Below are 57,671 nucleotides of genomic sequence, written 5' to 3'. Positions count from 1 at the left end.
TTCGGTCGGTGGAGCGATCCGGGTGGGCCGGGCTTTGGAGGAGCTCGGTTACCTCTGGTTCGAGGAACCGGTCCAACACTATAACGTGCGCGCGATGGGAGAGGTCGCGCAGCGTCTGGACATCACCGTGTCGGCGGCGGAGCAGACCTACACCACCCAGGCACTGATCGACATCATCAATGCCGGTGTCCGCATGGTGCAGCCGGACATCATCAAGATGGGCGGCATCACCGGGCTGATGCAATGTGCTGCGATCTGCTACGCATACGGCGTCGAACTGGTGCCGCATCAGACCCAGCCGACCATCGCGCACGCTGCCAACCTGCACGTTCTGGCAACCATCATGCATCTGACGAAGCCGGCGGAATTCGCCGATCCGTCGACGCGCATGCATGGCGCGTTTGCCAATCCGCCAAAACCGTCAAATGGAAAATTCGAAGTTCCGAGCGGTCCGGGTCTCGGTCTGGTGATCCACGACGCCGAATTGGACAAACGGCGAAGCTGAAAAGCGAAGCTTGTCTTTGGGAGGAGATAATGAGCTTGAACAGAAGAGAATTTCTTGAACTGGCGGCAGCCGCCACGGCGCTGAGCGCGACGGGTATCCCCAGCACCGCCAATGCCCAGAAGAGCACCGATGTCATTCGGATCGGCATTGCTGCGGGCGGCCCCCGCACCAGCGACCCCAACTTCACCACACAGGGTTCCGACAACTGGGCGACGGAGCAGATGTACGAACAACTCGTCCGGCCGGAAGATGGCGATTTCGCCACGACGCCCGACAAGTACGTGCCGACGCTCGCGACCGAATGGAAATCGTCGTCGGACGCCAAGACCTGGACTTTCAAGCTGCGTCAGGGCGTGCAGTTCCACAAGGGTTACGGTGAGATGACGTCGGAGGATGTCGTCTTCTCCTACAAGCGCGCTATGGCCGATGGCACCAATAAGACCATCATGTCGAATGTCGCGGATGTGGTCGCAAAGGGGTCGTACGAGGTCGACGTCGTCCTCAAGACGCCGGACGTGAACCTGCTGGGTACGACGATCTTTTCCAACAATACCTCGATCGTTTCGAAGAAAGCCTTCGACAAGATCGGTGCCGAGAAATTCATGACGGATGCGGTGGGAACCGGTCCCTATGAACTCACCCGTTTTGACAGCGAATGGGGCGAAGCCATGAAGCGCCACGAGGGCTATTGGGGAACCAAGGCGAAGATCGCCGGCGTCGAATGTGTTTTCATCGCCGATACCACTGCCCGGACACTGGCGCTTCTCTCCGGCAATGTCGACATGATCGAGGCCGTCCGCGCGCCTGGCTGGGTGGATTCCATGCTCCAGCGTGACCCGACCCTGCAATTCGACATGACGCAGCCGGGGTCGTTCAACACGCTCCACATCAACCTGAAACGCAAGCCTTTCGATAACCTCAAGGTCCGCCAGGCGTTGATGTATGCGATCGACCGTCACGCTGTCGCCGACGCGCTGAAGCCGATGGGCGGGTTCATGGCCGGTCTGCAGCCGGACTTTTTCCCGGCCGGTTTCAAGACGGAGGACCTGCCGCCGGAATTGCAGTACAAGCCCGATCCGGCAAAGGCGAAGGCGCTGCTGGCGGAAGCGGGTTTCCCCAACGGCTTCGATTTCGACAGCAATTGCAGCCAGCGCGAAGACTATGCGTCGACGATGCTGATCGTGCAGGAACAGCTGCGCGGTGTTGGCATGCGCATGAACCTGAAGATCGGCGATCATACCGCCTATCACGCCGATAATCGCAGCGACAAGAATACGCTTGCGATGCACTCGTCCAGTTATCCGCCGATCCCGACCCAGCTCTATTTCCAGCAGCTTTCGTCGAAATCGGAAGCCAAGCCGGATGGCAAGGGCGGCGGTGCCTATAGCCACTACGGTGTGGTGATGCCGGGTATCGACGATCTGCTGAGCCAGGCCCTGCAGGCGACCGACTACAACACCTATCTCGAACTCTGCAAGAAGATCGAGCTGCAGGTCCTGCGAGATCTGCCGCTGATCGCGCTATCGAGCCTTTCCTTCACCGTGGCTCGCAACAAGCGCGTCAACCTCGGCTATCCGGTCAAGAGCGGTTACGCCCGCTGGCGTTTCCATCGCGCCACCAAGACCGCCTGACGTCGTCGATCGAGTTCCAAATCCGCCATCCCCCGCAAGCGCGTCGCACTTGCGGTGGATGGCGTTTTGCTGCTCGGAACATGACGGCAATCCGTCCTGAGACTTGCCGTGACGCGCCGTCAGGCCGGGATCGCCGGAGACGGCCTGGTGAGCGGGATGGGAAACGGCTTTGCGAAATGACAGGCCGCCAATTGGCCCGGTGCGACTTCGCGCAGCGGCGGTCGCTCGACGCTGCAGATCTCCTGGCGGATCGGGCAACGGGTATGGAAACTGCAGCCTGGCGGAACGCGTTTGGGGCTCGGGACGTCGCCTTCCAGAATGATGCGCTTGCCCTTGCGTTCGGGATCCGGTTCAGGCGCTGCCGATAACAGCGCCTGCGTATAGGGATGCTGCGGCATCCCGTAGATCTGTTTCTTCGGCCCGATCTCGACGATCCGGCCAAGATACATGACCGCCACGCGATCGGCGATGTGGCGAACGACAGCAAGGTCATGGGCGATGAACAGGAAGGAGAAGTTCTTCTTCCTTTGAAGGTCCTGCATCAGGTTGATGATCTGCGCCTGGACGGAGACATCCAGAGCGGAGACGGGTTCGTCGGCCACGATGAATTTCGGATCGACCGCGATCGCGCGTGCAATGCCGATGCGCTGGCGCTGGCCGCCGGAAAACTGCCGCGGGTTGCGGTCCATGAAGCTCGGGGAAAGTCCCACCTGGTTCATCAGGTCTGCAACGCGTTCCCGCCGGTCGCGCCGGGACCTGACCAGGCCGAACACATCCAGCGGCTCGGCAATGATCTGGGCCACCGTGCGACGGGGGCTGAGCGAGCCGTAAGGGTCCTGAAAGATCATCTGCAGGTGGCGGCGCATGTCGCGCATCTGTGCGGGCGCCAGCCCGGTCAGCTCGGTATTGTCGAAATGGACCCTGCCGGCTGTGGGATCGATCAGCCGCAGCAGAAGGCGGCCGAGGGTGGATTTCCCGCAACCGGATTCGCCGACAAGCGCCAGCGTCTCGCTGTGATTGACCGAGAAGGAACAGCCGTCGACGGCACGCACCTCGTCGGCCCGCTTCCCGAGGCTGAAGCCGAGGCCGGAACCGAACGTCTTGCCGAGGTCTTCGACGCGAAGGATGGGATCGGTCATTGCAGGGATCTCTCCTTCTTTTTTGCATCCGCCTGCCCGGCGGTCACCCAGCATGCCGCCCGTTGGTCCGGTCCGAAGGAGAACATCGGCGGCATTTCCCTGGCGCATTTCTCGATGCGCAAGGAACATCGCTCGTAGAAAGGACAGCCTGTCTTGATCGATCCGGCCAGCGGCACTGATCCCGGGATCTGGTAGAGACGATCGCGGTCGTCGTCGAGCCGCGGGATCGATTGCAACAATCCCCGCGTATAGGGGTGACTGGGCGTGCGGAAAATCGAAAGGACATCCGCTTCCTCGACAACCCTGCCGGCATACATCACCACCACCCGCTCGCAGACATCCGCAATAACGCCGAGATCGTGCGAAATCAGCAGCACCGCGGTGTTCAGCGTGCGACGCAGCTTGTGCATCAGGTCGAGAACCTGTGCCTGGATGGTTACGTCGAGCGCCGTCGTCGGTTCGTCGGCGATCAGTAGTTTCGGATTGCAGGCCAATGCCATGGCGATCATCACGCGTTGACGCATTCCGCCGGAGAACTGATGCGGATAGGAATCCACGCGCCCGGCCGGATCCGGTATGCCGACTAGTCCCAGCATTTCGATGACACGCGCGCGCCTTTGCTCGCTGGTCATTGCTTCGTGGAGCATGACCGCCTCGCCGATCTGGTCGCCGATCTTCATGACCGGGTTCAGCGAACTCATCGGCTCCTGGAAGATCATCGCGATGTCCCGACCGCGGATTTCGGGCATTTTCGAGCGCGGGAGGTCGAGCAGGTTGACCCCGTTGAATTCGATACGGCCTTGCACGATGCGTCCCGGCGGTTCGGAGATCAGCCGCAGGATGGAGAGCGAGGTGATCGACTTGCCGGATCCGGATTCCCCGACGATTCCGACCGCCCCTCCGGGTGGGATTTCGAAACTCACGCCATCGACCACCCGGATCGGGTTGGCCTTCGGGCCGAATTCGACGGCAAGATTGTCGACCTTCAGGAGGGGTACCGTCATTCGGAGATCTCCGGATCGAGCACGTCTCGCACAACGTCGCCCAGAAGGTTGAACGAGAGGACGACGCAGGTGATAGCGAAGCCGGCGCCGATAATCGGCCATGGCGAACCGAAGAGATTGTTGAGGCCGTCGCGGATAATATTGCCCCAGCTCGGGTTCGGCGGTTGGGTGCCGATGCCAAGGAAGCTCAGCGATGCCTCAAGGCGGATCGCGGAGGCGACCCAGAGCGTCATCAGGACCACGATCGGTGCTGCGATATTGGGAATGACGTGACGGAAGATGATGACCGGCGTGCGCAGGCCGATCGCCGTGGCCGCCTCGATATAGGGCTCCTGCTTGACCGCGAGCGTCGAAGCGCGCGCCACGCGGGCGAAGCCGGGAATGAAGGCGACGGTGATGACTGCTATGACGTTCCAGAAGCCGCCACCCAGCACCGCCGCAATCATGATGGCGAGCAGCAGTTCGGGAAAAGCCAGCAGCAGGTCGATCAGGCGCGAGATCACCCGATCGATAATGCCGCCGAAATACCCTGCGACGACGCCGAGGACAGTCCCGCAGATCGCCGCCAGTACCGGAGAAATCAGGCCGAAAATCAACGAATTGCGGGAGCCGTGGATCATTCTCGAGAGCACGTCGCGTCCGAACTGGTCGGTGCCGAGCCAGTTGCTGGCAGAGGGGAGCCGGTTGATCTTGAGGATACTCTGGGCAAGCGGATCATATGGCGCGAGGAGCGGCGCGAAGATCGCCACTACAATAAAGATCAGCACGACCATGAACGCTATGATGGTCGAGGGGCGCGAGAACAACGTATAGCCGATCTGGCTGAGCGGCTTCGGTTCCGGGGCAAGCAAGGGTGAGGAGAGCTGCGAGTTTTCGGTGGTGACGACCATTTACTGCACCCGGATTCTGGGATCGACGACGATGTAAACGAGATCCATCAGGAGGTTGATGAGCACGACGAACAGCGCGAAAATCACAACACCGCCCTGGATGACCGCGTAGTCACGTTCAGCTATGGCGCTGATGAGCAGCTTGCCGATCCCCGGCCGGTTGAAAACCAGTTCGATCGCGACAGACCCGGACAGGGTCGCAAGCATGCTGAGGCCGATACCTGTGGTGAGCGGAAGCATCGCATTGCGCAGGCCGTGCCGGTAGATGACCCGACGTTCCCGTGCGCCCTTGGCACGTGCGGTGCGGATATAGTCCTTGCCGAACACCTCCAGCAGAGAGGTTCGCGTCAGTCGTCCGATGAACGCGGCCTTGACCATGGCGAGCGTTAAGGCCGGCAGGAAGACGTGATGCATGCGGTCGACAAAACCTTCGCCGCCGCCATTGATCGGAAATAACCCCATGTTCAGCGAAAAGGTGATCAACAGCAGGGCGCCGAGGTAAAAGTCCGGCACGGCATAGCCCAGTAGCGAGAAACCGCGAACGGCGGCGTCCGGTGCCTTGTTCCTGTGTGTCGCGGCCAGCACGCCGAGTGGAATCCCGACGCCGACCCCCATGATCATGGCGACGATCGTCAACTCGATCGTATAGGGCAGGTTATAGGCAATCAGCCTGAGCACCGACTGGTTGTTCATCAGCGACGTGCCGAAGTCGAGCGTCAGCATCCCCCACAGGAAGCTGAAATATTGCATCCACAGCGGGGCGTTGAGCCCCATCCGCTCGCGGAAGATTTCCAGCTGTTCGGGTGTTGCCATGTCCCCCAGGGCCGCGATCGCCGGGTCGCCGGGCAAGATGCGCATGGCGATGAAGACGAGCGTCAGCACAAGCAGAACCGTGGGAATGGCATCGGCCAGTCTCAGCAGCAAATATCGCGCCATGGTGTGTTCCTCCTCCCTGGTCGCGGTTCCGATCCTGCCTCCTCGCATTCCGGAACACGCTATTTTCACGCAGCAAACCGCCGACAGCCAGCCTCAATTTTGTAACGACGTGAAATAAGGCTCATTGGACAGGTTCGGCTGCAATCCCGGCGACAGACAAGAGCGCCCATTTTGCCGAAAGCTGACGAAATATTGCAGATGATATCGCGATTGCGTGTAGCTGCCCGGCACGGTGGCGGCAAAACCTCCGGCCTGGTCCTTCATCGGAAGCGACTTCCACCGTTCTGCCTGGTTGATGTGACGGTAGTGCAGGGTCGGTTCACCTTCCGCCTTTCCATCGAACCGGACTTCGAAATCGGCGCCCGGCTTGAAGGTCGGCGCACCGGTCACGCCGGAGGGGCGGGACAGAACCGGAAAACGTGCCTCCAGCGCGGCGATTGCCGCTGCGGCCTTCGGGCTTGCCTCAACGCTCTCATAGCAACCGCCGCCGCGGAGCGACTCCAGATCGGCCACTTCCGCCTGCATTTCCGGCAACCTTGAATGCCAGGATCCACGCAGCCATGATTGCGGACCATAGGTAAGGTCATCGGCGTAAAGATCGCGCGAGATATCGGCGATCTTTTCCCACGCCATCAGCGAACGTCTTGCATGGTCGATAACGCGGTCCATCAACGGCGTGACCTTGGTGGCGACGAACAGTTCAGCCCAGCATGCTGCCCGGAAGCGCTCCGCAAAAAACCGCGCCAGCCCGGCGCAGATCCGGATATCGACGAGCATTCTCTGGACGGCAATCCTGCCGAAGCTGGACGCGCTGTTGGCCTTCAGGACTTCGCTTTCGCCGCCATTTGCCATCTCGTCCAGCCAATCGGCGACATCCAGCGGGGTAAAGCGATGCGACGGTTCTCCGGCGAGCAGCAGTTCGGCATATTCACGCGCATTGGCAAACAGCGTCGGATCGAATGTCGGTGCATTGCCGAACCGAACCGGACCTTCCATGTCGAAGCCATAGGCGCGTCGACCGGAGCCTTCGACGAGCGCAAGGTTGGTGTAGACCTCCGGCCAGTAGTGGTTGTTCGAGGCGGATGGCCCATGCGCGAGAGTGACCAGCGGCAGAACACGGCTTGCCCAGGACATGCCTTTTTCGCATTCCTCGGCGGCATCGCCGCAGACCTGCTGGAGATAACGCATCCAGCTTTCGCGCGGCGCATCGGGGTTGTAGAGCAACCGACCCCAGACCCGATATTGATAGTCGTATTTCTGCCAATCGTACCGCGTGGCATAGCCCTGTTTCTGGTAGTTGAAGCGTCCGCCCGGAATGCCTGTCCCCATGCGGCCCTTGAAGCCCAGCGGCTCGCACCATTCCACGCCGTCCGACCCGGCAAACATCGAGCTGCGGCCGTAACCCGCTGCAAATTCGGGATCTCCCCACAGGAGCACGCGCTGCGTGCCAGGCCAGATGCGGTAGATGACCTTGTAGTCCTTGTCGGCCGTCAGCAGATCGCCATACGAGTAACGCAGGAATTTTCGCGACCCCTCACTCAGTTGCTCCCGTTCGCTGCGAGCAACCTCCGGCGGGTATTCCTTCTCGCGGATTGCCGATTGGTGGTAGGGCGGTCCCATATGCTCCGCGAGATATTTTGGCGAGGCGGCGATCGGCATGCCGCTGTCACGGGCAATCCCGATCATCTTGTGGTCGAGACCCTTGCCGTGCATGTCGATTTCGACGGGCCGGCCGGCAGCCGCAACGCCGGCGAACGCGTCCTCCCAAAAACCGTATTCGCCCTCGGCGATGCCGCCTTCCACATGCACCCGAAAGGTAAGGCCGGTGATTTCCGGTACTTCCTTCAGAAGCGTGGTGATCGCGTCGCGGCAATAGGGTGCGAGATTGTCTTTGGTGACGCCGCGGACGGTATAGTTGGCGCGTGGTACGTCATCGAAATCATATCGCTGGGTCCACAGCGCAAGCTGGAATTCAAGGCCGCGCCTGGCGGCTTCCCGGCCGATGAATTTGAGCATGTCGAGGTTGCGCTCGCGCTCGTCCTCCGGCAGTTCCACCACCTTCACGTCATGGCCTGGAAGGTCGAGCAGATATGGATAGGGGAAATAGAAGTAGACGTCGGTGATCCAGGGGTTGTGATAAGGGTAGTTGTATCCGAAGCCGAGCGCGAGCGAGAAACGGTTGAAACGATTTGTCGCGAGCATCGAGAGATAATCGCGCCACTGCTGGCGGTCGTAAAACCAGACCTTGTCTTCCTGTTCGCTGCAAAACATCCGGCTCATGCTGCGCACGCGGGCGGATGGCCGCTCGACAAGGGGATAGGTTCCCTCGAAGAGATCCACTCCGGACGCAAACTGCACACGGTCGGCGAGTTCGGTCAAAGCGAAGACCAGTCCGCCGATGTCGGAGCCCCAGGCCGAGATGCGATCACCTTGCCGGGTAAGAACGAAGCTCTCCGGTGTCTCCGGCAGGTCGACCGCCATGTCGGGGCTCCCGGGGAGACCGGCTCCGGAGACGGTGATGATCGTTCCCGATTGTGCGGCGCTTGCGATTTGAGCCTGCACATTGCGGCGGGCAAGGGCCGCCTGCAGTTCGGTCGCCGCCCAACGGACCGGATGAAGCGCGGCGTCATCCGCATCAGGCAGAACAATGGTGACCGAAGTCGGTGCAGTCATAACGTCATCCTTAGAATATGAAACCATTCGTCGTTGAATGCGGCGGCAATTGCCTGCGCTCCGCGGCCTTCGCCGTCCCGGCAAACGAATGTCTTGAACTGGCCATGGTCGGACCAACCGGAAGAGTTCCCGGTTGGTGTCGTCGTTTGGAAGTCACGCGGCGTCGATCAGCCGATTTTCGCTCTTGTCAGACGCCAGTGGGCGTAACCCGACTTGAGTTCGTAACCGAGGTCGACATTGGCCGCGCGCACGACCAGATAACCGTTGTCGCTGATCGGCAGGAGCGGCATGTCGGTCAGGAACTTGACCTCGATCTCCTGGACCAGCTTCACACGCTTCTCGAGATTGGGCTCCTGCATCGCTTTCTTCAGCATCTCGTCGATGCCGGGAATGGCAACGCCGTAGTGGCTGAAGTTCGGACCGCCCGAGCCGTCGGACTTGACCTCAGCGGCGGTCGTCAGCTGCTCGATGATCGCCTGGGTCGGGACCGGAGGATAGGCTGCCGAGCGCTGGAACATCGTATTGGTGCCCTTCGCCTGGTCGGCATGGAAGGCCGTGTGGTCCTTGATGTCCAGCTTCATCTCCACGCCGCCGGCGCGAAGCTGTTCCTGGATGATCAGCATCACCGAGGAATAGTCTTCTCGCTGCGAGGTATAGGCGTTGAAAGACAGCCCGTTCGGAAAGCCTGCTTCGGCCAGCAGTTGCTTGGCCTTTTTCGGATCGTGGTCGTAGCGCACGGCCGCCGGTATGGTATCGGCGGTGAAACCGCCGAGAAACGACGGCGGATTGAGGCCATACGTGCGCTGGCTGACCGGTGCCATGGCGCTCGCGAGTTCGTCGCGATTGATCAGATAGGCAATGGCCTGCCGAACGCGGATATCGTCGAAAGGTTTGACAGTCAGGTTCATGGACACTGTGAAGAAGCTGCCCGGTGAAGCCACATCGAAATGCAGCTTGGCATTCCGCTGCTGGATTGACGGCACCCAGCCCGGCGCGCGCACCCCTTCGATCATGTGGACGTCGCCGGACAGCAGGGCCAGCGTCCGGGCTGTGGTATCGGCGATATAGCGGATCTGAAGATTGGGAGTTGCCGGCGCGTCTCCGAAATAGTCCTTGTTGACGGTCAGCTTCACGCCCTGTGAGGGATCGCTTTCGACGCTGGCGAGCTGGTAAGGCCCGGTTCCGATCGGATCCTTTTCGAAGGCCGGCGCCCCCTTTTCCTCAAGCGCCTTGCGGGAAATGATGCTCGACGAATAATGGCTGAGCGGGCCCATGATGAACAGCGGGTCCGGCTGGTTGAGGGTGAAGATCACCGTCGCCGGACCGTCCACCTTGACGTCCGCGATATTGTCGAACAGGACGCGGTTGCCGCCCAGTGCCTTGTCGTTGCGCAGGCGATCGAACGTGAATTTCACATCGTCTGACGTCAGGTTGCCGTAGCCCTTGTGGAATTTCACGCCCTGGCGAAGCTGGAATGTCCAGCTCTTGGCGTCCGGTGTCACCGACCAGCTGGTCGCAAGGCTTGGCTGGACCTCGGCGACGCTGGTCGGGAAATGCCCGAGCGGCACTTCGACCAGTTTGTCGAAGATATGAATGATGGCCCATTCGTCGGCGCCCTGAATCGAACGTGCCGGATCTATGGTGCGTACGCCGCGGGCGGCAAAGGCCAGCCGCAGCGTGTCTGATGCCTGTGCGAAAGCAGATCCGCCCAAACTGGTCGCTATGCTTGCACCAGCAATAGTTGCAGCCGTGCGGCCGATAAACATGCGCCGAGATATTGCCATGTCACTCCCTCCCTGGGCGTACCGAACCCTGTTCCGCCTCCACGGCACAAGACGGTTGACGAACAATGCAATCCGATGGTAGCGCTGCCATCGACGGATCGTCAAGCACTGAAGAGCGATTTTTTAGCATGCGCGGAGACAAAGGCCGAAAGGTCCGGCAGGGCAAATGGATTACCTCGGGCAACGCGGATAACATCCCGGCCATCGCAAACATGGCCGTGCGGCAAACATCTCTGCAGATGCGACGCCGTCGGACATTCACTTGATGGAGCCTTAGATGTCGAAACGCCGGACTGACGGTAGACCCACGATAGCCGACGTGGCCGCACTGGCGGGTGTGGGAGCGATTACGGTCTCCCGGGCCCTGCGCGATCCATCGCTGGTGTCCGATATGCTTCGGGAAAAGATCGATACCGCCGTCCGCGAGCTTGGCTATGTTCCCAATCTCAATGCGAGGGCCCTGGCATCCACCCGCAGCGATGTGGTCGGCGTTCTCGTTCCCTCCCTGACCCAGCACATCTTCGCGGATGTCCTGCGCGGCATCTATGACGGGATAGGCCATACGAGGCTGCACATCCAGGTCGGCAACACGCGTTACGATCTGGACGAGGAGGAGCGACTTCTGGCTGAACTTCTCCGGCACAAGCCGGCCGGCCTGATCGTCTCGGGCATTGACCAGAATGCCGCTTCCCGGCGGATGCTGGAAAAAGCCAACTGCCCAGTGATCCAGATCATGGATCTGTCCGACAATCCGGTCAACAAGATCATCGGATTTTCCCATCACAACGCCGCCAAGGCGATGACCCAACATCTCATCGAAGTCGGATATCGCCGTATCGGTTTTCTCAGCGGTTGGATGAACAGCCGTTCGAAGGGGCGTCTGTCGGGTTACGTCGAAGCGCTCAAGGAGGCCGGGGTATTCGATCCGCGATTGACGAACGCAGCCGGTGATCTTGGTGCGCTGGCGCTGCGGGGCAGTTGGGACAAGCATCAATATTCGACGCCCGCAATGGGTCGGGAACTGCTTAGCGAGCTTTGGAACAGGGAGCCCCGTATGGATGCGGTTTTCTGCAACAACGACGTGCTGGCGCTTGGCGCTCTCTTCGAGTGCCAGGCCCGCGGTTTGTCGGTTCCGAATGATTTCGGCATCGCCGGGTTCAACGACGAGGATTTCATGGAGGCGGCGTCGCCCGCCATGTCGAGTGTCAGAACACATCGCTGGACCGTCGGACACGACGCGGTGGTTGCCCTGCGCCGACAGCTGGACGGCGAGCCGGACGATGAGCGCATCGTTGACGTCGGGTTCGACATCGTCAAGCGCGCCAGCACCGATCGCAAGGCGCAACCGGTGCGGGACGACGATGCTGCGGCTCCCCAACAGATGCGTACTGCAGGCGACGATCGCTGAACCCTTGCCGCGCGAAACACCTGTTGGGTGGACGGATATGATCTGAGCAAGCGCGTCGAGGAGGCGCCGCGCGGATCGGCAGACAAGAGGTTGATCGCAGAGGAAGCCGGCAGGCCAAGGGAGGATATTTAATGGCTGAAGAACCCTGGTACAGAACCACAACACGTTGGGGACAGACCAACCTGGTCGAGATCGATCCGGATCGCTACGATGGCGCCTGGTGGCGGGCCCACTGGAAAAACACGCGCATCCAAGGCGTGATCGTCAATGCCGGCGGCATTGTTGCCTATTATCCTTCCGCTTTCCCGCTTCATCATCGCGCTCACACGCTTGGGGAAAGGGACCTCTACGGCGAAATCGTCAAGGATGCACGGGAAACGGGGCTGAAGGTGATAGCCCGCATGGATTCGAACCGGGTTGCGGAAGACTTTTACCGCGCTCATCCGGATTGGATTTGTGTCGACGCGACCGGAAAGCCATATCGTCAGGCGGACAAATACATCACCTGCATCAATTCGCCCTACTATTGGGAATATCTGCCGCAGGTCATGCAGGAGATTATCGAACACAGCAATCCGGACGGTTTTGCCGACAACAGCTGGGCCGGTATTCCGCGCAAGAACATCTGCCATTGCCGGCATTGCGCAGAGCAGTTCCGCGCCCATGCCGGCATCGATCTGCCGTCTGCTCAAGACTGGTCCGACGAGCGCTATCGGCGATGGGTGCGCTGGAACTATCAGCGTCGCACCGACATCTGGGAACTTAACAACTCCGTCACGATGAAAGCCGGCGGCAAACATTGCCGATGGATGGGCATGATCAGCGGCGACGTGCTGAACAACAGTTCGCGCTTCATCGATCTGAAAGCCATTCTCGCGCGCACCGAAATCGTCATGCTCGACCACCAGCGCCGCAATCCCGTGGATGGGTTTGCCGATAATACGGAAGCGGGCAAGCGGCTGCATGAAGTGGGCGGTTGGGAGAAGCTCATTCCAGAAAGCATGCCGCAATACCAACTCGGAAGCCCGGCCTTCCGGCTCGCAAGCATGCCCGCGGTCGAGGTGAGGTTATGGTCGTCGGCCGGCTTTGCCGGGGGCATCCAGCCGTGGTGGCACCATATCGGCTCACTCCACGAAGACCGGCGCCAGTACAAAAGCGCAGAGCCGATCTTTTCCTGGCATGAAGCCAATGAGGATATTCTTCTCAATCGCAAGCCGCTGGCCGATGTGGGCGTGGTGTGGTCGCAGGACAACCACGACTTCCACGGCCAGGACAAAGCCAACGACCGCACGATGAATCCCTACAGGGGAGCGATCCGTGCCCTCGATCGCGCCGGGATCACCTATTTGCCGATCCACGCCGATGACGTGGCTGGTGCGATCGGCCGCGTCGGCGTCCTCATTCTGCCCAATCTCGGCGCGATGTCAGACGATCAGGTGAACGCCGTAAAGGCATTCGCGCAAGCGGGTGGCTCGGTAATCGCCACGTCGGAAACCAGCCTCTATGATGTTTCAGGCGATCAGAGGCGAGATTTTGCACTGGCGGATCTTTTTGGCGTGCACCGTGGCAGCGGGTCACGGGGCGGACAGGAGCTCGCCAACCCGGATATCGAGGTCGCCGCAAGACATACCTATCTCCGCCTTGTCCCGGAACTGCGGGCTGCCCTTTATGGCCCGACGGATAGCACGGCGCCGGCTGCCGTCGGAATACGTCATCCGCTGTTGAGCGGTCTGGAAGGAACGGACACGATCCCGTTCGGCGGCTTCCTTCCCGTCGTCGGCGTCGATGATGACGTGGCGGTCCTGGCGACCTTCGTTCCCGAATTCCCGATCTATCCGCCGGAAACCTCCTGGATGCGCCAGCCCCGGTCGGATCTACCGATGATCACGCTCCGCGAGCCGGCCAGCGGCAGCAAGCTGATCTGGTTGGTTGGCGATCTCGACCGGTGTTTTGCCCGCGACGAGCATCCGGAACATGCGACGATCATCGCCAACGCTGTTCGTTGGGCTCTCCGTGATCGGCAACTGGTGTCGCTCGAAGGTGGGCACGGTGTCATAAGCCCGGCGCTTTACGAGCAGCAAGGTCGCTATGTCCTGCATCTCAACAACCGCCTGATCATGGCGAAAATGCCGGGACGACAGGACGAACTTCTGCCCGTTGGTCCGATCACGGTCCGCCTGCGCATCGGCTCGAGAATAATATCCTCTAACATCCGCCTGACCGTAAGCGGCCGCTCTGTTCCGGCCATAACGCAGGGCACCGAGCTTGTTTTCGAGGTGCCGGCCATCGCGGATCACGAAGTCGCGGTTATCGACTTTGATCCGGCATAGCCAAATCCGGAACCGCAGGCTTCCGTCGGGGCGGCGCCAATCGTCCTTCATGGTCTTTGACTTGAAGACCCGATACGGGGAGCCGGCAGGTCAATCGGAGGCCTGGCCGGTCTCTGGAGAATGGACCACCAGGCAGTTGCGGCCGGCCTTTTTGGCAAGGTAGAGGGCCGCATCCGCCTGGCGCTGAAGATGTTCCGCCGACACCAGCCCGCAATCTTGCATCAATATCGCCACTCCAATGCTGACAGTGACATAAGGAACGACGCGAGAGGTGGGGTTTGGAAGAGACGCAGCTTCTACTCTGTTGCGGATTCTCTCTGCGATCACCCTGGCCTCCTGTTCGTCGGCGCCCGGGAGGAAGACGAGAAACTCTTCCCCTCCATAACGGGCGACCTGGTCTCGCTCGTCTCTCATACTGCTTTGGATGATGCCGGCGACTTTCACCAGGCATCGGTCGCCTTCGGCATGCCCGAGATTATCGTTGAGGCGTTTGAAGTCGTCGACATCGCACATCAGCATCGCCGCACCGCTCGTTTGTTTAAGGTCGGCGTTCCAGAACTGATGGAGCGTCTCCATCATCGAACGCCGGTTGGCGACGCCGGTCAGCGGGTCGGTTCGGGCCAGCAGTTCCAGCTGGGAATTGGCGTCAGTTAGCTCCGCGAGGCGACTTCGATCTCGTAACTCGAGCAGGAAGGTCTTGTGAGCCAGAATCGTTGCGGTGCGTCGGGCAACGATGGTTGCTACGACACCGCTCGCGAAAAACAGCGTTCCGGCGAGAGCACTTCCCACCTGGATGTTCGGATTGTGCAGTTGAAAAACAAAATAGATACCGAGAGCAAAAGCACTGATCGCCATCGCCCAACCAAGCGGAATGGGAAATATAATGATGGCGGTGACCGCCACAAAAAGCATGATGGTCAGATGGCGTTCGTAGAACTCGCCACCGGCGTGAACACCTACCAAAGCGACGGACAGGAGGATGAGAAAGACCGCCGAGAGAATGATAACTCCCTGCAGCCACAAAGCATGCGGTCGCAGGAAGACCATCGCGGCGACAAGAGCTGCGGGCGGAAGGAGGGATGCCGGCCACAGCATCGTCATCACGGTTTGGATTGGGAGCAGGATTGCGTAGAGGCCCAACGTCAGGACGTCGAGCACGATAACCCAGATCATCCACGCGCGGATGATCTTGGCAGTCTGCGGCCAGGAACGTTCGCGAAAAAGCCGGGCCAGATCCCCATTGAGCCGGATATCCCGCGTGCGTCCGCCCAGGAGGCGCTCGACCTGTTCCACTATGGCCGGACTCAGCCTCGGCAGAGGTTTCCGCGAAGACGCTGTTGCCGATTTGGTAGAACCTATAATTCGCTTGGCGTCCATGTGCCGGATTTAGGGTGCAGATGACTGGGGACAAGACGGGCTAGCGAGCCGACCGGACTCGGGTCGCCAGTTTTACTTTTACGCCTGGGCCTCGATCGGCAGGTTTGTCCGGACGATCGTCCCGGCCGTGTCCGCCTCCATCTGCTCGGGCCGCGCGATCGGCAGATTGACCGTAAACACCGTTCCTTCGCCCTTCACGCTGTCGACGTGAATTTCGCCGCCATGCAACTGGACCACCTGCTTCACCAGGTTCAGGCCGATACCCGTGCCAGCGATGCCGGACGAACTTCTCGCTCGGAAATAACGTCCAAACATCTTCGGCAAGTCATCCGCGTCGATGCCGATGCCTTCGTCGCGAACGGTAATCTGGACACAGTCGTTTTGCTGCGACCCCGTGACATAGACGTTCGGAGAGTCCGGCGCGTATTTCACGGCGTTTGAGAAGAGATTGGTGAACACTTGCTCCAGCGCCGCGCCGTCGCCATAAATAGTCGAGGGAAGCCGCTCCAGATCGAGCAGGAACCGGTGAGATTTGCGTATGCTCTCTTGCCGCGCACTGCAGGTCCTAATGATGTCGCCCAGTGCGCATGGCTTGCGAACGATATCGATATAACCGTGATCCAAGCGCCCGACCGCCAGAATGCTTTCCATCAACTCAAGCATTCGCGAAACTGCGCCGCGGATCTGCTCCGTCTTCTCACCGATAAACTCCGGTGTGACCGCGTTCTTGCGGCGGACGAGACGCTGCGCCGCGCCGTCGATGATCGAAAGCGGAGTCCGGAATTCGTGAGACGCCATCGAAACGAATTGCCGCTGCAACTCGTTGACCTGCCGTTCTTGATCAAGCATCCGTTCGAGTTCCGCAGCCTGGCGCGCGATTTCCGCGGTTCTGCTGCGCACTGTTTCCTCGAGATCATCGCGGTGCTGAAGCAGCGCCCGTTCCGCCCGTTTCCGCTCGGTGACGTCGACAGCGGCAATCAGCGACGCCGGACGACTGTCGAAGGCGAGTTGGCTTGAGTAGATAAAGACCTCGATTTCGGCTCCGCGAGCTGTCCGATGCCGCTGAGACCGATTGGCTTCGCGGCCATGCTCTGCGGCGGTGGCCGCGACCCTCATTCTTTCCCAATCCTCCGGCGGAAGGATGTCCAAGAGTGTCATGGAAAGAAAAAGGTCACGATCATAGCCGTAATGATCAAGAGCCGCCTGGTTGACGTCGAGAAACTGGAGGCTCTCCCGGTCTTGAACCCACATTGGCAAAGGGTTTCCTTCGAACAATAGCCGGAAGGAAGCCTCGCGCATCTTGAGATCGGTGATGTCGACGCGAATCCCCACGCTTCCGCCACCCGAGACGCGTCTTTCCTCGATCCGCACCCAGCGATTCCCCGGCAGGCGCTGCTCATGAGCACTCTTCGGCTCTGCGTGACGGGCCAACCGATCGGTCAGCCATTCTTCCTCACGGCCGATCGCCTCGGGATATTGGCCACGCTGCAGCCCGCTGCGAAGTCTGTCCTCGAAACCCATGCCTTTGACGAGGGGCGCGCCGCTATCGGCGTAAAGCTGCTCGTAGCGGCGATTCCACATCACAAATCGATCGTCTTCATCGAACAGTGCCAAGCCTTCGGGGACGACTTCGAAGGCGGCCAGCAGGCGCGCATGCGCTGCCCGCGCCTCCTGCTCTGCGTGTTCGGCCTGGGCATGAGCCTGAGCAAGGGATCGTTCGGCTAGTCGCGCCTCGGTAACGTCCTCATGCGTCGACACCCATCCCCCGTCGGCGGTGCGCTGATGGCAGCCTCGGATGACTTTGCCCGATCTAAGTTCTTTTACCCAGACCTGCGACGACCCCGCGGCGTTCGTGTCTTCCGCCCATGCGAGATATTCCTCCGTGGACATCGTCGGGACGGCGCCGACTTCGTTCCGCAGCTTTAGGATGTCTTCGAGCGACTGCCCAGGGTGGATCAAGGCTGGGTCCACGCCGTAAACCTCGGCGTAGCGACTGTTGGATAGCGCCAGCGTGCCGTCGGCGTTGAAGAGGCAAACCCCCTGGCTCATGCTGGCGAGTGCGATGCGGAGCTGTTGTTCGTGGCCAAGAATCTGCTTGCGGCCGCGGCTTGACGCCAGTTGTGCATTCACGCGCGCGCCAAGTTCCCTGCTGTCGATCATGCTTGAGACACAGTCAACCGCACCGGCCTCAAACCCGGCGATCCGTCCTTCGATATCGCCCTCAGGAGTGACTAGGATCACCGGTATTTCAGATGTCCCCGAACTAAGCTTCAGGCTGCGGCAGGTCTGGACGCCGCACAAATCTGCAAATGTGATGTCGAGCAGGATAAGGTGAGGGTGTGACGCCTCCACGACTGTTTGTAGGTTCTCCAGGGTGTCGCATGGGGAGACAACCGAGATCTCAATGTTTTCCACCGGCAGCTGACTGAGATCCAGCTTGGCTGCATCTGCGCCGATGACAAGAACTGTCGTCCGTCGATGAGCGGTATTTTGGGCAATTGCCATCGAAACCGCATCTCCGTCCGGAGCCGCGGGCAGTGAAGACGAGTGTAACTGTAGGGGAAATGCTGTCGCCAATGAAGATCGCCTACCATTCCGCCGCTGATCTGTCGCAGGCCTACAATACGTATCGACTATTAAGGAGAGCTTATAGAGGCGTGTCGCGATATCCTTAGGCTTAACAGCCTATTGCCGAAATCCGCCGCATCCGCGCGCGGTTTCCGTCGGGGCTGAGATCGATATGGCAAGCTCGAAAATCAGGCCGAAGACTTCTATACGTCAGTCGGATTTGAAGCGCCGATCGATATACCTTATCCAATCACCGAGATTCCCGAAGAGAACCGCGAGATCGTATTGCCATTCGAGCAGAAGCAATCTCCAACTCATGCGTTCTGAAGCCAGACCTCGCTGAGCAAGTTGGGCACGAAGGAAATCCATCTTTGCGGTCGGCGAAGATAGGACGGTGGAGCCGTAGCCGGCCTCAACATCGTCAGTCATTCGTTGCAAAACACTGGGCACATTCCTGTGGTCGCTCATACCTTATGCTCCTCATCAATGGATGCCGGGGAGGAGGAGGAGGATGCGAAAACGTGGCGTTCTCCTCACCCATCGAATGTATGTCGTGAGGCGATGTATATCAAGAAATTCACGAGCGGACATGTACACGAACGCGGCATTGATCGGGCCGAAGTGGCCAACGGTTCAATCAATTTCTTTTCGTTGCGCGGCTTGTCCAACGCCGGCGTCTTTGCCCATGCTCGCGTGATTTCGCGTCGTCGTCGAAAGATATGGCCGTCGTTCGAATTCCGAGGTTCGCAGCAAACTTCTCAGGCGCAGAAGATCTTTTCGCGCAACGAGCCCGCACAATTTTCCACTGACGGGATCGACGATCGGAACCCGTCCGGTATCGGTTGAAAGCATTACATCTGCGACGAAACCGACCGTGTCTTCCGGATGGCAAACCGGGACCGAAGCGTCCGAAACCCGTTCGGCAAGCGTTTGCTCCGCCAGTTCGGCTTTCCCCTGCCAGCCAAGTACGTCGCCTCGGGACACAACCCCCGCCAAGCGCCCGGCGCTGTCGATCACGGGGTAAATGCGGTGGGTTTTTTGCGGAGACGCAAAGAGGTCACAGGCGTCCCTTACCGTCATTGTCGCCGGCAGCGTGTCCACCTCCTTGATCATGATCTCACCGGCCCTTGTGAATTCGAACGGATCGATGCCGTATTCGCGGGTGATGTGTTGCCCCCGTCGCGCAATCTTCTCGGTCAGGATCGAACGGCGCAGGAGCAGGACCGTCACGGCATAGGCGACCACCGTCGCTGCCAGAAGCGGCACCAAGGTGTTTATATCCCCCGTGATCTCGACCGCGAAGAACGTGCCCGTCAGCGGCGCGCGCATCGTCCCGCCCATCATCGCCGCCATGCCCAGCAAGGCCCAGAAGCCAGGATCGTGACCCGGCATAACCAGACCGACAAGCCAGCCAAGGGCGCCGCCGAAAATCAGGAGAGGGGCGAGGACCCCGCCGGAGGTCCCGGAAGACAGCGCGAATAGCCAGATACAGGTCTTGACCACGAGGATGGTCAGGACGGTCGAGGCGAGCAACTTGTTGTTGAGCAGGCCGTCGATAATGTCGTAGCCGACGCCCAAGGCGCGAGGTTCGATCAACCCCCCGACGCCAATCACGATGCCGCCGAGCATCGGCCACCACATCCAGTGTATCGGAAGCTCTTCGAAGAGATCCTCGATCTTGTAGAGCAGAGTGGTGAGCAGCCCGGATTGCAGACCCGATACGATGCCGATCGCGGCACAGGCCAAAATGCCCCACCATGGCAGAGCGATGTCATAGTGCGTGGGGAACAGCGGCCCCGTGCCGAACAACATCGGCCGCCAGCATATCGAGACGCACGCTGCGACGGCAACGGGGATGAAGCTGCGAGGTTTCCATTCAAACAGAAGGAGTTCGACGGCGAGCATGACTGCTGCGATCGGCGAACCGAAGATAGCCGTCATGCCAGCCGCTGCCCCCGCCACCAGCAGCGTCTTGCGCTCGGCGGCGCTCATATGGAAGAATTGCGCGAACAACGATCCGATTGCTCCGCCCGTCATGATGATAGGGCCTTCCGCACCGAAGGGGCCACCCGTGCCGATCGAAATCGCCGACGACAGCGGCTTCAGCACCGCGACCTTGGGCGACATCCGGCTGCCACCGATGAGGATCGCCTCGATCGCCTCGGGAATGCCGTGACCTCGGATCTTCTCTGATCCGAAGCGGGCTATCAGACCGATGACAAATCCTCCCAAGGGAGGAATCAGCAAGATCCACGGGGACCGCGGCACGCCTGCGAGCGAGGCCGGTTCTATACCGATATGGCCGAACCAGACGATGTTGGTGACCAGCGCAATCAGGCTCACAAGACACCATGCCGCGAACGCGCCGCCGGTGCCCACGACAATCGACATCCCGACCAGGACGAGAACACGCTTGTCCGTGGTGAAGTCTCCTGCCTCGCGCCTCGAAAGTCCTCCTGTGAAGTCGTGCGGTCGGTTGCCGGGTTGATGCTGCGACATGGCTTTCCTTTGGCGGGTCGGAAACGGGCGTGGCTTGAGCATGTCGAATATATCGTGATACGATGTAAATCAAGCCGTAAATCCGGGAGCAGCATGATCATGAAACATCAGGAACGTCTCACCGCGGGAGATTACGAAGCACTCGCCGACTTGCGTTATAGTATCCGCCGGTTCCGGCAGTTCAGCGCGCAAGAGGCGGATAAGCTCGGTCTCAAGCCGCAGCAGCATCAGGCGCTGCTGGCGATAAAGGGCTTGCCGAGCGGCAGACAGATGACCGCGCGGATGCTGGCCGAGCGCCTCCTGATGACCGGTAGACTGGTGGATGACCTTATTCAGCAACTGATCGACGAAGGTTATGTCGAGGCAGGGCCGTCAACCGTGGGTCGCGCCAAACACGTTATTCGTCTCACACCCAAGGCGGAGGATGCCCTTGACCGACTGGCAAGTGCCCATCTATTCGAGATCCGGAAGATGGCGCCGGAATTGATGCAGGCGCTCCGGGTCCTGCAGGACCGCCAGAAGATGCAGCGCATGACATGGATGCTTTGACTGCTACTGACGAAAACGGAGAGCAGATGAAAAAGCTTAGTAGGCTCAGGCAGGTAGATTACGAAACGCTCGCCGACCTCCGTTATGCGCTTCGGCAGTTCATGGATTTCAGTGCATCCGCCGCACAGGTAGAAGGATTGCCGCCCCAGCAGCACCAGGCGCTTCTGGCGATAAAAGGCAATCGCAACGGCAAACCGATGACGGTCGGAATGCTCGCCGAACGGCTCCTTATCGCCCCTCATACCGCGACGGAACTGATCAACCGGCTTGTTGACGGTGGCCTCGCAGCGCGACAGGTGGATCAGGAGGATCGACGGCGCCAGACCGTTCGACTAACGGACAAGGCCGAGGAGCTGCTGGGTCGCCTGAGCGAAGCGCATATCGTGGAAATCCGCGAGATGACACCGAAGCTGGTGGCGCTACTCTCCCAACTTGAAAAGATGCCAGTGGCATCTGCTGGCGACGAGTAGGCAGAAGCGGCCTGAACGCACTTGGTGCTCGGCAATGGCCGGAGACAGCGGCGCAGACTGAGGCCGTTCAGCCGCTTGTGCCCTCGATCAACGTCATAGGCCAGATCACGCGGGGTGTCTGTCCGACGTAGTGGGACTGATAGTCGGGTATGACTGACAGCAGATGCTCCGCCAGGCTGATCCCCAGATCACGAAGAGACAACGTAAAGCAGGTCAAGGCCGGAGAGAGGTACTGAGCCTGGGGACTGTAACGACCGATGATCGCAATGTCCTTGCCCGGCTTAATGCCAGCGTCCTCGAACCCCTTGTAGAGCCCTGTAACCAGGATCTCATTGACCAGTACGATTGCCGACGGGCGTGGAGATCTGGAGGCGATCTCATGGGCTACTGCATAGCCCCCCGCTTCGCTCGGTTTTGCCCGGAAGATATGATCCTCGTTAAGGGTAAGCCCATGTTCCGCCAGCACCTCGCGGCATCGCTCGGCGAACACGTAACCCAGGTTGAGATCGCCATGGGGCCAGATGATCCCGATATCTCTGTGGCCCGCCTTGACCAGCCGCTCGATCGCGACCTCCGCCATCCCTTCGAAGTCCAGATCGATCCAGGGTTGGCCGACATCGGTCAGGCTGCGGCCAAGCGAAATGAACGGAATGTTGTGCCGGTGCAGCAGTTCGAACCGCGCATCGTTGCGCCGGGTGGCCGAAAGGATGATGGCATCGGCAAAGCCGCGCGCCACGGTGCGCTGCAGATAGGCATAGGGATCTTCGTTGGAAGAGCAGAGCAGGGCGACGAGATCGAGCTTGTGCCGGCTAAGCACGGTCTGGACTCCGTCGAAAACGCTCATGAAGAAGGCGTCTCCCTGGCTGTTGATCTCTGGCCCGGTCTGCATCATGAAACCCACCACGCCGGTCGAGCCCTTGCGCAGCGAGCGGCCCGACTGATTGGGGACGTATCCCAGCTTCTCCGCCGCCTCCAGCACGCGCCTGCGGGTTTCCGCATTGACATCCGCCTTTCCATTGAGCGCGCGGGACACGGTGCCGATGGAAATATCCAGATAATCGGCAAGTTGGCGGATGCCTGTCACGGGGAGCCTCTTGAGGGTTCGGTATAAGACCGTAATCGTTTTCGGAAGCAGTATTGACAAAAAAATCGATGCGTTCATAGTACCGTAAACGTTTACGGATGCACAGGAGGTGTCGTGCCGTAAACATTGCATGGGAGGAAATTAGTGACATACAAGGTCGTTTTGTGTGGCTGCGGAGCAATGGCCAAAGGATGGTTGCGTGCGCTTCAGGCCACGCCGGCGCTGCGGCAGGCGCTGACCGTCGTGGGTCTGGTCGATCTCGACCTCTCGGTTGCGCAGGCGCTGGCCGCCGAATTTTCGCTTCAGCCGGTCTCCATCGGATCCGATCTTGCTGCGGTGCTGAGCGAAACCGGCGCGGACATTGTATTCGACGTCGTCATTCCCGCCGCCCGCCATTCTGTCGTGAAGGCCGCGCTGTCCCTCGGATGCCATGTGCTGAGCGAAAAACCCATGGCGACCTCGATGGAGGAGGCGGAAGACCTCATCCGCGCCGCAGAGGCTGCCGGGCGCATTCATTCCATCGTGCAGAACCGGCGGTTTATTTCCGGTGTGCGGCGCATGCGGCGCTTCGTCGAAAGCGGCGCGATTGGCGCGATCACCGCAATCCATTGCGATTTCTTCATCGCGCCGCATTTTGGCGGCTTCCGGGAGCAGATGGACAATGTCCTGCTTCTGGACATGGCGATCCACACTTTCGATGCGGCCCGTTTCGTCTCCGGCAAGACGCCGCTTTCCGTCTACTGCCTGGAAACAAATCCACCCGGCTCCTGGTATGCCCACGGCGCCAGCGCCAATGCGGTGTTTCAGCTCACCGACGACGTGGTTTTCACCTATCGCGGCTCCTGGTGCGCGGAAGGTCAGCGCACGAGTTGGGAAAGCGAATGGCGCATCGTCGGCTCGAACGGAATGTTGACCTGGGACGGAGAAGACACTTTCCGCGCCTCCGTTGCGGGAAGCGAGAGCGGACTGCTGCGCGGCGCGACGCCGATCGAGGTTCTGCCGCCCGCCCGTGAGGAGGAAACCCACGGCCATGCCAGCGTCATCGCCGATTTCCTCTCAGCCATCGAAACCGGCGGTGTGCCGGAAACAGTGGGGTGGGACAACATCAAGAGCCTTGCCATGGTGTTTGGTGCGATCGAAAGCGCCAGATCCCGGCAAACCATCGACCTTGCAGCATAAGGGCCAGCACTATGACCGGACAGCGAAACCATTCCATCCGCATCGGCACCATGATCAGCGCCACGAAGGGCCAGGCGGCCGAGCGGATTTCCCAGATCGCCGATATGGGCTTTGAAAGTTTCCAGCCCTTTTTCTGGCAGACCACCAACGGCCAGGATATTGCCGAGCTTGGCAAGCGTTGCCGCGAGGCCATCGGCGCGCGGGACATTACCATTTCGACCATCGGCATGTTCGGCAATCCCTTGGAAGAAACGGAACTCGATCTCCAGACGCTTCAGGGCTGGAAGGACTGCATCGACAATGCCCATCACTTCGGCGCCACCTGCGTTGCCGGCTTCACCGGGCGCATCCGCAACAGGCCGCTGACGGAAAGCCTGCCGCGGTACCGGCAAATCTGGAGCGAGCTTGCCCGCCGCGCGGCTGACAAGGGCATCCGCATTGCCTTTGAAAATTGCGCCATGGACGGCAACTGGGCAACCGGCGACTGGAATATCGCCCATAATCCGGATGCCTGGGAACTGATTTTCAACGAGACGCCGGATGAGCATATCGGGCTTGAATGGGAACCCTGCCACCAGATGGTCTATCTCATCGAGCCCTTGCCGCAGATCCGCAAATGGGCAAAGCGGATTTTCCACGTCCACGGCAAGGATGCCACCATCCGCTGGGACGTGATCCGCGAGCACGGCATCTTCGGAAAACATCCCTTCGTGTTCATGCGCACGCCCGGTTTCGGCGACAGCAACTGGACCGACATTATTTCGGAACTTCGGCTGGCCGGCTGGTCGGGCTCCATCGACATCGAGGGATGGCATGATCCCGTCTATCGGGATGCATTGGAAATGACGGGGCAGATCCACGCCTTGAACCATCTGAAACAGGCAAGGGGCGGCACATTCGTCGTCGATCCGGTCTGATGCGCAGGCCGGCTGGCCATAGAAGGAGCTCTGCGCCAGCCGGATGAGAATTGAGGATAACCAAGAAGGAGGAGAACCATGGGTATCCGCAGGACTATGATTTCCATTGCATTGGCTCTGGCCAGTGTCTCACTTGCCGGCATGAGCGCCAGAGCGGAGGACGTGAAACTCGTCCTCTGGTCGCTGGACCGGGATATCCAGCCCGCGCCAAGCCTCATCAAGGAATTCAACGCGCAGAATAACGGCATCCAGATCGAATATCGCCAGCTTCAGTTCGACGACGTGGTGAGCGAGGCCATGCGCGCCTATTCCACGGGCAAGGCACCCGACATCATTGCCATCGACAATCCCAACCATGCGATGTTCGCCTCCCGCAAGGCTTTTCTGGATCTCACCGACATGATCCAGCAATCGAAGGTCATCAAGCCGGAGAACTACTTTCCCGGCCCACTGAAATCGGTGATGTGGGACAACAAATATTACGGCGTGCCGAAGGCGACCAACACGATTGCGCTTTATTACAACAAGGATCTGTTCAAGGCCGCAGGCCTCGATCCCGAAAAGCCGCCGCAGACCTGGACCGACCTGGTGGCGACGGCGAAAAAGCTCACCAATCCTTCAAAGAACATCTACGGCATCACCTTTTCCGCCAAGGCCAACGAGGAGGGCACTTTCCAGTTCCTGCCCTGGGCGCAGATGGGCGGCGCCACCTATAAATCGATCAACAGCGAAGGTGCCGTCAACGCGCTTACCATCTGGAAACAGATGCTGGATGAAAAGCTAGCCTCGCCGGATACGCTTACCCGAAGCCAATGGGATTCGACAGCCACCTTCAATGCCGGAAATGCGGCCATGGCGATTTCCGGTCCATGGGAAATCGACCGGATGTTGAGCGATGCCAAATTTCAATGGGGCACCGCTCTTCTGCCGGTGCCGGGCGAGGGCGCTCAGCGTTCATCCGCCATGGGTGATTTCAACTGGGCGATCTTTTCCAGCACCAAACATCCGAAAGAGGCCTTCAAGGCATTGGAATTCTTCGCTTCCAAGGATGCCACCATGTACAAGAATTTCGGCCAGCTTCCGGCCCGGTCCGACATCCCGGTTCCGCCCACGGGCAATGTCCTGAAGGATTCAGCGCTCAAAACCTTCGTGGAGCAGCTGAAATATGCGCAACCCCGCGGCCCTTCACCGGAATGGCCGAAAATCTCGAAAGCCATCCAGGACGCGATACAGGCGGCCCTGACAGGCCAGATGGCGCCGAAGGCCGCGCTCGATCAGGCGGCTGCGAAGATCAAGTCGATCGACGGCTGAGACAGCCACCCTCCCGCGACGACGGCCCGGCACCCATCCGCCGGGCCGTCCTGCAGGCTCCAGCGAGGTTTCGATGAAGAGAGTGTTTTCCAGCGTAACGGATGGCCGCGGTTTCGACCTTGTTCTGGTCGGGGTGCCCTTCACGTTTCTCCTGGCACTGGCAGGGCTTCCGCTACTCTACAACATCCTGATGAGCTTTCAGGAAGTGGACATGTTCAGCCTTGCCAGCGTCATCCGGCCCTTTGTCGGCTTCAAAAACTATGTCGACCTGTTCACCGAGCCTGAAACCCTATCCATCCTCAAGAACACGGTCATCTTCGTGGTGGGGTCGATCGCCGGGCAGTTTCTCGTCGGCTTCTCGTTGGCCCTGTTCTTCTGGATCAATTTCCCCGGCGCGTCCTGGCTGCGCGGCCTCTTTCTGGTTTCCTGGGTCATGCCCGGTCTCGTTGTCGGCGCCATCTGGAACTGGATACTGTCCGGGGATTTCGGCGTGCTCAATTTTCTGTTGCAGCAAACCGGCCTCGTCAGCGGCAATATCTTCTGGAGGTCCGATCCGAATTTCTCGCTGTGGGCGGTTATTCTGGCCAATATCTGGCTCGGTACGTCCTTCAACATGATCCTCCTCGCCACCGGTCTTGCCGCCATTCCCGCAGACCTCTATGAGGCAGCGGAAATGGACGGCGCCAATGCCTGGCAGCGCTTCTGGACCATCACCCTGCCGATGATGCGCTCCACGATCGGCGCGATCATCGCGCTCGGGCTGATCTTCACCCTGCAGCAATTCGATCTGTTTGCCGCGATTACCGATGGCGGACCGAACAATTCCTCCAATGTCGCGCAATACTGGGCCTGGGATCTGTCCTTCCGGCAGTACGACTTCGGCAAGGGTGCCACCATTTCCGTCATCATGACCGTCTTCGTGATGTTTGCCGCAACCGTTTATGTCCGTTCCACACGCCATGAGGTGCGCGGATGAGCGAAATCGCGCGAAACCGGCTGTTGCTTGCCCTGTCCGTGGTGATGGCGGCCGTCTATCTATTCCCGCTCTACTGGATGTATCTGACGGCGCTGAAAAGCGGCTCGGAAATGTTTGCGACGCCGCCGACATTCTGGCCCTCCTCTGCCCAATGGCAGACCTTCACCTATGTCTGGGAAAGCCGGAACATGGGCCGTTACCTGTGGAACTCCACGGTCATTGCCTTCGGTGCGGTGGCGCTGATCGCGCTTCTGGGCACCGGCTGTGCCTATGTGCTGGCGCGCTACCGCAATGTCTGGGTGGATATCGGGCTTTTCCTCATTCTGATGTTTCAGGTTCTGCCGGCCTCGCTGATGATAACGCCGATCTTCGTGGGTTTTTCGCAAGTGGGCCTGCTCGAATATCCGCGCTTTGCCGTTATTCTGGCCATTACCGCCAAAAGCATGCCCTTTTTCGTCGTGCTCGTGCGCGCAACCTTCATGGCCGTGCCGATGGAGCTGGAGGAGGCGGCGCTGGTGGATGGCAATTCCCGCATAGGCGCCTTCTTCAACATCGTTCTGCCACTGGCGCGCAACGGCATTCTGGTCAGCGCCATCCTCATCTTCATGCAGGCCTTCGGCGAATTCGTCTATTCCAAGTCGATGATCCAGGACATCCAGCTCCAGCCCGCCAGCGTCGGGCTCAATTCCTTCATGGGGCCGAACACCAGCGAGTGGAACAACATCATGGCCTACGCCACCATGTATGTGACGCCCATCCTTGCCATCTTCGTTCTGTTGCAGCGTCGCATCGTGTCCGGGCTCACATCGGGAGCATTGAAATGACCCACCAAATCGAACTCTCGGCCGTCAACAAATATTACGGCGCCTATCATGCCCTGAAGGATATCGATCTTTCCATTCGCAAGGGCTCGTTCGTCGCGCTGGTCGGTCCGTCCGGCTGCGGCAAGTCCACGCTGCTGCGCTCGCTGGCGGGGCTCGAGACCATCTCGAGCGGCGATCTCGTCATCGCCGGAAAACGCATGAACGGGGTGCCGCCCCGAAAGCGCGATCTTGCCATGGTGTTCCAGTCCTATGCGCTCTACCCGCATATGACGGTCGAACAAAACCTGACCTACAGCCTGAAGATCAACGGGGTCAGAAAGGCAGAGAGGCAAAGGGCGGCGGCCGACGTGGCGGCTATCACCGGATTGTCGAGCCTGCTGCACCGGTATCCCCGGGAACTGTCGGGAGGTCAGCGTCAACGCGTCGCGATGAGCCGGGCCATCATCCGCAATCCGCAAGCCTTCCTTTTCGACGAACCGCTCTCGAACCTCGACGCAGCCCTGCGTGTTCACATGCGCAAGGAGATCAGGGCGCTGCACGACCGCCTCGGCGCGACCTCGGTCTATGTGACCCATGACCAGGTCGAGGCGATGACGATGGCGGATCATGTCGTCGTCATGCGCAATGGCATTATCGAACAACAGGGCAAGCCGCTCGATTTATACGACCGCCCGGCCAATCGCTTTGTCGCCGGCTTCATCGGGTCGCCGGCGATGAATTTCATTCCGGCGCGTGCGACGCCTGACGGAAGAGCCCTGGTTCTCGATCTTGCCGAACCGCAAACCGTCGATCTCGGTTGCCCGCTGCCGGCTGGACGTGCCCTGATCGTCGGCATCCGCCCGGAGCATCTCACTCTCGCCGCGGCCGACGCCGTCGGCTTCAAGGTGGATGTCGCGACAGTTGAAACGACCGGCGCGGCAACGTTCATTACCACCGCCACCACGCCTGAGATTGTCGTTGCCTTGAATGGCAGGAGCGTCGTGACGGCGGGCGAGACCATTCGGCTGACGTTTGCAGCAAGCAATGTCCATCTGTTCGACGCCGAGACCGAGCAGAGCCTCAAATGATCGTGCCGGCGCGCTACGGTATGTGTCGATTGCCGTGTTGGGTACCGACTGCCGGTTCATGGAAATGTGTAGCCAAGTACTGAAGGCTGGCTCAGATGAGAACGCATCCATCGCCCGGCCCACTTCGATCAGGAGAGCTCAGCATGTTGTTCTTGCCCCGATAGAGCCTCGAACTCCTCATGCATGATCTCCAGAGCTCTGCTGATCTCGCGCTGCGCGGAGGTATATGTCGAGCGCCAGTGGCGGAAAATTCCCAGAGGCGGTCCGGATTCGAGCAAGTTCAATCGCGCACACCGCTGATTGCTCCTTCCACGAAGGCAAGGTGTCTCGTGGATGGCACGCCGGCATCTGCCATCTTGATGGCAGCACGCGATGAGCTTATATTTTCTGCAAAGGAGACTGTAATGGCCGCACCACAACTCTCTGTTCGAAGCTCCAAGGCAAGGGATCTGGCTCACCGGCTCGCGCGTCGTGAGAATCGTTCGATTGCCGAAGTGGTCGAACGCGCGCTTGAAGCCTACGAGACACGCGAGGCGGGTCGCGAACCGGCGGCGACCTTTTACCCGCGGGTCAACGCGCAAGCTGCCACCGATATTGACCTGGATACCCTCATCCGTGAAAGCCGTAGTCCTCACCAAGGCATCGAGCTTTGATATTTCTCGATACCAACGTTGTCTCGGAGACGTTGCGGAAGGATCCTCACCAAGCCGTCATGGCCTGGCTGGTTCGGTTCGACGCGGAATTGGCATTGCCCACTGTGACAATTGCCGAGATTGCTTTCGGCATTCAAAAGATTAGGCCGGACCAGCGGGCCGAGCGTTTGGAACAGGGGCTGGCGGAATGGCGTCGTCGGTTTGCCGATCGGATGTTTGGTCTCACAGAAGAAGCGGCGCTCGCTTATGGTGAGATCATGGCGCAGGCGGTTCGTCGGGGGCACGCAATGTCAGCACCCGACGCAATGATCGCTGCAATAGCTCGTGTTAACGGAGGGCGCTTGGCCACGCGCAATCTTAAGGATTTTGAAACGACAGGTCTCGTACTCCTCAACCCTTGGGATTTTTAACCCGTTCGAGCGGGTGAGCCTTCATAACCAACCTCGCCGCGCGGGTCATTTGATCACCGCCAGATAAAGTAGCAACTTCGAAGGCCGGCTTCGTTTGTTCCAAAATGCTCGGACGAAAGAGAGTGTAGCTTTCCAAATGATGCAGGATTTCAACGCTTTCCATCATCCCGCCGTGCGAATGAACCTCAGCGGCGATAACCGAGCGCCCGGCTGATATCGTCAGCTGCACTGCGGACCATCAGCAGAAAGCCCTCGCGCTGCTCGTTGTAGCGCACCGTCGGAACGCCGAGATTGAGGGCGGCGACGACCGCGCCGTTGCCATCGAAGATCGGGGCGGCAATGCCGGTCGAGCCGGTGACGAATTCCTGGTCGTTCAGTGCGTAGCCATCCCGGCGGATCTTCACGAGCATTTCGCGGATGCGCTCGATATCGGTCACCGTATAGCGGGTATAGGAGAGGAGCTGGACGCGGGAAAGATAGTGCTCCAGCGCCTCCTTCGGCGTGAAGGCGAGCAGCACGCGGCCGGTCGCGGTGCAATAGGCGGCGATCGCTGCGTCAAGGTTAACGTCATAACGAACCCGATGCCGGCTGACGCATTTCGCCAGCCGGCGGATATCGCAATGAGCGTTCATCGTCGCGAGCAGGATGGTCTCGCCGGATTCGTCGCGCAGTTTTTCCATGAATGGTTTTGCCACCACGACCAACGGCTCTTCATGGCGTCTGAACGGAAATCCGTGCCGGCTCGCCTCGACGAGCATATAGCGGCCGGCATCGTCCTGGACCACATGACCACGGGCAGCTAGCGTCTGGACAAGGCCGTGGGCGCTGCTTTTCGGGAAAGAAAGATCACGCACGATCTGGGCCAGTGGCACCGCTTCCCGGCGGGACGCCATATATTCCAGGAGATCGAGAATCCGGCCGGCACTTTTGATTTCGGAGTTCATATATGTGAACAAGACCCCCATTGATGGTTATCGGATCGGCTCATAACAATTCTGCCTAGAAAGCAGCCACTCACGTTTTCGAGTGTTGCGCTGATAAGGATGAACGATCTCATGAATGCGCCGAATAAGCAAAACGATGCCTCCGAACCTTGGACCTGGCCGGATAGTGTCTGGCAGCAAAAGGTTCAGAAGGTACGTGCCGGGCGCAGCCTGAGACCGGCGAAATGGAAAAACGGCGCGCGCATGGCAGTGGCATTGTCCTTCGATTCCGATCACGAGACGATGGAACTGCGCCATGGCGGAGCCTCCTTCGGCACAATGAGCCGCGGCCAGTACGGCGCCCGCGCCGGCATGCCGCGCATCCTTCGCCTGCTGGAAAAATATTCGGTGCCGGCCTCCTTCTTCATGCCGGCCGTCTCGGCGATGATCAATGCGGGCGAAGTGAAGACCGTGGTTTCGTCCGGCCATGAACTAGGCATCCATAGCTGGATCCACGAGTTCAATTCCCGTCTCGACGAGGTGACGGAACGCGATCTGGCGCTGCGTGCCGCCGACACACTCGAACGCCTGTCCGGCATCCGCCCGGTCGGCATGCGAACCGCATCCTGGGATTTCAGCCCCTATACGCTGAAGATCGCCCGCGAGATGGGCCTGCTCTACGATTCCTCGCTGATGGCCGACGAGGAGCCCTACGAGCTTCTAGAAGACGGCAAGCCGACCGGCGTGGTCGAAATTCCGGTCGAATGGATCCGCGACGACGCGCCTTATGTGGCGATGGACCGGATGACCGGCGCGCGACCCTATGGCGGCCCTGCCATGGTTCTCGACATCTTCGCCCGCGAATTCGAAGTCGCCTGGGAAGAGAGCGGGTTGTTCCAGCTCACCATGCACCCGCATCACGTCGGACACCGTTCCCGCATCTTCATTCTGGAAGAGATCATTCGGCTCGCCAAGTCGAAGGGCGACGTCTGGTTCTGCACCCATGCAGAACTGGCGCGCTACTGTGCCGACGAGGCCGGGCTAAAGACCGCCGAGAAGACGGCATAAACAGTTCTCAAATACAGCAGCAACAACAATGAGGGTAAGGAACATGTCTGCCAAATTCGCATCCATAGCCGCCATGCTACTGGCGCTCACCGCGTCGACTGCACTTGCGCAAACCAAGGACACGCTGACCATCGACCTGCCGAACGATGCGGCAACGCTCGATCCGCATCTGCAGTGGAACACCGACAGCTACTCGATCTACCGCAATATTTTCGACAACCTTCTGACCCGCGACATCAAGGGAGAGATCGTGCCGCAGATCGCCAAGTCGTGGAAATATCTCGACGACAAGACGCTTGAGTTCCAGATCCGCGACGGCGTGACTTTCCAGGACGGCACGAAACTCACGGCTGAGGATGTCGCCTTCTCGATCAACCGCATCATCGATCCAAAGCTGAAGAGCCCGCAGCTTTCGCAGTTCGATCAGATCGCCAAGGCCGAGGCGGTGAACCCGACCGTGGTCAAGATGACCACCAAGTCCGCCTATCCTGCGCTGCTCGCCCAACTCGTCAAACTGTCGATCGTGCCGAAGGCCTATGTCGAAAAGGTCGGTGACCAGGAATTCAACTTGAAGCCTCTCGGTTCCGGCCCCTATAAGATGGCCAACTGGCAGAAGGGCGTTCAGACCGAACTCGAAGCCTATGGCAGCTATTGGCGCGCCAAGCCGCCGTTCCAGAAGGTGGTCTTTCGCACGGTGCCCGACGTCTCCACTCGCATCGCCGACCTGAAGACCGGCAAGGCCGACCTCGTCCGCGACGTGCCGCCGGATCAGGCCGAAAGCATCAAGAACGACAGCAATTCGCAGGTCCTCTCGGTTCCGACCGAGCGCATCGGCTACCTGTTCATCAACGCCCAGGGCGGCGTCACCAAGGACGTCCGCGTCCGCCAGGCGATCGCCTATGCGATCGACCGTCAGGCGCTCGTCGAGGCGCTGCTCGAAGGATATGGCAAGCCGGTGGAAGTGCTCGGTGCCGAACCGGTCTTCGGCTACACCGACAAGGTCAAGGGATACGAATACAATCTCGACAAGGCGAAGGAACTGGTGAAGGCCGCCGGCGCCGAAGGTGCGACCGTCGAATTCCTAACCTCGCCTGCCTACAGCCGCGCCACCGTCGAAGCCATCCAGCAGATGGTCAACGAGGCCGGCCTCAAGGTGGAGATCTCCTCCAGCGACCAGGCAACCTTCCTGAAACGCCGCCAGGGCGATCCCGCCAATGCAGGCGGTCTTGCCTTCGGCGCCTGGTCCTGCGCCTGCCAGGACGTGGACGGCGTGATCTTCCCGCTGTTCCGCACCGGCAGCATCTGGGCCAAGTATTCGAACCCGAAGTTCGATGAAGCGGTAGACAAGGCGCGCGTCATCCTCGACCAGAAGGAGCGTCTGAAGCTCTACGAACAGGCCTACCAGGTCCTGAAGGACGACGTTCCCGGCATGGGCCTCTACCAGGCCTATGCGCTCTATGGAGCCGCCAAGAAGCTGAAGTGGCAGCCGACCGCCAATGAAGCCATGTTCGTCATGGACATGAGCTGGCAGCAGTAACAGACGGATAGCACGAACATGTTGAGATACGCCGTCGAACGTTTGCTACAGGCGATCATTGCGATCTTCGGCGTTCTCACCATCGTCTTCGTCGTCATGCATCTCTCGGGCGATCCGACCCTGCTGCTGGTGCCGCAGGACGCATCGGCCGAGATGATCGCCCAACTGCGCAGCCAGCTCGGTTTCGACCGGCCGATCTGGGTGCAATACCTGGAATATCTGGGCGGTCTTGCGCATTTTGACTTCGGCATTTCCGTCGTCCAGCGTGTGCCCGCATTCGATATCGTCGTTTCGCGTGTGCCCTATACGGCGATGCTCGCCACCGGCGCGCTGGTAGTGGCGATCGGCATGGGCATTCCGGCCGGCATCATCATGGCGACCCGGCGCGGCGGCTGGCTCGAACGGTTGCTGACGGCGATCGTCGTCACCGGCCAGAGCGTGCCGACCTTCCTGTCAGGCATCGTGCTGATCTTCTTCTTCGGCGTGACGCTGCGCTGGCTGCCGACCTCCGGCTCCGGCGATTTCGCCTCGCTGATCATGCCGTCCATCGCACTCGGCGCGATCTCGATGTCGACCTTCGCCCGTATGACCCGCATCTCGATCATCGACGAGCTCGGCAAGGATTATGTCAGGGCGGGGCGCGCCCGCGGCCTGTCACTCGGCTCCGTGGTGTTCCGCCATGTGCTGCGCAACGCGGCGATCCCGGTGATCACCATCGCCGCGCTCGAGATCGGCAACCTGCTCGCAGGCGCCGTCATCGTCGAGACGGTGTTCGCCTGGCCGGGCATCGGCCAGCTTGCCATCCAATCCATCCAGTCGCGCGACTTCCTGGTCGTCGAGGTCATCGTGCTTTTGATTTCCTTCGTTTATGTGCTGACCAGCGTGATCGCGGATTTCGTCTACGCGCTCGTCGATCCGCGCATCCGTCTGGTCCGATAAGGAGAAGGCTTTGAGCACCGCCGTCCTCGCCCTCCGCCAACACCTTCGCCGGGTCCCCATCTCGGTCATTGTCGTATCGGTCATCTTCCTGGTGATCGTGCTTCTGGCGATCTTCGCGCCCTGGGTGGCGCCTGCCGACCCCAACCGGCAGAACCTGCTCGGCCGCCTGAAGCCGCCGGGCTTCGAGATGCGCGGTATCACCTACTGGCTCGGCACCGACGATCTCGGCCGCGATCTGCTGTCGCGTACGCTCTACGGCGCCGGCGTCTCGCTCTCGGTCGCGGTGCTGTCCGTGGTCGTCTCGTCACTGGTCGGCGTCACGCTCGGCATGGTCGCCGGCTGGTTCCGCGGCAAGATCGAGATCCTCATCATGCGCCTCGTCGACATCATGATGTCGATCCCGGCGATCCTGCTGGCGGTGCTGACCGTCGCGGTGCTCGGCCCCGGCTTTCTGAAGCTGGTGCTGGTGCTCGGCCTGACACGCTGGCCGCGTTATACCCGTGTCGCCTATGCCCAGACGCTGCAGGTGGCGAACCTGCCCTTCATCAAGGCCTCCGAGCTTGCCGGGGCAGGGGCGGCGCGCATTCTTTTCCATCACATCCTCCCGAATATCGCAGGCCCGGTGCTGATCGTCGCCACCGCGGAATTCGGCCTGATGATCCTGATGGAAGCCGGCCTTTCCTTCCTCGGCCTCGGGATCCAGCCGCCGGCCTCGAGCTGGGGCTCGATCATGAGCGTCGGCCGTCAATATATCGAGCGGGCTTGGTGGATCGTCGCCTTTCCGGGCGCCTGTCTCTTCCTGCTCGTCTTTTCCGTCAACGTGCTTGGCGACTGGTTGCGAGACCAGCTCGACCCGCGTTCCCGTTCGCGTTGAACCCTTTGGCGCATTGAGGTTTTAAGTCATGGAATTCGAAAACAAGACCATCGTCATCACCGGCGCCGCCGGCATTTTCGGCCGCTGGATCGCCGCCTATTTCGCCCGGGAAGGCGCAAAGCTTTGCCTGAGCGACGTTCGCATGGATGGTCTGGAAAAGGCGGTCACCGAACTCGGGTTCGACCGCTCCAAAGTGCTGCTGCATGCGACCGAGCTGACCAGCGACGCCTCAATGCTCGAACTCGTCGATCTCGTGAAGCGCGAATGGAAGGCGCCGGACATTCTCGTCAACAATGCCGGCATCTACACCCGCTTCAGTCTGTTGGAGATGGAGTTCTCCGACTGGGACCGCGTCTTCGGCGTCAACCTGCGTGCGCCTTTCGTGCTGTCGCGCGAATTCGCCAAGCTGATGATCGCGCAAGGCAAGGCCGGCTCGATCGTCAACATCTCCTCGGGTGCCGCCCGTAAGATGAACCAGAATTCCGTGCCCTATTGCACCTCGAAGACGGCGATCGAACGGCTTTCCAAGGGGTTTGCGCTGGAGCTTGCCGAATACGGCATCCGCGTCAACGTCGTCGAGCCGGGGTTCGCACCGGGCAGCGAAGTGAGCGAACTTTCCGACGAATATGTCACCAACATGCTGAAGAACATTCCGCTCGGCCGCGCCAGCGGGCCACAGGATGCGCCGGGCGCGATCGCCTATCTCTGCTCCGACAAGGCCGCCTTCATCACCGGCGCCGTGATCAGCGTCGATGGCGGCAACTCGATCGGCAACTACAAGCGTCCCGAACGGGCGAAGACGGCAGGCTGAGGAGAGATCATGGACGCCGCCAACCCGCTGCTTTCCGTCGACAGGCTGACCATCGATATCGGTGGCGCCAACGTCGTCGACGACATCTCCTTCACCGTCGCGCCCGGCAAGGTCATGGCGCTGGTGGGGGAATCCGGTTGCGGCAAGTCGCTGACCTCCTATGCCATGCTCGGCCTGCTGCCGCCGGCCGCCATACGCACCGCCGGCCGGATCATGCTCGAAAACACCGATCTCGCCGCCCTCTCGGAACGGCAGTTCCGCAAGGCGCGCGGCAAGGACATCTCGATCATCTTTCAGGAGCCGAGCGCCTCGCTCGACCCGCTGACGACCGTCGGCTCGCAGATTGCCGAGGCCTATCGGGTCCACCACGGCGTCTCGAAGGCAGAGGCCTACGGGAAGGCGCGGCAGATGCTGGTCGATGTCGGCATTCCCGACCCGACCCGGCGGCTGGATCAATATCCGTTCGAACTCTCCGGCGGCATGTGCCAGCGCATCATGATCTCGATCGCGCTGATCTGCGGCCCGCGCGTGCTGGTCGCCGACGAGCCGACCACCGCGCTCGACGTGACCATCCAGGCGCAGATCCTCGACCTGATGAAGAAGCTGGTCGCCGACCGCGGCACCGCGATCGTGCTGATCACCCACGACATGGGCGTGGTTGCCGACATCGCCGACGACGTGGCGGTCATGTATGCCGGCCGCATCGCTGAAATCGCGCCGGTGCACGATCTCTTCCGGCAGCCGAAGCATCCGTACACAGCCCTGCTGCTTGCCAGCGTTCCCAAGCTCGATGATGCGCCCAAGGCGGACCTCGCAACGATCGAGGGGACGGTGCCGACGCCGAACGAATTCGGCGTCGGTTGTCGTTTCGCCGGCCGCTGTCCGCTGACGACCGACAAGTGTCGCACCGAACAACCGCCGCTTTTTGATTGCGGCGGAGGCCATCGCTCGGCCTGCTGGCATATCGACCGCATGGCGGAAATCCGCGAGGTGGCGGCATGAGCGATCATAAGAACGTTCTCGAAATCCGCGACGTCGCGGTGCATTTTGGCGGCCGAGGCGGCCTGCTCGGCAAGTCCGGCCCGGTGGTCAAGGCCGTCAATGGCGTCGACCTCGATGTCGCCCGCGGCGAGACCGTGGCGCTGGTCGGCGAATCCGGCTGCGGCAAGTCGACGCTTTCCAACACCATCGTCGGCCTGCAAGCGCCGATCTCCGGCAGCGTCCGCATCAGTGGTGACGAAGTGGTCGGCGCCAATCGCCGCGAGCTCAACGACATCCGCCGCAAGGTGCAGATGATTTTTCAGGATCCGGCGCTGTCCCTTGATCCGCGCTCGACCGTCGGGGCCACGATAGGCGAACCGCTGATCGTGCGCGGCGTCGCCAGGGGGAGGGCACTGAAGGAACGGGTTGCGACGCTGCTGCAGCAGGTGGGCCTGCGGCCCGAACATGCGGACCGTTATCCGCACCAGTTCTCTGGCGGCCAGCGCCAGCGCGTGGTGATCGCCAGGGCGCTCGCCCTCGAGCCGGATCTCCTGATCTGCGACGAGCCGGTTTCGGCGCTCGACGTCTCGGTACGAGCCCAGATCCTCAACTTGCTGGTGGCGCTGCAGAAGCGCACCGGCGTTTCCTATCTCTTCGTCAGCCATGACCTCGGCGTGGTGCGGCATATCTGCGACCGGGTCGTCGTCATGTATCTCGGCCGCTTCGTCGAGATGGCCGATCGCGACACCTTCTTCGCCAATCCGAAACATCCCTATACCAAGGCGCTGATGTCGGCCGTGCCGGAAGCCGATCCGCAAGTGCAGCGCGCCAAGCAGCGCTTTATCCTCAGCGGCGAACTGCCAAGTCCTTCAAACATCCCGTCCGGCTGCGCATTCCATACGCGCTGCCCGCTGGCGACCGAAATCTGCTCGAGAGAGCGGCCGGAACTGACGCCGCGTGCCGATGGCGCGCGCGTCGCTTGTCACCACGCCTAAGAAGCCATCGCGCATGAGAGACTGACATGACTAACGCCCAGGCACACGAAACCCTCCGGCTGACCGGCCTAGAAGCGCAGGCGGAAATCCGCATCGACCGCTGGGGCATCCCGCATATCAAGGCGGCAAGCGACAAGGACCTGTTCTTCGTCCAGGGTTTCAACGCCGCCCGCGACCGGCTCTGGCAGCTCGACCTGTGGCGCAAGCGCGGCCTCGGCCTGCTCGCCGCCGACTTCGGCCCTGGTTACCTGGCGCAGGACCACGCCGCCCGGCATTTCCTCTACCGCGGCGACATGGCTCCCGAATGGACCTCCTATGCGCCGGATACGCAAACGATCTGCACCGCCTTTGTCGCCGGCATCAATGCCTATGTCGCGCTTTGCGAAGCGGAGCCGGCCCGGTTGCCGCCAGAATTCGTCGTCTTCGGCACCAGGCCGTCACGCTGGCAGGCGGCCGATGTGGTGCGGATCCGCAGCCATGCGCTGACCCGCAACGGCATTTCCGAAATCCTCCGCGCCAATATCATGGCGCTTGCGGATGCACAGACCGACCTGCTGCGCTTCGAGCTCGATCCACCGGTCTCGCCGAAGCCGGAGGAGGGGATTTCGCTCGCCGATATTCCGCTTTCCGCGACCCGCCTCTTCAAGCTCGCCACGGCGGCCGTCACTTTTGACAAGGCCCGGCTTGCGGCAGGGCTGGACGACGTCTGGAAATGGACTGAGGTCACCGATCTCGGCGATATCGTCCAGGCGATCGCGGAGGAGGGATCCAACAACTGGGCTGTCCACGGTTCGCGCACCGAAAGCGGCCGACCGATCCTCGCAAGTGATCCGCACCGAGCGCACGCAGTGCCGTCGCTACGTTATCTCGTTCACCTCCAAGCGCCGGGCCTCAATGCCATCGGCACCGGCGAGCCGACCGCGCCCGGCATTTCGCTCGGCCATAACGACCGCACCGCCTTCGGCCTCACCATCTTCGGCGCCGACCAGGAAGACGTCTATGTCTATGCGACCAAGGACGGCGATCCGGAACAATATCGTTACGCCGACGGCTGGGAGAAGATCACCCGCATCGAGGAGAGTTTCGCGGTCAAGGGCCATCCCGACCAGCCGATGACGCTGTCTTTCACCCGCCACGGCCCGATCCTCCACGAAAACCGGAAGATCCGTCAGGTCATCGCCATCCGCTCCGTCTGGCTGTCGCCCGGTTCGGCCGCATATCTCGGCAGCCTGTCTTATATGCGCAGCGGTTCGGTGCAGGCGTTTTCGCAGACGCTCGGGTCCTGGGGTACCCCCTCGGTCAACCATGTCAGCGCCGATGTGGACGGCAATATCGGCTGGTTCACCGCCGGTTTCACACCGGTGCGCCGCAACTGGGAAGGGTTGCTGCCCGTGCCGGGCCATGGCAGCCACGAATGGGACGGCTTCCTGCCCGCCGGCGAACTGCCGCGTGCTTATAACCCGGCCGATGGTTTCGTCGCTTCGGCAAACGAGATGAACCTGCCGGCCGGCCGCGATCCAAGCGCTCCATCGATCGGCCACGAATGGGCGGAGGTCAGCCGCGCCCTGCGTATCAAATCGGTCCTGCGGTCCGATCCCAAACACACGCTGAAGGGCTCAATGGCGCTGCAGACCGACGTCTATTCCCGCCCGGCCGCGACCATCTGCGCCGTGCTTCAAAAAGTTGCCAGCCGTCAACCGCTGGATGACCGGCAGGAACATGCCTTAAAGCTTTTCAACGGCTGGGATTATCGTCTCGAAGCGGGGAGTGCGGCGGCGGCGCTGTTCGAAGTCTGGTGGATGAAGCACCTGCGACCGGCACTGCTGGCAAGGTTCGCACCGAACCCGACCGTCCGCCAGTTGCTGCTGCCCGGCGATGTCGACCGCATGCTGGTACTTCTCAGCGAACCCGGCGCGCTCTGGGACGCCGCCGACCGCGACGCCATGCTGCTATCGACGCTTTCCGCCGGTTTTGTCGACTGTGAAACCCGACTCGGCCCCGATCCGGCCGCCTGGCGCTGGGGCGACCTGCACCGCGCGCTCTTCGAACACGCGACCAGCCGCATCAAGACCGAAGAGGACCCCGACTGGAACGTCGGCCCGCTGTCCGTCGGCGGCAGCCGTTCGACGCCCATGCATGCCGGCTACCGGATGGGTGATTTTGGCGTCAATGCGGGCGCGTCCGTCCGACTTGTCATGGATGTCGGCGACTGGGACAATAGCGTCTGCATCAACACACCCGGCCAGTCCGGCGACCCCCGTTCGCGTCATTATGGGGACCTGGCCAGTATTTGGTCGAAAGGCGAATACGTGCCGCTCCTCTACAGCGAAGCCCGCATCGCGCTGGAAACCACCCACCGCATCACACTTCTGCCGGCTTAGGCCGGCGGGAGGGGCTGGGGAGCTTCCCGGTTAGTGAGGCTTGTACAGTTCACTGCGATCCCGCCTGGATCGCCCGTCCTAATGTATAAAGACGATGCGATCGTAGATTTCGGTGGCGTCGTTTGGCAGTGAATTTGAGACTGCCCCCTATGTTCAGCACCGATCAACGCCGATTTGGGTCATGTTGATAAAGTGGGGGAGCCAAATATTCGCCGTGGCGATCGCCAGGAATGCCGCGAATGATATTTTGGTCTTGTCGTAGCGCATAGCGATGCGCGTCCCACACCCCTTGCTCGGCCCAGCGACGGAACCGAACATAGACGGAATTCCACTTTCCGTATCGCTCATGCATATCCCGCCACGGGCAGCCGATTATCAACATGGCCTCGGCAATTTGGGTGAAGACGCTCATATGTGAGCAGATTGCTGGCTCAAATCCCATCAAGAGCAGGGTTTCGCAGACGATTTTCGGGGTATGAGGGTCGGAGCCGAAATACGGATTCGATCGTCAGCTGAAATGGTGCCGCTTGTGAGCAGGTCCAAAGCGTTTGACGCAATCTGCTCGAAGGGGACCCGCAGTGTCGTGAGCGGCGTCGGAAGATGATTGACGATCGGGATGTCGTTGTATCCGACGACTGAAACATCGTTGGGTACGGATATCCCGAGGCGTGACAGGCCGGAAAGAGCACCGATTGCGGTGTTGTCGTTCACGGCAAAGATCGCCGTCGGGCGATCTTTGAGGCGCATGAGCTGCAGGGCCGCATCCGCTCCGGCGTCGATCCCGAAGGTCGACGGCACAATGGAATCCGGGCGGACCGAGATGGCGGCCTCTTGCAGTGCCTGCCTGTAGCCTTCGACGCGCCCGCGCGAGCTGGAGGCATATGAAGGACCGGCAATCACTCCGATACGACGATGACCGAGATCCAGGAGGTGGCGCGTCGCCAGATATCCGCCCAGCCTGTCGTCGCCCACCGAAGACAGGCTTCGTCCATCGGTACGCAACGCCAGGACAAAAGGTACTCCCCGGGCCGCGAGCTCGTCGGGAAAATCGTCATCCTCGCGTGCAGTCGAAAGGATCAATCCGTCGACGCCTCGTTTCAGAAGAGACTCGGCAGCAAGTCTGTCAGCCTTCGGCTTGTCATCCGTCGTTGCGACAATCGCGAAGCGCCCGCTTCTGCTGCATGCTTTTGCCAGGGCTTCATAAAGCATTGCCATGACGGTATCGGTCAGCCGGGGCACGATCACGCCAACCGTCATCGTGTTGCCGCGTCGGAGGCTCGCCGCGGAGACGTCTCGGACATAACCCATGTCTTCGGCGATTTTCCGGACGCGGCGCGAAGTTTCGTTGTCGGATCGGGGAAGTCGTTCATCGAGGATGCGCGATACCGTCGATTTCGAAACGCCAGCTGCCGACGCGACATCAAGGATGGTCACCCGTGTCTGACGGCTCACTTCTCCGGGCTTTGAATCCATTTCGCTTTTTTCCATCTGCGGCGTTCTCGCGGTCAACGCGCCAACCATGCAACAAAAAAAATGTTGACTCCAGCAAAATCGGAAACGATAGTGGGAACGTTCCCATTAACGATCCCATCGCTGATCGCAAAGGCGGACAGCGGCTATCTAGGAGGAGAAAAACCTATGCCAACGATGAATCTGAGAGGTCTGAGCCCGGCACCCGTTACCGCGTTTACCCGCGACGGAGAGGTCGATTATCCGGCCAATGCCCGTATTGCCAAATGGCTTGCAGGCATGGACGGCGTCAAGAGCCTCGTTATCCTTGGCCATGCCGGCGAAGGCACGTTCCTGACCGAGGAAGAGCGCCTGAAGCTCATCCGCACCTATGTCGAAGCCGTCGATGGTCGGGTCCCAATCATTGCGGGCATCACCGGCGAGGGTACCAAGGTTGCCGCAGAAGAAGCCAAGAAGTGCAAGTCTGCCGGCGCGACCGGCGCCCTTGTCTATCCGAACCATGGCTGGCTGCGTTTCGGCTTCCAGAAAGGCGCGCCGCAGGATCGCTACAAGGCGATCTGGCAGGAATCGGGCCTGCAGTGCATCCTGTTCCAGTACCCGGATGCCACCAAGGCTTCCTACGACCTGGACACCCAGCTTGCGATCGCGACCCAGGATGGCGTCGTCGCTACCAAAAATGGCGTTCGAAACATGAAGCGCTGGTACGTCGAGATTCCGGAACTCAAGAAGGCCAACCCGAACCTGCAGATCCTGAGCTGCCATGACGAATGGCTGTTGCCGACCATGTTCGATGTCGATGGCCTGCTTGTGGGCTACGGCAATATCACACCGGAGCTGCTGATCGACCTGATCAAGGCAGGAAAGGCGCAGAACTATCCGGAAGCCCGCCGGATCTTCGAACGTCTCCTTCCAGTCACCCGTGCCGTCTACCACCGTGGTTCCCATATGGAAGGCACCGTCGCCCTCAAGCTTGGGCTTGTCCATCGTGGCGTGCTTGATCATGCCACGATCCGCGAGCCCCTGAAGAACCTCGGCGAAAAGGCCGAAGCGGAGATCTTTGCAGCCTTTGATGCTGCCGGGATCGGCCGGGTTGAGCAGCTTCTGGCAGCCGAGTGACTGAGGACGCCCCCGCCTCTCGAGCGGGGGCTTCTTACGAGGAGGGGATTGCGGCCGCATCGGGGAGTGATGGGCCGCGGTCGCACCGTCTGTCGCGCTGGTGCCTGATTAGCCGATGAGAGAGCCATGCCTTCCGGATCCACAGCGACACCATGCCAAAGGGTCCCGAAGTTTAAGACATCCAACGCGTAGGTTCGACGCCAGGCTGGGAGAGTAGGCCGGGCAGAGGGAGGAAACATGAATATCGAACAACGGATGGCCGCGCCGTCGCCGGCCGTCGATACCCAAGCTGAAATCAGCGCCCGCCTAGAACGGCTGCCAGTGACCCGGGAGGTCTTCTGGGCTCGAAATATCGTCGGCGCAGCGACATTCTTTGACGGCTACACCGTCATTGCCATAGCCTATGCCATGCCGGTTCTTGTCCGCGAATGGGGTTTGACCCCGGGACAGACGGGCATGATCCTGTCGATGGGCTACCTGGGGCAGTTGATCGGCGCCATTTGCTTTGGCTGGCTTGCCGAGCGGATCGGCCGTCTCAAAGTGCTGCTATTCACCATCCTGCTCTTCGTCAGCATGGACGTCGCATGCCTTTTTGCGGCCGGTGCCGGCATGATGATGGCATTGCGTTTCATTCAAGGCATCGGAACCGGTGGAGAAGTTCCGGTCGCGAGTGCATATATCAACGAGTTGATCAGCTCGAAGGGGCGGGGCCGCTTCTTCCTGCTGTATGAGGTCATGTTTCTGCTCGGCCTCGTCGGCGCAGGCTTGATCGGCTATTTCATGGTCTCAGCCTATGGCTGGAAGGCGATGTTCATCGTCGGCCTGATCCCGGCCGCCCTCATGATCCCGCTGCGCTGGTTCCTCAATGAATCACCTCGCTGGCTCGCCGCCAACGGCCGCTATGAGGAAGCCGACCGCATCGTCACCAAGTTGGAGAACAGCGCTCGTGCCGCCGGCAAGGAACTACCGGAGCCGAAAATCATAGCCGCCCCCGTCCGTCGTCGATCGGACTGGCGCGAACTTTTCCAGGGCATCTATCTCAAGCGCACACTGTCGATCTGGGCGATGTGGTTCTGTGCCTATATGGTCGCCAATGGGACGATCACCTGGCTTCCGACCCTCTATCGGCAGACATTCAACCTGCCGCTGGAAACTAGTATCCTATACGGGTTTATCACTTCGGTCGGTGGCGTGATCGCGGCCGTTATCTGCGCATTGCTCATCGACAAGGTCGGTCGCAAGCGCTGGTACACCGGTGCCCTTCTGATCGCGCCGGTCCCGCTTGTCATCCTCGCTTGGCTGGGTGCGACGTCGGCAACACAGGTCCTGATCCTGGCCGGTCTCGCCTACGCCATCGTCCAGACCGTGACTTTCTCGCTCTACCTCTATTCCGCGGAAATCTACCCGACCCGCCTTCGTGCTATTGGCACGGGGACAGGCAGCGCCTGGCTTCGTCTCGGATCCTCCGCGGGCCCTATCGCGGTGGGTTGGGTCATGTCGTCGATGGGCATCCAATATGTCTTCGGCGCGTTCGCAGCGATCCTTCTCGTTGGTGCCCTGGTGACGGCCTTCTTCGCGGTCGAGACCAAGGGTCAGGTCCTGGAGGAACTTTCGCCATGATGCCCTGATTCGCTAGCCATGAATAAGTGTAGGGATCAAAGGCTCGGCGAGGATCGCACGGGCCTTGATCTTTCACAGTTGCAGCTTCGGACGGGCTGGTCATCGTTTTACCCCCTAGATTGCTTCGCCGTCCGACGTAAATACCGAGGCAGCGCGAGCGGCTCCCGAACCACGAACTCGGCACGGCTTACGACGTCAAGATCCCGGTCGCCCGTCCGGAAAGATTCGCTAGCTCGCTCCAAATGGTAAAATTTGCCAATCGTCATTCAGGTCCATACTGGACGGAAAATGATTGTAGAACGTCGATTTGGCCAACGCCGGCTTCCGCGATGTTGCCGTCAGTGCCGACAGCTCCTTCGCAAAAGAGCCGGATCACGGCGTCAAGCAAACGGCGACGGGTCGAAGAGAAACTAGCGACGCTCGATCATTCAATGCGTGTCAGTTTTTCGCGCGTAAGAGCGACCTGGAACGTTCCATCCGACAGAAGCTCTACGAGATACCCATTGGACGTATAGTAAATAACCGTTGGGGGCGCCTGGTCGCCGGCAGAGGGATCAGCTTGCCGTGTAGCCTCTATAACCATCACCATGGAACCTCTTTCGTTCAAGCAGCTAATCAGTTGCTCCCGTGGGCCCATCATGTCGTCCGTCCTGTTGTCCACCCGGAATGAGCTTAGAGAGCGAGCCGACGGGGAACAAGTACGGGCTTGGAAGAGACGGCTATATTGTCGTTAGAACACCTCGGCTTCCACAGGCGATGCTTCCTGCGCCGATTACGCTCGTGATGCTGGCTTGAGATAGGCGGTGAACTTAACCATCAGAATCATTCGACGGATCGGCATTGGGCGGCAATTCTCCCGGGCGGATGACGCGCGAGTTGCTGAAATCTGCGTTTGGAGGCTGGAAAAAACAGTCCTCACAGCATTTTCAGGCCGTATTCTGCCGTTGGACGAGGCGGCAGCCGTCAAGGCCGCCCAATGGCATGTGCCCAATCCCAGACCGATCAATGCCGCCTATATTGCAGCGACAGCCTTCACCCGACGTATGAAGCTGGTGACTCGCAACATCAAGGACTTCAAGGATATGGAAGTGGCACTCGTGAACCCGTGGGACACACCGGCATAGGCCCATCTTCTGCGGTGGTCAGCATTGCTATCGCATCTGAGCTCGTTACGCGGTGCATATAAGAGTAGAGACCGGTCGCAGCGGTCAGGCCCCGTATCGACGAGGGCGCTCACAAACGAGCTTCGCAACGACCTCTTCTGGGCCGACCACGGCGCAATCCGGAGTCACCGTGCGATGTCTCGCTCCCGCTTTACCCGCTGGCTGATCTGCAGAACTTCCTGAAGACCCAAGGCACCAGGCAGCCTTTCAGCGTGACAGGCGCGGAGCGAGACCTGGTGTGCGGTGGCCAGAAGTCTTGAGCTTCGTCTCTGCGGAGGTTTCTCCTCCGATCACCAAGGACGGCGCCCTTTCGTCGACGACAATGGTCATGTTACCCCATCCGCTCGGAGGCATAGGAACCCGGGCTGGCCGGGAAGACGACGGTGCGATGTCCGTTGATGAAGGTGCGGTGGTGGATATGGGCGTGGATGGCGCGCGCCAGGACCTGGCTTTCGACGTCGCGGCCCAGAGAGACATAGTCTTCCGGAGACTGCGCATGGGTGACGCGCACCGTGTCCTGCTCGATGATCGGACCTTCGTCGAGATCGGCGGTGACGTAATGCGCGGTGGCGCCGATCAGCTTCACACCACGTTCGAAAGCCTGCTTATAGGGATTGGCGCCCTTGAACGACGGCAGGAAGGAGTGGTGGATGTTGATGATCTTGCCGGACATCTTCTGGCACATCTGATCGGACAGGATCTGCATGTAGCGAGCAAGCACGATGAGTTCGGTGCCGGTCTGCTTGACGAGGTCCATGATGCGCGCTTCGGCCTCAGGCTTGTTGGTCTCGGTCACCGGAATATGATGGAAGGGGATATCGTGATTGACCACGACCTTCTGGTAGTCGAAGTGGTTGGAGACGACGCCGACGATCTCGATCGGCAGGGCGCCGATCTTCCAGCGGTAGAGGAGGTCGTTGAGGCAGTGGCCAAAGCGCGAGACCATCAGCAGGACCTTCTCCCGCTTGGCGGCATCATGCAGGCTCCAATTCATGCCGAAACGCTCGGCGATAGCGGGGAAGCCCTGTGCGAGCTTCGCTTCATTGGCCTCCTTCTCGGAGATGAAGGAGACGCGCATGAAGAACTTGCCCGTGTCGAGGTCGTCGAACTGGGAAGAATCCACAATGTTGCAGCCTTGATCGGCGAGATAGCCGGAGACTGCAGCGACGATGCCGCGGGTCGACTGACAGGAAATGGTCAAAACGTAGGTCTTCATGGTCATCTCGTGAATGGCCTGTGACGGCGTCATCTCAGTTGTAAGACGGGTGCATGGGGGAGGCGGCGCCGGTTGCTCGGAACCGGCACCGCCTCTGCGCCTGGGGAGGTCCTTCAGGCGCGGGATTTCTTGCGTTGGCGGTGCACGTCAATGACGACTGCCGCGACGATGATCGCGCCCTTGACGATCTCCTGGTAATAGGCGCCGACCTTGAGGAAGGTGAAGCCGGAGGTCACTACACCGAGAATAATCGTGCCGATTACCGTCCCGGTGATCCGGCCGACGCCGCCGGAGAGCGAAGCGCCGCCGATGACGGCCGCGGCGATGGCGTCGAGTTCGAAGGAGACGCCCATGTTCGGTTGGCCGGACTGGGCGCGGGCAGCGAGCATGACGCCGGCGAGGCCGGAGAGAAGGCCGGCCACCGCATAGACCTTGATCAGGTGCTTGCCGATATCGATCCCCGAGACGCGCGCAGCCTGGCTGTTGGCGCCGATGGCATAGGTGAACTTGCCGTAGCGGGTATAGGACAATCCGATGTGGAAGATGATTGCCACGACGAAGAAGACGATGACCGTTCGCGGGACGGGAAAGCCCCAGAGATTGAAGCTCTGGCCGAGCCACGCGAAGTTTTCATTGAGCAAAGCGACGGGCTGGCCTTCGGTATACCATTTGGCCAGGCCGCGGACTGAAACCATCATGCCAAGAGTGGCAATGAAGGGCGGAATGCCTGTCTTGGCGATAAGAAGGCCATTCAGATAACCCAGGAATGCGCCGAGCAGCACGCCGACCAGAAGCGGCCAGAACGGGCTTGAATCGATGAACCAGTCCAGGCCGAAAGCGGCGTATTCGGGTTGCAGGAAGACGGCGCGGGCATTCAGCGAGGTCTGGGCGAAGCTCGCAGCCACCATGGCGATAAACCCGACCATGGAACCGGACGAGAGATCGACCCCGCCGGTGATGATGACCTGCGTTACGCCGACCGCGATGATCCCCGTGACGGCGACCTGAAGGACGATGATGGATAGGCGCTGCTTGTTCGCCAGAAAGCTTTCGCCCACGACGTACCAGCCGATCACTTCGAAGATAAGGGCGATCCCGATCAGGACAGCGAGGATCGAGAATTCCGGCGGAAGTCGCCGAATTTTCTTCAAGCCCGTCTTGGAGGTCTCCCCCAGTTCGTTGATGGCATCAGACATGATATCCTCCCGGCTGTGCCGTCAGCGCGACGCCAGCTCCATTATCTTGACTTGATCGGCTTCGGCCCTGTCCAGGATGCCTGTGACCCGCCCCTCATGCAGCACGACGATGCGATCACTCATGCCGAGCACCTCCGGCATCTCCGATGAGATCATGATGATCGCCACACCCTGGCCCGCGAGCTGCGAGATCAGCCGGTGGATTTCGGCCTTGGCGCCGACATCTATGCCGCGGGTGGGTTCGTCGAGGATCAGGATCTTCGGATTGGTCATCAGCCAGCGACAGATCAGCACCTTCTGCTGGTTGCCACCCGACAGGTTGATGATCGGCTCCCGCATGTCGGGCGTGCGGACCCTGAGGCGGTTGGCCATGTCGGTGGCCGCCTTCCGCAGCTTCTCCTGCTGTACGAAACCGAGCTGCACATAACGCTGTTGCAGCACCGCCATCTGCGCGTTTTCCTGGATGTCGAGCAGCAGGAAACAGCCGGTCTCCTTTCGATCCTCCGTCAGAAACGCCATGCCGTGCGCCATGGCGACGGACGGCGAGGAGACCGTCAATTGCTTGCCGAAGAGCTCGATCGTCCCGGAACTTGCGGGCGTCACGCCGAAGATCGTCTCCGCGACGTTGGACCGGCCCGAGCCGACGAGGCCGGCAAAGCCGAGAATCTCGCCGGCGCGGAGATCGAAGGACACGTCGCGGAAGACGCCGTTCAGCGTCAGCCCTTTTACCGACAGCACGACGTCGCCGATCTGCGCCGGTTCTTTTGGGAACATCTGGGTGATCTCGCGCCCGACCATCATGCGGATGATGTCTTCGCGGGTCACCTCCGAGGAATTGCAGGTCGCAACGTACTTGCCGTCGCGAAAGACGGAGACCTCGTCAGCGATCTCGAAGAGTTCGTTCATCTTGTGGGTGATGTAGATGATGCCCTTTCCTTCCTCGCGGAGGGAACGGATGATCCGGAAGAGGTGGTTCACCTCCCTCTCGGTGAGGGCCGATGTCGGTTCGTCCATGATGAGGACATCGGAATCGAAGGATACGGCCTTGGCGATCTCGACCATCTGGCGGTTGGCCACGCTGAGCTTGCCGACCTTCATTTCCGGATCGATTTCGATCCCGAGGCGCTCAAACAGCGCGTCCGTTCGACGGTTCATTTCGGCGTGGTCCACGATACCGAAACGCCCGAGCGGCTCACGGCCGATCCAGATGTTTTCCGACACGGTCATGGGCGCCATCAGATTCAGTTCCTGATGGATCATCGCGATTCCGTTCTGGAGTGCGTCGAGCGGATTCTTGAGACGGATGTCGACGCCACGCAGTTTGAATGAGCCGCTGTCGGGCGTGTAGATGCCCGCGAGGATCTTCATCAGCGTCGACTTGCCGGCGCCGTTCTCGCCCATGAGGGCATGCACGGTCCCGCGTTTCAGCCTCAGCTGCACATTGTCCAGAGCAACGACCCCCGGAAATTCCTTGCGCACGTCCTCGACTTCAAGAAGATATTTGCTGCCCGGGACAGCGCCGCTCCTGCGAACGGCCTCCATGGTCTGCGGACTGATGATGCGTTCAGCCGACATGGTGATCCTCCTCCACTAGAGTGATCCGCTGCCCCGCAAGGCAGCGGATCGGCCTATCCTCGGTTAATTCTTCGTCGTGAACTTGGCCATGTTTTCAGGCGTCACGAGCTGGAACGGGATCCAGACCTTGGCGTCCACTTTCTCACCCTTGGCGAGCTTTATGGCAGCGGCGACGGCACCCGAGCCCTGGCCGAAGGCATCCTGGAAGACGGATACATCCAGATTGCCCGCCTTCATGTAGGCGAGTGCTTCCTGGGTGGCATCGATGCCCGCAACGACCACGTCCTTCATATCCCAGCCGGCAGATTTCATGGCGTTGATCGCACCGATCGCCATGTTGTCGTTGTTGGCGATGACAGCCGCCGGCTTGCGACCGGCCGCGATCCAGTTGGTCATCAGGTCCTGCGCCTTGACCGGATCCCATACCGCGGTCTGCTCGTCGAGAATCTTGATGCCCTTGCAGTCCGGCGTCGCGATCACGTCGTGGACGTCCTTGGTGCGCTGGACGGCAGCCTGGTTGGCAAGATCACCGACCATGACAAGGATATCGCCCTTGCCGCCCAGGATGCGACATACTTCCTTGGTCTGCAGCGTGCCTGACTGAACTTCGTCAGAGGCGACGAATGCTCCCTTGGCGCCAAGCTTGTCCACGTCTGCCGGCATCCGGTTGACGTAGACGATCGGGATGCCGGCATCGTTCGCCAGCTTCGTCATCGGCGCCGTTGCCGTGGTGTCGACTGCATTGACGATGATCGCATCGACTTTGGAGGCGATGAAGTTCTGGATCTGGGAAAGCTGCTTCTGAACGTCATCATCCGCGATTTCGATCTGGACAGGCTGCTTCGCATCGGCTGCAGACTTCTCGATGCCCTTGCGCAGAACCGTCAGGAACGTGTCGGAATTGGCCATGGACACGCCAATATTGCCTGCATAAGCACTCGATGCCATCAGGACGCCGAACACGGCACTCGCCAAAAGTTTCTTCATCTCTTCCTCCTCTGAAACGGTGCCCGGCGAACACCTTAAAAATGCCGGTCGCCTCCTCCCCGAAGGCAATCTCACGAACCAATCCGGTCACTCCCACCGGATCGGTGAAGACGTCAAAGTCTGTCCCGGATCAGCTCCATGCTGCTGCGGATCATCGTTTGCGGATCGCTCGATGCGTGAACGGATGACGCGAACGGTTCGAACGACAGCGGGCCGGAATAACCAGCGTCGATGAGCGCACGGATTTGACCGATATTGTCCAGCCGGTCCCGTGCCGTCACCATCACGCGATGCGGGTCTCGCATGGCGTCGATGTTGACTTCCTGATCATCGACGCCTGAAATGTGGACCAGCCCCGTCAAGTCCGGAAATATGTCCGGCTCGCCAGCGAGCACGTGGTGAAACGTGTCATGAACCAGCTTGAAGCTCTCGCGGCCATCGATCGCGACAATCGCTTCCGCTGCTTCTTTCTTGGAGCGAAGCGAGCAGATCTGGAAGCCGAGCGGCTCCACGAGGCCGATGAGGTTATTGGCCCGCAGGATAGGTTTCAGCGCCTTGAGCGCAACGCGCAAATTCCCCTGACGTTCTCCCTCCAGCTTGCCGCTTCCATCGTTGACAGGCACGAGGACCAGGGCTTTTGCGCCGCAGGCAGCGGCATAAGCGGCCAATTCCGTGGCCTCCGCTTCCCGCTCCGGCGTCCATTCGTTGAAGCGCTGCAGGGCATTGATCGAAATGATTTCGGTTCCGTGCGCCTTTGCCAGGTCGTTGACCGTCTCGGGCGAAGTCCCGTCGAGAATGGCATTACCCGCAAGATCGTTGCGGATTTCGAACTGCCGAACACCGAGCGATATGCCCAGTTCGAAAAAAACGCCGAGCGGCATGTGTGGCGCAACCATGTGGTTGAGCGCGAAGGTAAGCGCGGCCATGAATTCTCCCGAAGTTTGGCGCGGCCGGCTTTCCTCCTCCGTCCCGCTGAATGAAGTCATCAGGTTTCGTGGCGTTGGTCAAAGAGGAAATAGCAATATTCCGTTTCATTCATGAAAGAATTTGCGGATTGATATGATGGATTTCCATCATCGCAGCTCAGATGTTTTCCGGCACGTAAATTTCGAGCGGCAGGAAAGTCTGGCCTGGCGCCGTCGCGGGACCGGTATCCACCGCCTCGACCATTAGCTGGACCAGTTCGCGGCACAGATTGGCAAGCGGTGTCGCGATCGCCATGGTCACGATCTCATCAGCCAGCGCTGCGCGGGAAATTGGCGTCAGTTCGTTGACGACGATAACATGCTTGCCGCCGAGTTTTTCTTCTCGGATGGCGGAAATGGCGCCTTCCATTCCGCCTCCGGCAACATAGAAACCCACAAGATCCGGATGGCGGTGCAGCAGATCCAGCGTTGCTTCGTGGGTGATTTCGACCGTTTCCAGGTTCACCAGCGTGTCCAGAACCTCGAAATCGGGAGCGTGTTCGCGGAAATAGGACCGAAAGCCGATCTCGCGCAGTTCGTGACCGTGAAAGCGGTGACTGCCGACGAAAACAGCCACTTTCCCGGGTTTTTTCGCAGCCTTCGTGATCATCCATGCTGCCGTCCGGCCAGCCTTGCGGTTGTTGAGCCCGACATAGCCCTCGCGGATGCCGGAGGCGAAATCGGACAGGAGTGAGAATACCGGGATGCCTCTTGCCTTCAGTTCCTCCGCGGCCACCGTCAGGGCAGGATAGTCCGGGGATGTCATGGCGACCGCCTGATTCCTCGCGCCAACCTCTTTCAGCTTGTCGGCCAGTTCGCTCGGTGTCTGATTGGCGCAGAATTCGATCTGCGCCACGCCGCGAATGCCGGGATGGTTTTGGACGGCGATCTCCAGCTCCCGCTTGAAGCTCTGGTAGAAATGGTGGTTGGGCTTCTGCAGGATGAAGCCCAACCGGTATTGCGGCAGGCCCTCGAACACGCGCTGCCGCAGCAACCCGACGGCATGGAAGTTAATCTCATTTGCCGCGTCATAGACGCGCCGCGCCGTGTCCTCGCGCACCTTGTGGCGCCCGTTCAACACGCGGTCCACGGTTGCGACACTCACTCCAGCAGCCTTGGCCAGGTCCGCGATCGTTGGTCTCGATCCCATCTGTTGCTCCCTCAAGTGAAATCTTTCTATCATAAAGTAAGTCAAGAATGATAGACTTTGATAGAATATATCATACGTGGATTGTGATCCGTCAGAACAACGATAATCCTCAAGATCAGATTCCATGCGGCGCCTTTGATGGCGACCGCATCGAAACCGATGGAGGAGATCAATGGCGAGGACAGCGGCAAAGCGTGACTATAGCCTGCTTGGACGCGATGCGCAGGCAGCGGTGGCCAATGGGCTCGCGGCGGCGCAGTGGTATCATACCGAGGTCCCGCGCAAGCAGATGAAGGAATTGATGAAGCGGGAGGATGGGCCAGCCCTCCGGGACACGGCGATCTGGCTCGGCTGTATGGTCGTCTTTGCAGGGCTTGGCATCTATTTCTGGGGCAGCCTCTGGGCGATCCCTTTCTTCCTCGCCTACGGCGTGTTCTACGGGTCCGCCTCGGATAGCCGCTGGCATGAATGTGGTCATGGCACGGCGTTCAAGACGATGTGGATGAACAACGTTGTCTACCAGATCGCCTGTTTCATGATCATGCGCAATCCGGTGACCTGGCGCTGGAGCCATACTCGGCACCACACCGATACGGTCATTGTCGGCCGGGATCCGGAAATCGCGGTGATGCGTCCGCCGGATCTCCTGCGGCTGATCCTCAATTTGTTCGGTCTCCTGGATGCCTGGCATGCGGCGATCGACATGGTCCGCAACGCGTTTGGGGTCATCAGCGCCGAAGAGAAGATCATTATTCCGGAGACGGAGCAGCCGAAGGCGATCCGCATCGCACGCATCTGGCTCCCGATCTATGTGGCGACCGTTGCGCTTTCGATCGCTCTGAATTCGATCCTGCCGCTGATGCTGATCGGCATGCCGCGCCTTTATGGTGCCTGGCACCATGTCATGACCGGCCTGTTGCAGCATGGCGGCCTTGCCGACAACGTCACCGACCACCGGCTAAACAGCCGCACGGTCTACATGAACCCGATCAGCCGCTTCATCTACTGGAACATGAACTATCACGTGGAGCACCACATGTTCCCGATGGTGCCCTATCACGCGCTGCCGAAGCTGCACGCGATGATCAAGGACGATCTGCCGGTACCGAACCCGTCGATCCTCGACGGTTATCGAGAGATGATCCCGGCCTTCCTGCGCCAGCTCCGAAACGAGGATTACTTCCTGAAGCGCGAGTTGCCGCCGACGGCAAAGCCCTATCGCGAAGACTTCCACAGCGACGCCATGGCGCCGGCGGCGGAGTGACGCCGGCATCCGAGAAAACAAGCCATAATGGCGAGGAGAACCCGATGAGCACCTGGATCGACGTCTGCGACAAGGACGAGATCGACGAAGAGGATGTCATCCGCTTCGATCACGACGGCAAGAGCTACGCCGTCTATCGCAGCCCGGAAGACAGTTTCCACGCGACCGACGGACATTGCACGCACGAGAATGTCCATCTGGCCGATGGTCTGGTGATGGACGATATCATCGAATGTCCGAAGCACAACGGCCGCTTCAACTACAAGACCGGCCAAGCCAAGGGCGCCCCCGTCTGCGTCAACCTCAAGACCTATGCGGTCAAGGTCGATGGTGGCCGCGTCTTCATCCAGGTCGGCTGAGATGGGTGACAAAGGCATGGTGATCGTCGGCGCCGGCGAAGCGGGCGTTCGGGCGGCCTTTGCCCTGCGGGAGCGAGGCTACCGGGGGACCGTCACGCTGATCGGTGATGAGCCGCATCTCCCCTACGAGCGTCCACCCCTGTCGAAGGCGGGCGAGGAAGCCGGGACCGTCCGGGCGATTGTCGCAAGCGAACGTTTTGCTGAGGCGGGGATCACCTTCCTGCGAGGGCGGCGAGCTATCTTGATCGACCCAGCACGCCATGCGCTGCTGCTGGAAACCGGCGAAACGCTGTCCTACGAGCGGCTGCTGCTCGCAACCGGCGCGGCGCCGCGCCCGCTACCCGGCCTTGCCACGAGCGATCGCATCCATGTGCTACGAACCGTCGAGGACGCATCCGCCATTTGTCGCCACATGCGGGAGGACGACCGAGTGGCCATTCTCGGCGGTGGCTTCATCGGGCTCGAACTGGCCGCGATGGGCCGGAAACTCGGCACGGCCGTCACCCTGATTGAAGCGCAACCGCGCGTGTTGATGCGTGGTGTTCCCGAAAAGCTCGCGCTCGCCTTGCAGGCACGGCATGCGGCGGAAGGCGTGGAACTGCTCTGCGGCGTGGGGATCGAGACCATCGCCGATGGCGAGAGCGGCGTTGTCATCGGGTTAGCCGATGGTCGCCAGATCAAGGTCGATGCGCTTGTGGTCGGAATCGGCGCCCAGCCCAACACCCGCCTTGCCGCAGAAGCAGGGCTTGCGATCGACAACGGCATCGCCGTCGACAGCCATCTGGCGACCAGCGATCCGCACATCTTCGCGGCCGGCGACTGCTGCTCCTTTCCAGTCGCCGCCTATGGCGGCCGGCGCGTCCGGCTCGAATCCTGGCGCAACGCACAGGAACAGGGCAGCGTCGCGGCGGCCAATATGCTGGGAGAGGCCGAACCCTTCGATGCGGTGCCCTGGTTCTGGTCGGACCAATACGACCTGACGCTGCAGGTAGCCGGCCTGTCCGACGGCGCAACATCGACCGTCGGCCGGACGCTGTCGCCGCAGGCCGAGATCCTGTTTCACCTCGATGCGGATGGGCGATTGCTGGCAGCCAGCGGACTTGGCCCCGGCGGTGCCGTTGCCCGCGACATTCGACTGGCCGAGATGCTGATCGCCAGGTGCGCGCACCCCGATCCTGCGGCACTCGCCGATCCTTCCGTCAAACTGAAATCCCTTCTGTGAGCGCCTGACGCCAAAGGATGCACCGATGAAATCCAACCATCCTACTGTTGCCGATATCCTGGCGCTCAAGGGCAAGCGCCAGCTCAGCATGCTTCGCGTCGTTACGCTGGAGGAGGCGGCAGCCGCCGAGAAAGCCGGGATTGAAATGGTCTCCATACCGCCGGCTCTCCTGGGGCCTGCGTTCCGCGAGGTGGCGCCAAGCGTCTTTGCGGTGCCGGGGCTCGAATATGGCGACTTCGTCACCACGAAGGAATATCTGCGGGCAGCCTTCAAAGCGATGCGTGCCGGTGGCGACGCCGTCTATTGCGCGGCAAGCCTCCGGATCATCCGGGGGCTCAGTGACGAGGGTATTCCCGTCTGCAGCCATGTCGGCCTAATTCCCTCGAAGGCGACCTGGACCGGTGGCTTCAAGGCGGTCGGCAAGACAGCCGACAGCGCGATGGCGATCTGGAATGCCGTCAGGGCCCTCGAGGAGGCCGGCGCCTTCGCCGCCGAAATCGAGGTGGTTCCCGCCGAAATTGCCTCCCTGATCAGCGCCCAGACGTCTCTCTTCATGATCTCGATGGGGGCGGGCGCTGGTTGCGATGCGCAATATCTCTTTGCCGACGACGTGCTGGGACAGAACCGCGGGCATGTGCCCCGACATGCGAAGACCTATCGCAACTTTGCTGCCGAGTTCGACCGCCTGCAGCACGAGCGCATCGCAGCCTTCCGGGAATTCCGCCGGGATGTTGAGAGCGGAGCCTATCCGGCAGAGCCGCACAATGTCGGTGTGGCAGGCGAGGAACTTGCCCGTTTCCGCGATATGATCAACGGCTGATCGAGCCATAGGAGATGGCATGAAAGAGGCCGCGCCCGCTGGGAGAACGGATCACTCCGCGACGATGTTGTTGAACCTGTCAATCTCGTGCTGGGTGGGCGGCATACAGATCAACCGGAAGAAAACGCTGCGTCGCCGAAGAATTCGGCCAGCACCTTCGTCGTTTCGATGGGATACTCTTCAGGAAAAAAGTGGCCGCCCGGCATCGAATGACCGACGACATCGCCTGCGAATTGTTGCCACAACGCCAACGGGCCTCCGTCATTGGTATACCAGGTGGCTAATGCACCGGCTCCGCTCCAGAGGGCCATGAGTGGACAACAAATACGGCGTCCAGCGATTTGATCTTGGACGTCATGCTGGCGATCGACGCTTGCTGCAGCACGATACTCCTCGCAGATCGCGTGAACATGGTCTGCATTTCTAAGCGCCTCGACATAGGCCTCTCTGATCTGTGGCGGGAACACCGCGGCGGAAGATCCCCAGCCTGTAAGCGCATCGTCGATGACAGCCTCCGGCGCATCGGCGATCAGCCTCTCCGGCAAAGGCTCGGCTTGCGCAAGTAAGACCCACGGCCAAAAGCCTAACGCAAATCGGTCATCAGCTTGATCCCAGACGGTGGAGGTCGGGACAATATCCAGAACGGCAAGCTTTCTTATCACCGCCGGATGATCGAGCGCCATGCGGTAAGCGACACGGCCGCCCCGGTCATGGCCACCGATCATGAACTCGCTGAAGCCGAACTTTTCCATAAGCTCGACCATCTCGGCCGCCATCGCGCGTTTGGAATAGGGGAGGTGATCGGGGGTGGAAGGAGGGCAAGCGCTGGCGCCATATCCACGCAGATCGGCACAG

48 protein-coding genes and 2 pseudogenes (1 of these 50 running past the window's edge) are annotated in these 57,671 nt (G+C 60.5%); 29 read left to right on the top strand and 21 right to left on the bottom strand.

The window, feature by feature from the left end:
• On the top strand, positions 1 to 505 hold the 3' portion of the coding sequence (locus AC1D3C_RS00250; protein WP_477481491.1) for a mandelate racemase/muconate lactonizing enzyme family protein. It extends 608 nt beyond the left edge of the window; only the last 505 of its 1,113 coding nucleotides appear in the window; the start codon falls outside the window, past its left edge; its stop codon occupies positions 503 to 505.
• A gap of 35 nt (positions 506 to 540) precedes the next feature.
• A complete protein-coding gene (locus AC1D3C_RS00245; RefSeq protein WP_477481490.1) occupies positions 541 to 2,136 on the top strand; it encodes an ABC transporter substrate-binding protein in 1,596 nt (531 codons plus the stop codon).
• Positions 2,137 to 2,255: 119 nt separating this feature from the next.
• Here AC1D3C_RS00245 and AC1D3C_RS00240 read toward each other — a convergent pair whose 3' ends face one another.
• The 6 genes from AC1D3C_RS00240 to AC1D3C_RS00215 form a co-directional block, all read right to left on the bottom strand.
• Positions 2,256 to 3,275: an ABC transporter ATP-binding protein gene (locus tag AC1D3C_RS00240; protein ID WP_477481489.1), complete on the bottom strand. Its 1,020-nt coding sequence runs from the start codon at positions 3,273 to 3,275 to the stop codon at positions 2,256 to 2,258.
• Positions 3,272 to 4,279: an ABC transporter ATP-binding protein gene (locus tag AC1D3C_RS00235; protein WP_477481488.1), complete on the bottom strand. Its 1,008-nt coding sequence runs from the start codon at positions 4,277 to 4,279 to the stop codon at positions 3,272 to 3,274. The genes AC1D3C_RS00240 and AC1D3C_RS00235 overlap by 4 nt, the downstream gene beginning before the upstream one ends.
• The gene (locus AC1D3C_RS00230) at positions 4,276 to 5,169 is read right to left on the bottom strand and encodes an ABC transporter permease (RefSeq protein WP_040125407.1); all 894 of its coding nucleotides are present in this window, start codon (positions 5,167 to 5,169) and stop codon (positions 4,276 to 4,278) included. The genes AC1D3C_RS00235 and AC1D3C_RS00230 overlap by 4 nt, the downstream gene beginning before the upstream one ends.
• On the bottom strand, positions 5,170 to 6,105 hold the full coding sequence (locus AC1D3C_RS00225; protein WP_040125405.1) for an ABC transporter permease: 936 nt from the start codon (positions 6,103 to 6,105) through the stop codon (positions 5,170 to 5,172).
• A gap of 93 nt (positions 6,106 to 6,198) precedes the next feature.
• Positions 6,199 to 8,778: a hypothetical protein gene (locus AC1D3C_RS00220; protein WP_477481487.1), complete on the bottom strand. Its 2,580-nt coding sequence runs from the start codon at positions 8,776 to 8,778 to the stop codon at positions 6,199 to 6,201.
• Between the two features lie 167 nt (positions 8,779 to 8,945).
• Complete coding sequence (locus AC1D3C_RS00215; protein WP_477481486.1) at positions 8,946 to 10,562, bottom strand: ABC transporter substrate-binding protein; 1,617 nt, start codon at positions 10,560 to 10,562, stop codon at positions 8,946 to 8,948.
• A gap of 277 nt (positions 10,563 to 10,839) precedes the next feature.
• Here AC1D3C_RS00215 and AC1D3C_RS00210 point away from each other — a divergent pair, with 277 nt between their 5' ends.
• Both AC1D3C_RS00210 and AC1D3C_RS00205 read left to right on the top strand, forming a co-directional pair.
• On the top strand, positions 10,840 to 11,970 hold the full coding sequence (locus tag AC1D3C_RS00210) for a LacI family DNA-binding transcriptional regulator (RefSeq protein WP_477481485.1): 1,131 nt from the start codon (positions 10,840 to 10,842) through the stop codon (positions 11,968 to 11,970).
• Positions 11,971 to 12,101: 131 nt separating this feature from the next.
• Positions 12,102 to 14,300, top strand: a complete 2,199-nt coding sequence (locus tag AC1D3C_RS00205) for an alpha-amylase family protein (protein ID WP_477481484.1) — start codon at positions 12,102 to 12,104, stop codon at positions 14,298 to 14,300.
• A 90-nt stretch (positions 14,301 to 14,390) separates the two neighbouring features.
• Here the strand turns inward: AC1D3C_RS00205 and AC1D3C_RS00200 are convergent, their stop codons facing one another.
• The 4 genes from AC1D3C_RS00200 to AC1D3C_RS00185 all read right to left on the bottom strand — a co-directional run bounded on the left by AC1D3C_RS00200 (position 14,391) and on the right by AC1D3C_RS00185 (position 20,744).
• A complete protein-coding gene (locus AC1D3C_RS00200; RefSeq protein WP_040125881.1) occupies positions 14,391 to 15,608 on the bottom strand; it encodes a GGDEF domain-containing protein in 1,218 nt (405 codons plus the stop codon).
• A gap of 147 nt (positions 15,609 to 15,755) precedes the next feature.
• Positions 15,756 to 18,182 (bottom strand): PAS-domain containing protein, encoded by a 2,427-nt coding sequence (locus AC1D3C_RS00195; protein WP_477481483.1) that lies wholly within the window; start codon positions 18,180 to 18,182, stop codon positions 15,756 to 15,758.
• A gap of 273 nt (positions 18,183 to 18,455) precedes the next feature.
• The gene (locus AC1D3C_RS00190) at positions 18,456 to 18,713 is read right to left on the bottom strand and encodes a hypothetical protein (protein WP_477481482.1); all 258 of its coding nucleotides are present in this window, start codon (positions 18,711 to 18,713) and stop codon (positions 18,456 to 18,458) included.
• Positions 18,714 to 18,878: 165 nt separating this feature from the next.
• On the bottom strand, positions 18,879 to 20,744 hold the full coding sequence (locus tag AC1D3C_RS00185) for a chloride channel protein (protein WP_477481976.1): 1,866 nt from the start codon (positions 20,742 to 20,744) through the stop codon (positions 18,879 to 18,881).
• A gap of 99 nt (positions 20,745 to 20,843) precedes the next feature.
• On the opposite strand from AC1D3C_RS00185, the gene AC1D3C_RS00180 reads away from it, so the two are divergent.
• Positions 20,844 to 21,293, top strand: a complete 450-nt coding sequence (locus AC1D3C_RS00180) for a MarR family winged helix-turn-helix transcriptional regulator (protein WP_247032625.1) — start codon at positions 20,844 to 20,846, stop codon at positions 21,291 to 21,293.
• Between the two features lie 26 nt (positions 21,294 to 21,319).
• A complete protein-coding gene (locus AC1D3C_RS00175) occupies positions 21,320 to 21,763 on the top strand; it encodes a MarR family winged helix-turn-helix transcriptional regulator (RefSeq protein ID WP_477481975.1) in 444 nt (147 codons plus the stop codon).
• Between the two features lie 67 nt (positions 21,764 to 21,830).
• Here AC1D3C_RS00175 and AC1D3C_RS00170 read toward each other — a convergent pair whose 3' ends face one another.
• Positions 21,831 to 22,847, bottom strand: a complete 1,017-nt coding sequence (locus AC1D3C_RS00170; RefSeq protein ID WP_477481481.1) for a LacI family DNA-binding transcriptional regulator — start codon at positions 22,845 to 22,847, stop codon at positions 21,831 to 21,833.
• A 144-nt stretch (positions 22,848 to 22,991) separates the two neighbouring features.
• Here AC1D3C_RS00170 and AC1D3C_RS00165 point away from each other — a divergent pair, with 144 nt between their 5' ends.
• From AC1D3C_RS00165 to AC1D3C_RS00130, 8 genes are all read left to right on the top strand, one after another.
• Positions 22,992 to 24,026: a Gfo/Idh/MocA family protein gene (locus AC1D3C_RS00165; protein ID WP_477481480.1), complete on the top strand. Its 1,035-nt coding sequence runs from the start codon at positions 22,992 to 22,994 to the stop codon at positions 24,024 to 24,026.
• Between the two features lie 11 nt (positions 24,027 to 24,037).
• Positions 24,038 to 24,943, top strand: coding sequence for a sugar phosphate isomerase/epimerase family protein (locus tag AC1D3C_RS00160; RefSeq protein WP_477481479.1), 906 nt, complete (start codon positions 24,038 to 24,040; stop codon positions 24,941 to 24,943).
• A 78-nt stretch (positions 24,944 to 25,021) separates the two neighbouring features.
• A complete protein-coding gene (locus AC1D3C_RS00155; protein WP_477481478.1) occupies positions 25,022 to 26,254 on the top strand; it encodes an ABC transporter substrate-binding protein in 1,233 nt (410 codons plus the stop codon).
• A 73-nt stretch (positions 26,255 to 26,327) separates the two neighbouring features.
• Entirely contained in the window at positions 26,328 to 27,230 is a 903-nt protein-coding gene (locus AC1D3C_RS00150; protein ID WP_477481477.1) for a carbohydrate ABC transporter permease, read from the top strand.
• Positions 27,227 to 28,054, top strand: a complete 828-nt coding sequence (locus AC1D3C_RS00145; protein WP_247135144.1) for a carbohydrate ABC transporter permease — start codon at positions 27,227 to 27,229, stop codon at positions 28,052 to 28,054. Before AC1D3C_RS00150 ends, AC1D3C_RS00145 begins: the two co-directional genes overlap by 4 nt.
• Complete coding sequence (locus AC1D3C_RS00140) at positions 28,051 to 29,121, top strand: ABC transporter ATP-binding protein (protein ID WP_477481476.1); 1,071 nt, start codon at positions 28,051 to 28,053, stop codon at positions 29,119 to 29,121. The genes AC1D3C_RS00145 and AC1D3C_RS00140 overlap by 4 nt, the downstream gene beginning before the upstream one ends.
• Positions 29,122 to 29,525: 404 nt before the next feature.
• Complete coding sequence (locus tag AC1D3C_RS00135; protein ID WP_247135142.1) at positions 29,526 to 29,774, top strand: type II toxin-antitoxin system VapB family antitoxin; 249 nt, start codon at positions 29,526 to 29,528, stop codon at positions 29,772 to 29,774.
• The gene (locus AC1D3C_RS00130; RefSeq protein WP_477481475.1) at positions 29,771 to 30,184 is read left to right on the top strand and encodes a PIN domain-containing protein; all 414 of its coding nucleotides are present in this window, start codon (positions 29,771 to 29,773) and stop codon (positions 30,182 to 30,184) included. The genes AC1D3C_RS00135 and AC1D3C_RS00130 overlap by 4 nt, the downstream gene beginning before the upstream one ends.
• A 185-nt stretch (positions 30,185 to 30,369) precedes the next feature.
• Here the strand turns inward: AC1D3C_RS00130 and AC1D3C_RS00125 are convergent, their stop codons facing one another.
• A complete protein-coding gene (locus AC1D3C_RS00125) occupies positions 30,370 to 31,128 on the bottom strand; it encodes an IclR family transcriptional regulator (protein ID WP_245440239.1) in 759 nt (252 codons plus the stop codon).
• 111 nt (positions 31,129 to 31,239) lie between these two features.
• Here AC1D3C_RS00125 and AC1D3C_RS00120 point away from each other — a divergent pair, with 111 nt between their 5' ends.
• From AC1D3C_RS00120 to AC1D3C_RS00085, 8 genes are read left to right on the top strand one after another with little or no spacing between them, the layout of a single operon-like run.
• On the top strand, positions 31,240 to 32,175 hold the full coding sequence (locus AC1D3C_RS00120; RefSeq protein ID WP_477481474.1) for a polysaccharide deacetylase family protein: 936 nt from the start codon (positions 31,240 to 31,242) through the stop codon (positions 32,173 to 32,175).
• Positions 32,176 to 32,218: 43 nt separating this feature from the next.
• A complete protein-coding gene (locus AC1D3C_RS00115) occupies positions 32,219 to 33,712 on the top strand; it encodes an ABC transporter substrate-binding protein (RefSeq protein ID WP_477481473.1) in 1,494 nt (497 codons plus the stop codon).
• Between the two features lie 18 nt (positions 33,713 to 33,730).
• Positions 33,731 to 34,651: an ABC transporter permease gene (locus AC1D3C_RS00110; RefSeq protein WP_477481472.1), complete on the top strand. Its 921-nt coding sequence runs from the start codon at positions 33,731 to 33,733 to the stop codon at positions 34,649 to 34,651.
• A gap of 10 nt (positions 34,652 to 34,661) precedes the next feature.
• Positions 34,662 to 35,525 carry an ABC transporter permease gene (locus AC1D3C_RS00105; RefSeq protein WP_477481471.1) on the top strand — a complete coding sequence of 288 codons (864 nt, stop codon included), beginning with the start codon at positions 34,662 to 34,664 and terminating at the stop codon, positions 35,523 to 35,525.
• 28 nt (positions 35,526 to 35,553) lie between these two features.
• The gene (locus AC1D3C_RS00100) at positions 35,554 to 36,336 is read left to right on the top strand and encodes an SDR family NAD(P)-dependent oxidoreductase (protein ID WP_477481470.1); all 783 of its coding nucleotides are present in this window, start codon (positions 35,554 to 35,556) and stop codon (positions 36,334 to 36,336) included.
• Between the two features lie 9 nt (positions 36,337 to 36,345).
• Positions 36,346 to 37,338 carry an ABC transporter ATP-binding protein gene (locus tag AC1D3C_RS00095; protein ID WP_477481469.1) on the top strand — a complete coding sequence of 331 codons (993 nt, stop codon included), beginning with the start codon at positions 36,346 to 36,348 and terminating at the stop codon, positions 37,336 to 37,338.
• Positions 37,335 to 38,312 (top strand): ABC transporter ATP-binding protein, encoded by a 978-nt coding sequence (locus AC1D3C_RS00090; protein WP_477481468.1) that lies wholly within the window; start codon positions 37,335 to 37,337, stop codon positions 38,310 to 38,312. The genes AC1D3C_RS00095 and AC1D3C_RS00090 overlap by 4 nt, the downstream gene beginning before the upstream one ends.
• 26 nt (positions 38,313 to 38,338) lie before the next feature.
• The gene (locus AC1D3C_RS00085; protein WP_477481467.1) at positions 38,339 to 40,693 is read left to right on the top strand and encodes a penicillin acylase family protein; all 2,355 of its coding nucleotides are present in this window, start codon (positions 38,339 to 38,341) and stop codon (positions 40,691 to 40,693) included.
• A gap of 274 nt (positions 40,694 to 40,967) precedes the next feature.
• Here the strand turns inward: AC1D3C_RS00085 and AC1D3C_RS00080 are convergent.
• Together AC1D3C_RS00080 and AC1D3C_RS00075 are read right to left on the bottom strand one after the other, a co-directional pair.
• Positions 40,968 to 41,075: pseudogene (locus AC1D3C_RS00080) on the bottom strand (transposase); the annotation flags it as partial.
• Between the two features lie 59 nt (positions 41,076 to 41,134).
• A complete protein-coding gene (locus tag AC1D3C_RS00075; protein ID WP_477481974.1) occupies positions 41,135 to 42,166 on the bottom strand; it encodes a LacI family DNA-binding transcriptional regulator in 1,032 nt (343 codons plus the stop codon).
• Positions 42,167 to 42,331: 165 nt separating this feature from the next.
• Between AC1D3C_RS00075 and AC1D3C_RS00070 the strand changes: the two genes are divergently transcribed.
• The 3 genes and pseudogenes from AC1D3C_RS00070 to AC1D3C_RS00060 form a co-directional block, all read left to right on the top strand.
• Positions 42,332 to 43,279 carry a dihydrodipicolinate synthase family protein gene (locus AC1D3C_RS00070; protein WP_477481466.1) on the top strand — a complete coding sequence of 316 codons (948 nt, stop codon included), beginning with the start codon at positions 42,332 to 42,334 and terminating at the stop codon, positions 43,277 to 43,279.
• Between the two features lie 237 nt (positions 43,280 to 43,516).
• Positions 43,517 to 44,899 (top strand): MFS transporter, encoded by a 1,383-nt coding sequence (locus AC1D3C_RS00065; protein WP_477481465.1) that lies wholly within the window; start codon positions 43,517 to 43,519, stop codon positions 44,897 to 44,899.
• An 899-nt stretch (positions 44,900 to 45,798) separates the two neighbouring features.
• Positions 45,799 to 46,023, top strand: a pseudogene (locus tag AC1D3C_RS00060) (PIN domain-containing protein); the annotation flags it as partial.
• A 370-nt stretch (positions 46,024 to 46,393) separates the two neighbouring features.
• On the opposite strand, the gene purU reads toward AC1D3C_RS00060, so the two are convergent.
• The 6 genes from purU to AC1D3C_RS00030 form a co-directional block, all read right to left on the bottom strand.
• Positions 46,394 to 47,278: a formyltetrahydrofolate deformylase gene (gene purU, locus AC1D3C_RS00055; RefSeq protein ID WP_477481464.1), complete on the bottom strand. Its 885-nt coding sequence runs from the start codon at positions 47,276 to 47,278 to the stop codon at positions 46,394 to 46,396.
• A gap of 113 nt (positions 47,279 to 47,391) precedes the next feature.
• A complete protein-coding gene (locus AC1D3C_RS00050) occupies positions 47,392 to 48,474 on the bottom strand; it encodes an ABC transporter permease (protein WP_477481463.1) in 1,083 nt (360 codons plus the stop codon).
• 21 nt (positions 48,475 to 48,495) lie between these two features.
• Complete coding sequence (locus tag AC1D3C_RS00045) at positions 48,496 to 50,049, bottom strand: sugar ABC transporter ATP-binding protein (protein ID WP_477481462.1); 1,554 nt, start codon at positions 50,047 to 50,049, stop codon at positions 48,496 to 48,498.
• A 63-nt stretch (positions 50,050 to 50,112) separates the two neighbouring features.
• A complete protein-coding gene (locus AC1D3C_RS00040; RefSeq protein ID WP_477481461.1) occupies positions 50,113 to 51,036 on the bottom strand; it encodes a sugar ABC transporter substrate-binding protein in 924 nt (307 codons plus the stop codon).
• Between the two features lie 113 nt (positions 51,037 to 51,149).
• Entirely contained in the window at positions 51,150 to 51,962 is an 813-nt protein-coding gene (locus tag AC1D3C_RS00035; protein ID WP_477481460.1) for a TIM barrel protein, read from the bottom strand.
• Positions 51,963 to 52,119: 157 nt separating this feature from the next.
• Entirely contained in the window at positions 52,120 to 53,151 is a 1,032-nt protein-coding gene (locus AC1D3C_RS00030) for a LacI family DNA-binding transcriptional regulator (RefSeq protein ID WP_477481973.1), read from the bottom strand.
• A 172-nt stretch (positions 53,152 to 53,323) separates the two neighbouring features.
• Here AC1D3C_RS00030 and AC1D3C_RS00025 point away from each other — a divergent pair, with 172 nt between their 5' ends.
• Genes AC1D3C_RS00025 through AC1D3C_RS00010 form a run of 4 tightly spaced genes read left to right on the top strand, consistent with a single transcriptional unit; the run spans position 53,324 to position 56,816 of the window.
• Positions 53,324 to 54,415 carry a fatty acid desaturase family protein gene (locus AC1D3C_RS00025; protein ID WP_477481459.1) on the top strand — a complete coding sequence of 364 codons (1,092 nt, stop codon included), beginning with the start codon at positions 53,324 to 53,326 and terminating at the stop codon, positions 54,413 to 54,415.
• Positions 54,416 to 54,459: 44 nt separating this feature from the next.
• On the top strand, positions 54,460 to 54,774 hold the full coding sequence (locus AC1D3C_RS00020) for a MocE family 2Fe-2S type ferredoxin (protein ID WP_046638479.1): 315 nt from the start codon (positions 54,460 to 54,462) through the stop codon (positions 54,772 to 54,774).
• 1 nt (position 54,775) lies between these two features.
• Positions 54,776 to 55,996, top strand: coding sequence for an NAD(P)/FAD-dependent oxidoreductase (locus AC1D3C_RS00015; RefSeq protein ID WP_477481458.1), 1,221 nt, complete (start codon positions 54,776 to 54,778; stop codon positions 55,994 to 55,996).
• A gap of 25 nt (positions 55,997 to 56,021) precedes the next feature.
• On the top strand, positions 56,022 to 56,816 hold the full coding sequence (locus AC1D3C_RS00010) for a 3-methyl-2-oxobutanoate hydroxymethyltransferase (protein WP_477481457.1): 795 nt from the start codon (positions 56,022 to 56,024) through the stop codon (positions 56,814 to 56,816).
• A 110-nt stretch (positions 56,817 to 56,926) separates the two neighbouring features.
• On the opposite strand, the gene AC1D3C_RS00005 is transcribed toward AC1D3C_RS00010, so the two are convergent.
• Positions 56,927 to 57,671 (bottom strand): alpha/beta fold hydrolase (locus AC1D3C_RS00005; protein ID WP_477481456.1); only part of this gene is annotated, 745 nt, incomplete at its 5' end.

This window comes from Neorhizobium sp. P1_A6 (assembly GCF_056406795.1).
Note: the sequence above shows the minus strand (reverse complement) of the source record. Positions and strands in the feature narration are given on the sequence as shown.

Coding starts and splice junctions, on each gene's coding strand:
- AC1D3C_RS00090 (WP_477481468.1), top strand. CDS start 37,335: ATGAGCGATCATAAGAACGTTCTCGAAATCCGCGACGTCGCGGTGCAT.
- AC1D3C_RS00210 (WP_477481485.1), top strand. CDS start 10,840: ATGTCGAAACGCCGGACTGACGGTAGACCCACGATAGCCGACGTGGCC.
- AC1D3C_RS00070 (WP_477481466.1), top strand. CDS start 42,332: ATGCCAACGATGAATCTGAGAGGTCTGAGCCCGGCACCCGTTACCGCG.
- AC1D3C_RS00115 (WP_477481473.1), top strand. CDS start 32,219: ATGTCTGCCAAATTCGCATCCATAGCCGCCATGCTACTGGCGCTCACC.
- AC1D3C_RS00235 (WP_477481488.1), bottom strand. CDS start 4,279: ATGACGGTACCCCTCCTGAAGGTCGACAATCTTGCCGTCGAATTCGGC.
- AC1D3C_RS00020 (WP_046638479.1), top strand. CDS start 54,460: ATGAGCACCTGGATCGACGTCTGCGACAAGGACGAGATCGACGAAGAG.
- AC1D3C_RS00150 (WP_477481477.1), top strand. CDS start 26,328: ATGAAGAGAGTGTTTTCCAGCGTAACGGATGGCCGCGGTTTCGACCTT.
- AC1D3C_RS00015 (WP_477481458.1), top strand. CDS start 54,776: ATGGGTGACAAAGGCATGGTGATCGTCGGCGCCGGCGAAGCGGGCGTT.
- AC1D3C_RS00045 (WP_477481462.1), bottom strand. CDS start 50,049: ATGTCGGCTGAACGCATCATCAGTCCGCAGACCATGGAGGCCGTTCGC.
- AC1D3C_RS00220 (WP_477481487.1), bottom strand. CDS start 8,778: ATGACTGCACCGACTTCGGTCACCATTGTTCTGCCTGATGCGGATGAC.
- AC1D3C_RS00205 (WP_477481484.1), top strand. CDS start 12,102: ATGGCTGAAGAACCCTGGTACAGAACCACAACACGTTGGGGACAGACC.
- AC1D3C_RS00160 (WP_477481479.1), top strand. CDS start 24,038: ATGACCGGACAGCGAAACCATTCCATCCGCATCGGCACCATGATCAGC.
- AC1D3C_RS00230 (WP_040125407.1), bottom strand. CDS start 5,169: ATGGTCGTCACCACCGAAAACTCGCAGCTCTCCTCACCCTTGCTTGCC.
- AC1D3C_RS00185 (WP_477481976.1), bottom strand. CDS start 20,744: ATGTCGCAGCATCAACCCGGCAACCGACCGCACGACTTCACAGGAGGA.
- AC1D3C_RS00010 (WP_477481457.1), top strand. CDS start 56,022: ATGAAATCCAACCATCCTACTGTTGCCGATATCCTGGCGCTCAAGGGC.
- AC1D3C_RS00100 (WP_477481470.1), top strand. CDS start 35,554: ATGGAATTCGAAAACAAGACCATCGTCATCACCGGCGCCGCCGGCATT.
- purU (WP_477481464.1), bottom strand. CDS start 47,278: ATGAAGACCTACGTTTTGACCATTTCCTGTCAGTCGACCCGCGGCATC.
- AC1D3C_RS00145 (WP_247135144.1), top strand. CDS start 27,227: ATGAGCGAAATCGCGCGAAACCGGCTGTTGCTTGCCCTGTCCGTGGTG.
- AC1D3C_RS00050 (WP_477481463.1), bottom strand. CDS start 48,474: ATGTCTGATGCCATCAACGAACTGGGGGAGACCTCCAAGACGGGCTTG.
- AC1D3C_RS00140 (WP_477481476.1), top strand. CDS start 28,051: ATGACCCACCAAATCGAACTCTCGGCCGTCAACAAATATTACGGCGCC.
- AC1D3C_RS00095 (WP_477481469.1), top strand. CDS start 36,346: ATGGACGCCGCCAACCCGCTGCTTTCCGTCGACAGGCTGACCATCGAT.
- AC1D3C_RS00225 (WP_040125405.1), bottom strand. CDS start 6,105: ATGGCGCGATATTTGCTGCTGAGACTGGCCGATGCCATTCCCACGGTT.
- AC1D3C_RS00110 (WP_477481472.1), top strand. CDS start 33,731: ATGTTGAGATACGCCGTCGAACGTTTGCTACAGGCGATCATTGCGATC.
- AC1D3C_RS00085 (WP_477481467.1), top strand. CDS start 38,339: ATGACTAACGCCCAGGCACACGAAACCCTCCGGCTGACCGGCCTAGAA.
- AC1D3C_RS00215 (WP_477481486.1), bottom strand. CDS start 10,562: ATGGCAATATCTCGGCGCATGTTTATCGGCCGCACGGCTGCAACTATT.
- AC1D3C_RS00075 (WP_477481974.1), bottom strand. CDS start 42,166: ATGGATTCAAAGCCCGGAGAAGTGAGCCGTCAGACACGGGTGACCATC.
- AC1D3C_RS00065 (WP_477481465.1), top strand. CDS start 43,517: ATGAATATCGAACAACGGATGGCCGCGCCGTCGCCGGCCGTCGATACC.
- AC1D3C_RS00035 (WP_477481460.1), bottom strand. CDS start 51,962: ATGGCCGCGCTTACCTTCGCGCTCAACCACATGGTTGCGCCACACATG.
- AC1D3C_RS00190 (WP_477481482.1), bottom strand. CDS start 18,713: ATGAGCGACCACAGGAATGTGCCCAGTGTTTTGCAACGAATGACTGAC.
- AC1D3C_RS00120 (WP_477481474.1), top strand. CDS start 31,240: ATGAATGCGCCGAATAAGCAAAACGATGCCTCCGAACCTTGGACCTGG.
- AC1D3C_RS00040 (WP_477481461.1), bottom strand. CDS start 51,036: ATGAAGAAACTTTTGGCGAGTGCCGTGTTCGGCGTCCTGATGGCATCG.
- AC1D3C_RS00030 (WP_477481973.1), bottom strand. CDS start 53,151: ATGGGATCGAGACCAACGATCGCGGACCTGGCCAAGGCTGCTGGAGTG.
- AC1D3C_RS00025 (WP_477481459.1), top strand. CDS start 53,324: ATGGCGAGGACAGCGGCAAAGCGTGACTATAGCCTGCTTGGACGCGAT.
- AC1D3C_RS00195 (WP_477481483.1), bottom strand. CDS start 18,182: ATGGCAATTGCCCAAAATACCGCTCATCGACGGACGACAGTTCTTGTC.
- AC1D3C_RS00180 (WP_247032625.1), top strand. CDS start 20,844: ATGAAACATCAGGAACGTCTCACCGCGGGAGATTACGAAGCACTCGCC.
- AC1D3C_RS00240 (WP_477481489.1), bottom strand. CDS start 3,275: ATGACCGATCCCATCCTTCGCGTCGAAGACCTCGGCAAGACGTTCGGT.
- AC1D3C_RS00135 (WP_247135142.1), top strand. CDS start 29,526: ATGGCCGCACCACAACTCTCTGTTCGAAGCTCCAAGGCAAGGGATCTG.
- AC1D3C_RS00175 (WP_477481975.1), top strand. CDS start 21,320: ATGAAAAAGCTTAGTAGGCTCAGGCAGGTAGATTACGAAACGCTCGCC.
- AC1D3C_RS00155 (WP_477481478.1), top strand. CDS start 25,022: ATGGGTATCCGCAGGACTATGATTTCCATTGCATTGGCTCTGGCCAGT.
- AC1D3C_RS00125 (WP_245440239.1), bottom strand. CDS start 31,128: ATGAACTCCGAAATCAAAAGTGCCGGCCGGATTCTCGATCTCCTGGAA.